The 57,671-nt window shown below is 69.9% G+C and carries 48 protein-coding genes and 1 pseudogene (1 of these 49 running past the window's edge); 33 read left to right on the forward strand and 16 right to left on the reverse strand.

Annotation, left to right across the window (positions count from 1 at the left end; translation table 11 throughout):
• The first annotated feature begins 30 nt into the window (after nucleotides 1–30).
• The 5 genes from AOJ26_RS05890 (at nucleotide 31) to AOJ26_RS05910 (ending at nucleotide 5,486) form a co-directional block, all read left to right on the forward strand.
• Nucleotides 31–825 carry an ABC transporter permease gene (locus AOJ26_RS05890; protein ID WP_234358473.1) on the forward strand — a complete coding sequence of 265 codons (795 nt, stop codon included), beginning with the start codon at nucleotides 31–33 and terminating at the stop codon, nucleotides 823–825.
• Complete coding sequence (locus tag AOJ26_RS45030; RefSeq protein WP_053847097.1) at nucleotides 822–2,357, forward strand: ATP-binding cassette domain-containing protein; 1,536 nt, start codon at nucleotides 822–824, stop codon at nucleotides 2,355–2,357. Before AOJ26_RS05890 ends, AOJ26_RS45030 begins: the two co-directional genes overlap by 4 nt.
• Nucleotides 2,358–2,437: 80 nt before the next feature.
• The gene (locus AOJ26_RS05900) at nucleotides 2,438–3,445 is read left to right on the forward strand and encodes a helix-turn-helix transcriptional regulator (protein WP_053847098.1); all 1,008 of its coding nucleotides are present in this window, start codon (nucleotides 2,438–2,440) and stop codon (nucleotides 3,443–3,445) included.
• Between the two features lie 182 nt (nucleotides 3,446–3,627).
• On the forward strand, nucleotides 3,628–4,740 hold the full coding sequence (locus tag AOJ26_RS05905; RefSeq protein ID WP_053847099.1) for a DNA alkylation repair protein: 1,113 nt from the start codon (nucleotides 3,628–3,630) through the stop codon (nucleotides 4,738–4,740).
• A 116-nt stretch (nucleotides 4,741–4,856) separates the two neighbouring features.
• Complete coding sequence (locus tag AOJ26_RS05910) at nucleotides 4,857–5,486, forward strand: LysE family translocator (RefSeq protein WP_053847100.1); 630 nt, start codon at nucleotides 4,857–4,859, stop codon at nucleotides 5,484–5,486.
• Between the two features lie 48 nt (nucleotides 5,487–5,534).
• On the opposite strand, the gene AOJ26_RS05915 is transcribed toward AOJ26_RS05910, so the two are convergent.
• Nucleotides 5,535–6,428: an aminoglycoside phosphotransferase family protein gene (locus tag AOJ26_RS05915; RefSeq protein ID WP_053847101.1), complete on the reverse strand. Its 894-nt coding sequence runs from the start codon at nucleotides 6,426–6,428 to the stop codon at nucleotides 5,535–5,537.
• 105 nt (nucleotides 6,429–6,533) lie between these two features.
• Nucleotides 6,534–6,929 (reverse strand): GNAT family N-acetyltransferase, encoded by a 396-nt coding sequence (locus AOJ26_RS05920; RefSeq protein WP_053847102.1) that lies wholly within the window; start codon nucleotides 6,927–6,929, stop codon nucleotides 6,534–6,536.
• Nucleotides 6,930–7,286: 357 nt separating this feature from the next.
• Between AOJ26_RS05920 and ctaD the strand changes: the two genes are divergently transcribed.
• Together ctaD and AOJ26_RS05930 are read left to right on the forward strand one after the other, a co-directional pair.
• Complete coding sequence (ctaD, locus tag AOJ26_RS05925) at nucleotides 7,287–9,005, forward strand: cytochrome c oxidase subunit I (protein WP_078959762.1); 1,719 nt, start codon at nucleotides 7,287–7,289, stop codon at nucleotides 9,003–9,005.
• Complete coding sequence (locus AOJ26_RS05930) at nucleotides 9,002–9,376, forward strand: hypothetical protein (protein WP_179200281.1); 375 nt, start codon at nucleotides 9,002–9,004, stop codon at nucleotides 9,374–9,376. Before ctaD ends, AOJ26_RS05930 begins: the two co-directional genes overlap by 4 nt.
• A gap of 193 nt (nucleotides 9,377–9,569) precedes the next feature.
• Here AOJ26_RS05930 and AOJ26_RS05935 read toward each other — a convergent pair whose 3' ends face one another.
• Complete coding sequence (locus AOJ26_RS05935; protein ID WP_143663554.1) at nucleotides 9,570–10,841, reverse strand: MFS transporter; 1,272 nt, start codon at nucleotides 10,839–10,841, stop codon at nucleotides 9,570–9,572.
• 289 nt (nucleotides 10,842–11,130) lie between these two features.
• On the opposite strand from AOJ26_RS05935, the gene AOJ26_RS05940 reads away from it, so the two are divergent.
• The 7 genes from AOJ26_RS05940 (at nucleotide 11,131) to AOJ26_RS45035 (ending at nucleotide 16,648) form a co-directional block, all read left to right on the forward strand.
• On the forward strand, nucleotides 11,131–12,120 hold the full coding sequence (locus tag AOJ26_RS05940; RefSeq protein WP_373413171.1) for an aldo/keto reductase: 990 nt from the start codon (nucleotides 11,131–11,133) through the stop codon (nucleotides 12,118–12,120).
• Nucleotides 12,117–12,962 carry a helix-turn-helix domain-containing protein gene (locus tag AOJ26_RS05945; protein ID WP_053847106.1) on the forward strand — a complete coding sequence of 282 codons (846 nt, stop codon included), beginning with the start codon at nucleotides 12,117–12,119 and terminating at the stop codon, nucleotides 12,960–12,962. The genes AOJ26_RS05940 and AOJ26_RS05945 overlap by 4 nt, the downstream gene beginning before the upstream one ends.
• A 266-nt stretch (nucleotides 12,963–13,228) precedes the next feature.
• Entirely contained in the window at nucleotides 13,229–13,984 is a 756-nt protein-coding gene (locus AOJ26_RS05950; RefSeq protein ID WP_053847107.1) for an SDR family oxidoreductase, read from the forward strand.
• Between the two features lie 56 nt (nucleotides 13,985–14,040).
• The gene (locus AOJ26_RS05955; protein ID WP_053847108.1) at nucleotides 14,041–14,940 is read left to right on the forward strand and encodes an SDR family oxidoreductase; all 900 of its coding nucleotides are present in this window, start codon (nucleotides 14,041–14,043) and stop codon (nucleotides 14,938–14,940) included.
• Between the two features lie 107 nt (nucleotides 14,941–15,047).
• A complete protein-coding gene (locus AOJ26_RS05960) occupies nucleotides 15,048–15,377 on the forward strand; it encodes a nuclear transport factor 2 family protein (protein WP_053847109.1) in 330 nt (109 codons plus the stop codon).
• A gap of 77 nt (nucleotides 15,378–15,454) precedes the next feature.
• Nucleotides 15,455–16,081 carry a TetR/AcrR family transcriptional regulator gene (locus tag AOJ26_RS05965; RefSeq protein WP_053847110.1) on the forward strand — a complete coding sequence of 209 codons (627 nt, stop codon included), beginning with the start codon at nucleotides 15,455–15,457 and terminating at the stop codon, nucleotides 16,079–16,081.
• Nucleotides 16,082–16,150: 69 nt separating this feature from the next.
• Nucleotides 16,151–16,648 carry an SMI1/KNR4 family protein gene (locus tag AOJ26_RS45035; RefSeq protein WP_324613968.1) on the forward strand — a complete coding sequence of 166 codons (498 nt, stop codon included), beginning with the start codon at nucleotides 16,151–16,153 and terminating at the stop codon, nucleotides 16,646–16,648.
• Nucleotides 16,649–16,659: 11 nt separating this feature from the next.
• Here the strand turns inward: AOJ26_RS45035 and AOJ26_RS05975 are convergent, their stop codons facing one another.
• Together AOJ26_RS05975 and AOJ26_RS05980 are read right to left on the reverse strand one after the other, a co-directional pair.
• Complete coding sequence (locus AOJ26_RS05975; RefSeq protein ID WP_053847112.1) at nucleotides 16,660–17,664, reverse strand: GlxA family transcriptional regulator; 1,005 nt, start codon at nucleotides 17,662–17,664, stop codon at nucleotides 16,660–16,662.
• A gap of 81 nt (nucleotides 17,665–17,745) precedes the next feature.
• The gene (locus AOJ26_RS05980) at nucleotides 17,746–18,384 is read right to left on the reverse strand and encodes an HD domain-containing protein (protein ID WP_053847113.1); all 639 of its coding nucleotides are present in this window, start codon (nucleotides 18,382–18,384) and stop codon (nucleotides 17,746–17,748) included.
• Between the two features lie 204 nt (nucleotides 18,385–18,588).
• Between AOJ26_RS05980 and AOJ26_RS05985 the strand changes: the two genes are divergently transcribed.
• Entirely contained in the window at nucleotides 18,589–19,059 is a 471-nt protein-coding gene (locus AOJ26_RS05985) for a winged helix-turn-helix transcriptional regulator (protein ID WP_053847114.1), read from the forward strand.
• Between the two features lie 98 nt (nucleotides 19,060–19,157).
• On the opposite strand, the gene AOJ26_RS05990 is transcribed toward AOJ26_RS05985, so the two are convergent.
• Nucleotides 19,158–20,333, reverse strand: a complete 1,176-nt coding sequence (locus AOJ26_RS05990; RefSeq protein ID WP_053847228.1) for a PP2C family protein-serine/threonine phosphatase — start codon at nucleotides 20,331–20,333, stop codon at nucleotides 19,158–19,160.
• Between the two features lie 163 nt (nucleotides 20,334–20,496).
• Nucleotides 20,497–21,126, reverse strand: a complete 630-nt coding sequence (locus AOJ26_RS05995; protein ID WP_053847115.1) for a CGNR zinc finger domain-containing protein — start codon at nucleotides 21,124–21,126, stop codon at nucleotides 20,497–20,499.
• Nucleotides 21,127–21,204: 78 nt separating this feature from the next.
• On the opposite strand from AOJ26_RS05995, the gene AOJ26_RS06000 reads away from it, so the two are divergent.
• Nucleotides 21,205–21,996, forward strand: a complete 792-nt coding sequence (locus tag AOJ26_RS06000; RefSeq protein ID WP_053847116.1) for an MBL fold metallo-hydrolase — start codon at nucleotides 21,205–21,207, stop codon at nucleotides 21,994–21,996.
• Nucleotides 21,997–22,381: 385 nt separating this feature from the next.
• Here the strand turns inward: AOJ26_RS06000 and AOJ26_RS06005 are convergent, their stop codons facing one another.
• Entirely contained in the window at nucleotides 22,382–24,268 is a 1,887-nt protein-coding gene (locus tag AOJ26_RS06005; protein WP_053847117.1) for an RICIN domain-containing protein, read from the reverse strand.
• A gap of 188 nt (nucleotides 24,269–24,456) precedes the next feature.
• Nucleotides 24,457–24,678, reverse strand: coding sequence for a hypothetical protein (locus AOJ26_RS43345; RefSeq protein ID WP_143663553.1), 222 nt, complete (start codon nucleotides 24,676–24,678; stop codon nucleotides 24,457–24,459).
• A 171-nt stretch (nucleotides 24,679–24,849) separates the two neighbouring features.
• On the opposite strand from AOJ26_RS43345, the gene AOJ26_RS06010 reads away from it, so the two are divergent.
• Nucleotides 24,850–25,506 (forward strand): TetR/AcrR family transcriptional regulator, encoded by a 657-nt coding sequence (locus tag AOJ26_RS06010; protein WP_256979485.1) that lies wholly within the window; start codon nucleotides 24,850–24,852, stop codon nucleotides 25,504–25,506.
• A gap of 162 nt (nucleotides 25,507–25,668) precedes the next feature.
• Here AOJ26_RS06010 and AOJ26_RS06015 read toward each other — a convergent pair whose 3' ends face one another.
• The 5 genes from AOJ26_RS06015 to AOJ26_RS06035 are packed head-to-tail and all read right to left on the reverse strand — an operon-like array spanning nucleotide 25,669 to nucleotide 34,634.
• Nucleotides 25,669–28,647, reverse strand: coding sequence for a glycoside hydrolase family 2 TIM barrel-domain containing protein (locus tag AOJ26_RS06015; RefSeq protein ID WP_053847119.1), 2,979 nt, complete (start codon nucleotides 28,645–28,647; stop codon nucleotides 25,669–25,671).
• Between the two features lie 51 nt (nucleotides 28,648–28,698).
• On the reverse strand, nucleotides 28,699–31,428 hold the full coding sequence (locus tag AOJ26_RS06020) for a glycoside hydrolase family 38 C-terminal domain-containing protein (RefSeq protein ID WP_053847120.1): 2,730 nt from the start codon (nucleotides 31,426–31,428) through the stop codon (nucleotides 28,699–28,701).
• Between the two features lie 47 nt (nucleotides 31,429–31,475).
• The gene (locus AOJ26_RS06025) at nucleotides 31,476–32,315 is read right to left on the reverse strand and encodes a carbohydrate ABC transporter permease (RefSeq protein ID WP_234358464.1); all 840 of its coding nucleotides are present in this window, start codon (nucleotides 32,313–32,315) and stop codon (nucleotides 31,476–31,478) included.
• A gap of 14 nt (nucleotides 32,316–32,329) precedes the next feature.
• Nucleotides 32,330–33,286 carry a carbohydrate ABC transporter permease gene (locus AOJ26_RS06030; protein WP_053847122.1) on the reverse strand — a complete coding sequence of 319 codons (957 nt, stop codon included), beginning with the start codon at nucleotides 33,284–33,286 and terminating at the stop codon, nucleotides 32,330–32,332.
• Between the two features lie 7 nt (nucleotides 33,287–33,293).
• A complete protein-coding gene (locus AOJ26_RS06035; RefSeq protein WP_053847123.1) occupies nucleotides 33,294–34,634 on the reverse strand; it encodes an ABC transporter substrate-binding protein in 1,341 nt (446 codons plus the stop codon).
• Between the two features lie 168 nt (nucleotides 34,635–34,802).
• Here AOJ26_RS06035 and AOJ26_RS06040 point away from each other — a divergent pair, with 168 nt between their 5' ends.
• The 8 genes from AOJ26_RS06040 to AOJ26_RS43775 all read left to right on the forward strand — a co-directional run bounded on the left by AOJ26_RS06040 (nucleotide 34,803) and on the right by AOJ26_RS43775 (nucleotide 45,952).
• Nucleotides 34,803–35,804, forward strand: coding sequence for a LacI family DNA-binding transcriptional regulator (locus AOJ26_RS06040; protein ID WP_053847124.1), 1,002 nt, complete (start codon nucleotides 34,803–34,805; stop codon nucleotides 35,802–35,804).
• Nucleotides 35,805–36,165: 361 nt separating this feature from the next.
• Complete coding sequence (locus tag AOJ26_RS06045) at nucleotides 36,166–37,710, forward strand: MFS transporter (RefSeq protein WP_373413170.1); 1,545 nt, start codon at nucleotides 36,166–36,168, stop codon at nucleotides 37,708–37,710.
• A 503-nt stretch (nucleotides 37,711–38,213) separates the two neighbouring features.
• A complete protein-coding gene (locus AOJ26_RS06050; RefSeq protein ID WP_053847126.1) occupies nucleotides 38,214–41,066 on the forward strand; it encodes a PQQ-dependent sugar dehydrogenase in 2,853 nt (950 codons plus the stop codon).
• Between the two features lie 17 nt (nucleotides 41,067–41,083).
• Nucleotides 41,084–42,865, forward strand: a complete 1,782-nt coding sequence (locus AOJ26_RS06055; protein ID WP_053847127.1) for a ThuA domain-containing protein — start codon at nucleotides 41,084–41,086, stop codon at nucleotides 42,863–42,865.
• Between the two features lie 320 nt (nucleotides 42,866–43,185).
• Nucleotides 43,186–44,448 (forward strand): cation:proton antiporter, encoded by a 1,263-nt coding sequence (locus tag AOJ26_RS06060; RefSeq protein ID WP_053847128.1) that lies wholly within the window; start codon nucleotides 43,186–43,188, stop codon nucleotides 44,446–44,448.
• A gap of 93 nt (nucleotides 44,449–44,541) precedes the next feature.
• Nucleotides 44,542–45,348 carry an SDR family NAD(P)-dependent oxidoreductase gene (locus AOJ26_RS06065; RefSeq protein WP_053847129.1) on the forward strand — a complete coding sequence of 269 codons (807 nt, stop codon included), beginning with the start codon at nucleotides 44,542–44,544 and terminating at the stop codon, nucleotides 45,346–45,348.
• 210 nt (nucleotides 45,349–45,558) lie between these two features.
• On the forward strand, nucleotides 45,559–45,750 hold the full coding sequence (locus AOJ26_RS41550) for a hypothetical protein (RefSeq protein ID WP_078959763.1): 192 nt from the start codon (nucleotides 45,559–45,561) through the stop codon (nucleotides 45,748–45,750).
• 34 nt (nucleotides 45,751–45,784) lie between these two features.
• The gene (locus AOJ26_RS43775; RefSeq protein ID WP_179200280.1) at nucleotides 45,785–45,952 is read left to right on the forward strand and encodes a hypothetical protein; all 168 of its coding nucleotides are present in this window, start codon (nucleotides 45,785–45,787) and stop codon (nucleotides 45,950–45,952) included.
• Between the two features lie 106 nt (nucleotides 45,953–46,058).
• Here AOJ26_RS43775 and AOJ26_RS06070 read toward each other — a convergent pair whose 3' ends face one another.
• Together AOJ26_RS06070 and AOJ26_RS06075 are read right to left on the reverse strand one after the other, a co-directional pair.
• A complete protein-coding gene (locus AOJ26_RS06070; protein ID WP_053847130.1) occupies nucleotides 46,059–47,744 on the reverse strand; it encodes a subtype B tannase in 1,686 nt (561 codons plus the stop codon).
• A 351-nt stretch (nucleotides 47,745–48,095) separates the two neighbouring features.
• The gene (locus AOJ26_RS06075; RefSeq protein WP_053847131.1) at nucleotides 48,096–49,376 is read right to left on the reverse strand and encodes an MFS transporter; all 1,281 of its coding nucleotides are present in this window, start codon (nucleotides 49,374–49,376) and stop codon (nucleotides 48,096–48,098) included.
• A 76-nt stretch (nucleotides 49,377–49,452) separates the two neighbouring features.
• On the opposite strand from AOJ26_RS06075, the gene AOJ26_RS06080 reads away from it, so the two are divergent.
• From AOJ26_RS06080 to AOJ26_RS06110, 8 genes and pseudogenes are all read left to right on the forward strand, one after another.
• The gene (locus AOJ26_RS06080; RefSeq protein WP_053847132.1) at nucleotides 49,453–50,019 is read left to right on the forward strand and encodes a TetR-like C-terminal domain-containing protein; all 567 of its coding nucleotides are present in this window, start codon (nucleotides 49,453–49,455) and stop codon (nucleotides 50,017–50,019) included.
• Between the two features lie 219 nt (nucleotides 50,020–50,238).
• Nucleotides 50,239–51,096, forward strand: coding sequence for a glycoside hydrolase family 16 protein (locus AOJ26_RS06085; RefSeq protein WP_053847133.1), 858 nt, complete (start codon nucleotides 50,239–50,241; stop codon nucleotides 51,094–51,096).
• Between the two features lie 258 nt (nucleotides 51,097–51,354).
• Nucleotides 51,355–52,109: pseudogene (locus tag AOJ26_RS41560) on the forward strand (transposase); the annotation flags it as partial.
• A gap of 239 nt (nucleotides 52,110–52,348) precedes the next feature.
• On the forward strand, nucleotides 52,349–52,531 hold the full coding sequence (locus AOJ26_RS43350; protein ID WP_143663552.1) for a hypothetical protein: 183 nt from the start codon (nucleotides 52,349–52,351) through the stop codon (nucleotides 52,529–52,531).
• 54 nt (nucleotides 52,532–52,585) lie between these two features.
• Complete coding sequence (locus tag AOJ26_RS06095; RefSeq protein ID WP_053847229.1) at nucleotides 52,586–53,704, forward strand: hypothetical protein; 1,119 nt, start codon at nucleotides 52,586–52,588, stop codon at nucleotides 53,702–53,704.
• Between the two features lie 100 nt (nucleotides 53,705–53,804).
• Nucleotides 53,805–54,206 carry a hypothetical protein gene (locus tag AOJ26_RS06100; protein ID WP_053847134.1) on the forward strand — a complete coding sequence of 134 codons (402 nt, stop codon included), beginning with the start codon at nucleotides 53,805–53,807 and terminating at the stop codon, nucleotides 54,204–54,206.
• 681 nt (nucleotides 54,207–54,887) lie between these two features.
• Nucleotides 54,888–56,078 carry a serine hydrolase domain-containing protein gene (locus tag AOJ26_RS06105; protein WP_053847135.1) on the forward strand — a complete coding sequence of 397 codons (1,191 nt, stop codon included), beginning with the start codon at nucleotides 54,888–54,890 and terminating at the stop codon, nucleotides 56,076–56,078.
• Between the two features lie 199 nt (nucleotides 56,079–56,277).
• Nucleotides 56,278–57,671: the 5' portion of an RICIN domain-containing protein gene (locus tag AOJ26_RS06110; RefSeq protein WP_053847136.1), read on the forward strand. It continues 1,243 nt past the right edge of the window; only the first 1,394 of its 2,637 coding nucleotides appear in the window; the start codon lies at nucleotides 56,278–56,280; its stop codon lies off the right edge, out of view.

Below are 57,671 nucleotides of genomic sequence, written 5' to 3' on the forward strand. Positions count from 1 at the left end.
GCCCGGCCCCCGCGCCCCGCCCGCCTCGGGATCGCCCTCCGGGTGCTCCCGGCCCTGCTCTTCACCGCCGTCGCCCTGGCCGGACCCTGGCTCGCCCCGCACGCCATCGACACCCCGGTCACCGCGCCGTACGCAGAACCCGGCGGCGACGCTCCCCTCGGCGGCGACCAGCTCGGCCGCGACATCCTCAGCCGCGTCCTGGCCGGAGGACGCGAACTCGTCGCCACCTCCCTCCTCGTCGCCGTCCTGGTCACCGCGGTGGCCGCCGTGCTCGGCGCGGTCAGTGCGCTGCGCCCGGCCGTCGGACGGATCGTCGAACGCGGCGCCGACGTGCTGATGCTGCTGCCCGCCGTGCTCGGCATCCTGCTCGTGACCCTGTCCTGGCCCGACGGCGGACGCCTCGCTGTCGTCACCGCGTCCGTCGTCCTCGGCGTGCCCTACGCCGTACGCCTGGTCGCCGGGGCCGCCGCACCCGTTGCGGCCTCCGGCTACGTCGAAGCGGCGGCCGTCGGCGGCGAGCGACTCGGGTACCTCGTGCTCCGGGAAGTGCTCCCCAACCTGCGGGCCACCCTGCTGGCCCTGTTCGGGCTGCGCTTCGTCGCCGCCGTCTACCTCGTCGCCACCGCCGGCTTCCTCCAGGTCGGCCCCCAACCACCCGCCGCCGACTGGGCGTTGATGATCCGCGAGAACTCCGCCGGTATCCTCCTCAACCCCTGGGCCGTCCTCGCCCCCAGCGTCGCCATCGGCCTGCTCGCCATGAGCGTCAACCTGGCGGCCGCCGCCCTCGTCCCCACGACCGGCCGGAAGGCGGTGCCCGCACTGTGAACCACATGCCCGACTGGTACTCCGACAACCACCCGCCCGACGGGGAGAAGGCCGTCCGGGTCCGCGACCTGACCGTCACCGCCCCGAACGGCCGCCTCCTGCTCGACCGGGCCGACCTCGAACTGACCCCCGGCCGCATCACCGCCGTCGTCGGCCCCTCCGGCTGCGGCAAGACCACGCTCCTGCGAGCCGTGACAGGCACCCTGCCCCCGGGCACCGAGCGCACCACGGGCAGCGTCACCGTCCTCGGCCAGGACCCCCTCGCCCTCCCGGCACCGGCCCTGCGCACCCTGCGCCGCCACCGCCTCGCCTACGTCGGCCAGGACCCCGGCTCCGCCCTCAACCCGCGCATGAAGGTACGCCGCCTGCTCACCGAAGTCGCCGTGGACAAAAGCCCCGAGGCGATCCGCGCCCAGCTCACCGAGGTCCGCCTGCCTGTCGACGACGGCCTGCCCGACCGCCGTATCGGCGGCCTGTCGGGCGGTCAGCAACGCCGGGTCGCGCTCGCCCGCGCCCTGGCCCGCCGCCCCGCCGTCCTCCTCCTCGACGAACCCACCGCGGGACTCGACCCCGCGCTGCGCGACGAGATCGCCGACCTCCTGCACCACCTCGCGGAAAGCCACGGCATAGCCATCGGCCTGTCCTGCCACGACCCCGACCTGGTCACCCGGCTCGCCGACGACGTCGTAGACCTGACCGGCCCGCGCCTCCAGCCCACCGCGAACGCCGCACCCGCCTCACGCGAACCCGTACCCACACCTGACGACGGTTCGACGCTCATCGCGTCCGGCCTGCACGCCGCCCACCTCCACCGCGGCCGCCGCGTCCCCGTACTGCACGGCATCGACCTCACCCTCTCCGCAGGAAGCAGCCTCGGCGTCGTCGGCGCCTCCGGTTCCGGCAAGACGACCCTGCTGCGCACCCTCGTCGGCCTGCACCGCGCCACCGCCGGCACCGTCAGCCTGGACGGCACCCGCCTCGCTCCCTCCGCGCACCGCCGTACCCGCGATCAGCGCCGCCGCCTCCAACTCGTGCCCCAGGACCCCCTGGGCACCCTCAACCCCAGCCGCACCATCGAGGCCACCTTGCGCCGACCGCTCCTGCTGCACCGCCGGGCCGCGCGGGCCGAGGTCCCCGCCCGCGTCCTGGAACTCCTCGACCACGTCGGCCTGCCCGCCGCCTACGCCGACCGCTACCCCCACGAACTCTCCGGCGGACAACGCCAGCGCGTCGCCGTAGCCCGCGCCCTGGCGGCCGACCCCGACGTGCTGATCTGTGACGAGGTCACCTCAGCCCTCGACGCGGACACCACCGTCGCCGTCATGGACCTGCTGGCGGATCTGCGGGACCGACGCGGCCTGTCTCTCGTCCTGGTCAGCCACGACCTGCGTCTCGTCGCCGACCGTACGGACACCCTGCTCGTGATGTCCGAGGGGCATGTCGTCGAGTCGGGGCCCACCGCAGAGCTGTTCACCTCACCGTCCCACCCGGTGACCGCGGCGCTGGCCACCGGGACGCTGCTCGGCGGCTGACTCGAGCTGCGCGATCGCTCCACTCGACGGCTGGGCGCGGCCGCGGCGGTGGTGGCCCGGTCTTCCTCTACAGTCCCGGTGTGTCGAGTACCCCGGTGCGGCTGTTGCGGTTGTTGTCCTTGCTGTCCCAGCGGCCGTCATGGACGAACCGTGAGCTTGCCGAGCGGATGGAGGTCGACGAGCGCACCGTGCGGCGGGACGTGGCGCGGCTGCGGGACCTCGGGTACGGGATCGAGTCCGATCCGGGCCCCTGGGGCGGTTACCGCATGGCGCCGGGCAGCACGGTCCCGCCGTTGAACCTGGACGACGAGGAAGCCCTGGCGGTGGCGGTCGCCTTGCGGGAAGCAGCGCTGCGCGGGGTGCTGGGCAGCGACCAGGCGGCGCTGTCCGCGCTGTTCAAGCTCCAGCGGATGCTGCCGCGCCGGGTGGCCGAGCGGCTCAGTGCGTTCGCCGACTCTGTCGTCCACACTCCGCAGGGGCCGGGTGATCCGGTATCGACGGAAGTGCTTCTCGCGCTGGCCGATGCGTGCCACCACCGCAACCGCCTGCAGATGGTCTACCGCGACCGGGAGGGCCGCAGCACCAGCCGCGCAGCCGACCCCCACCGACTCGTGCGGACCCGGAACCGCTGGTACCTGGTCGCCCTCGACGTCGAGCGCGGGCAGTGGCGGACCTTCCGGGCGGACCGTGTGGTGGAAGCGCGGCCCACCGGCCAACCGGTCCGGATCGAGAATCCACCGGATGCCGCGCGCATGGTCGCCGACATGCTGACCAGTGACTACCCGGTCTACGCGACGGTGGTGCTGCCGGTGCCCCTGGACGAGGCGCAGCGGCTCGTCCCGCCCGGGGCGGGGGTCCACGAGAGCGTCGGGCCGGATGCCACGCGCGTCACCCTCGGCGGTACGCACCTGGACGAACTCGCCGCCCGTCTTCTTGCGCTGACCCTCCCGCTCACCGTGGTGGCACCCGACGAACTGCGCACCCTGTTGCGCACACGCCTCCGCTCCCAGCTCGACGCCCTGACATCGGGGGACCGGGAGAGGATGTCTGTCAGCCACATCCCATCCCCTGACCAGGACAGGTTCTGACCGGGTCGGCTCATAGGGTGAGTAGTGAGCCTCTAGGACGAGCTCCATGACCGCTCGGCGCGTCCCACCCCGCCCGATTCATCCACCGGCAACCGACGTTGCTCCAGCGACACACGGCCACGACAGCACCGATGGAAGTCCGGTCACCGCGCCGCACCACCTCACCTGATGGAAGAGACCGCATGCCATCCGCCGACGAACTCATCGGCCGCCACGCCGTTGAAAGCCTGATCCGCGCCATCCAGACCGCCGCTCCGGACGCCGACCTCAGCTCACTGCGCGCAGCGCCAGGGCAGATCGCCCCGATGTCCCTCCGGGAACGCGCCGATCTGTTGCGTGATGCCCTGCTGGCGGACCTGCCCGGCGACTTCGCCGCGCTGGCCCGGATCGTGCGCTCCGCCCGGGACAGCGCCCCGGATTTCACCGGATGGCTGATCTGGCCGGTCACCAGTGCCCTCGCCACCCGCGCGGTCCAGGAGAACAGCCACACCGCCTTCGACGATGCGATGGCGCTGCTCGCCGACCTCACCGGGCGCCTCAGCTCGGAGTTCGCCATCAGGACCCTGCTGCGGCACGACCTCGACCGCGCCCTCGGCATCATCAGCGACTGGACCGCCTCGCCCGACGTGCATGTGCGCAGGCTCGCCTCCGAAGGCACCCGTCCCTACCTCCCCTGGGCGGTACGAGTGCCGGACATCCTGGCCCGCCCCGGAGTGACCGTGCCGGTCCTCGACGCCCTCCACCGGGACGAGAGCGACTACGTGCGCCGCTCGGTCGCCAACCATCTCAACGACCTCAGCCGGGACCACCCCGACCTCGTCGTCGACACCGCCCGCGGCTGGCTGGCCGAGCCCGACACGGCCACCGAACGCCTCGTACGCCACGGGTTGCGCACCCTCGTCAAACGCGGCCACCCCGGCGCTCTGGACCTGCTCGGCTTCACGCCCGCGGCAGTCGAGGTCGACGGACCCCACCTGGACCGCGGCACCGTTCCGTTCGGCGGCAGCGTCCGGTTCACCGCCTCGATCCGCAACACCGGCGACACCCAGGTACGCCTGGCGATCGACTACGTGGTGCACCACCGCAAGGCCAACGGCGGCCAGACCGGCAAGACCTTCAAACTCACCACCCGCACCCTCGCACCGGGCGAGCGGATCCAGGTGACCCGGGAGCACTCCTTCCGCCCGATCACGACCCGCCGCTACCACTCCGGAACGCACGCGATCTCCCTGCAGGTCAACGGAGTCGCATCGGCCCGCGCCGACTTCGAACTGGTCGATCCGGACACCCCCTGACGCACAGTCCGCTCTCTGCACCGCCGGGCAACGAAGATGATGGCGGTACTTTGTGTGGGCCGCTTCGGGGTACCCCGGTCGTCCGGACGTGTGCGAGACGAAGGAGTTCGCCTGCGATGACGAACCTGCTCGGCTTCCTCGGTGTGCTGATGCTGGCCTACCTCGTACCCGGGCCGGACTTCCTGGTGATCGTCCGGGCGGGAGCCCGGAACACGGCCCTCGGCCGCGCGGCGGCCTGGGGCGCGCAGAGCGGGCTCTGCGTCCACATGTGCGCCGCGGCGCTCGGCCTGTCGGTGATCGCGGCCCGGTCGGCGTACGCGTTCACCGTCATCAAACTGGCGGGCGCCGCCTACCTGGTGTTCCTCGGGGTCCGCGCGCTGCTCGCCGCCCGCTCCGGCGCGGCCCCGGCCCGGCCGCACCGCACTCCCGGCCGCGAGCACCCGGGAACCTTCCGCTCCAGCTTTATGGAGGGTTTCCTCACCAATGTGCTCAACCCGAAGGCCGCGCTCTTCTTCCTCAGTGTCCTGCCGCAGTTCGTGACGGGGACCGATGGATCCGCCACGGGCCAGATCTTCTTGCTCGGTGCGGTCGACATCGCGGTGGGACTGGCCTACTGGTTCGCCCTGGTCACGTTCGCCGCGCGGCTGCGGCCGCTCCTGACCGACATCGCGAAGCGCCGGATCTGGGACCGGGTCAGCGGGAGCCTGCTCATCGGGGTCGGTGTGGGGATCGCCGCCACAGACTGAGCGCGCGCAAGCACAGACCACCTCCTCGACATGCTCCAGAGCGCCGCTTCAGTCCCGCAGAACACGATCGAGTGCCGCCCGGCCTACGGGCCCCCAGTGCGGCTTGCCGCCGGGAAGGCCTCGGTCGCCGTTCTGCCCCATGAGCATCAGGAAGAGGCTCTTCATGGCGGCCAGTCCACGGGCGCGCCGGATCGCCGCCTCGTCTGCCTTCCCGTACGTGTCGAAGAACCGTACAGCGGTTCCCGCGGGCAGCAGCACCCATGCGGCGGCGAGGTCCCACGCCGGATCACCGGCGAACATGGCACCGAAGTCGACGATGCCCGAGAGCGTTCCGTCCGAGACGACGACGTTCGCGGGATGAAGGTCGCCGTGCACCCAGAGCGGCGGACCCTCCCACTCCGGCGCCGTGACAGCGTCTTCCCAGACGGCCCGGACATCGTCGGCGAGACGGTCGGGAACGACGGCATGGAAGAAGTGGTCGAAGCCATCCGTGCACTTCTTGGGGTGAGCGCCGAAGTCCGAGCTGACCGGCGCATCGGCGGGCGCCCTCCCATGGAGCGCCCGGAGAAAGCCCGCAAGTGTGTCGGCCGCGTGGGATCCGCGGCTGATCGAGCAGTGGTCCAGCGGCTCACCGGGAACCCACGTCATCACGGTCCAGTGCTTGGGAAAGCGGGCGGACGGTTCGCCGAACCGCACCGGGGTCGGCACCGGAAGGGGCAGGCGCGGCGCCAGCACCGGCAGCCACCGCCGTTCCTTGAGCTGGAGTTCCGGGGTGGGGTCCATGCGCTGCATACGCACGGCCAACTCGTCCCCAAGGCGCCACATTTGGTTGCCCCAGCCGCCCGCCACCTCGTGGATGGCCAGCCCCGCAAGGTCGGGATGCTGCTCCTGCAACAGGTCACGGACCAGGTCTGCGGTGATCACGATCTCGGAGGCGGTCATACGAAGTCACCGTACCGGGGCACGCGGAGCGGCTCTCGTGCAGGTCGACGGGCGGGTCGCCGGTCCCCGCCGGTCGCCGCTCGTCGGCGGGATGGGGACGATCAATCAGAGGGCGATCAGTCCGGCTGTTGTCTCCTCGAAGCCGCAGGCGTCGAAGTAGAACGAACGCAGGTGCTCCTCGAAGTCGACGTGGAGCCAATGGCACTTCGCGGCACGGGCTCCCTGAGCCGCGGCTGCGACCAGCGCTCCGCCGACACCGCTCCGCTGTCGCTGCTGGGCCACCACCGTGTCCAGGATGAACGCGTGAACTCCGCCGTCCCAGGCCACGTTGACGAAACCGATCAGCGAGCCGTCTTCCCACGCGCAGACCCAGCCGAGGCTGTGGCGCTCAACTCGTTTCCGCCAGTCAGTCTGAGGGACTGGATGGCCGAAGCCCTCAGCATGCAGCGCGTTGAGGGCCGTGTTGTCGAAGTCGCCCCGCCATTCGTACTTGATCGTCACGCCTTGATCGTAGGGATCAGGTCACGTCCGACAACTCAATTCCGCCCGACCCTCACAGAGCCGGTGCGGCAGGCCGGGAGCGCCGCATCCGGAACGGACCCGATGAGCGCGGATGCATGATCCGTCTTCTGCCGGAAGGACGGCCCAGGCACGTTCCGTGTCATACGGGGACCCGCTGGGCGCTTGTGGGCAGGGCCTAGTCCGAAGGAGTGGCCGCGCGGTTCATGTGGCGTAAGGAAGGCTCCATGCAGGAATGGCTTCGGCGATGCAGGACTACGTTGCCCGGGGCGGGGCACCCAGCCGCGGCGGTGCCCGTCTGCCGGCCGGATCCGCCTTGGCCTCGATCGAGGGATTGTGATGGCGACTCATACGACTGAACCGATCTCTCCCACTCCTGCGGCCGAGGGGCGCCGTGGCAGGGGACAGGTGATCGTGTCCTGGCTGACGACGACCGACCACAAGAAGATCGGTCACCTGTACCTGATCACCTCGTTCTGCTTCTTCCTGGTCGGCGGGGTGCTGGCGATGGCGATCAGGGCGGAACTGGCCCGGCCCGGGCTCCAGTTCCTCTCCAGCGAGCAGTACAACCAGGCGTTCACCATGCACGGCACGATCATGCTGCTGCTGTTCGCCACCCCGACCTTCGCCGGGTTCGCCAACGCGATCATGCCGCTGCAGATCGGTTCTCCCGACGTAGCCTTCCCGCGGCTGAACATGTTGTCCTACTGGTTTTTCCTGCTCGGCGGGCTGATCGTCATGGGCAGCTTCCTCACCCCACAGGGCGCCGCCGACTACGGATGGACCGCCTACACCCCGCTCAGCGGGCCCATCCGCAGCGGTTACGTCGGCGCCGACCTGTGGATCATGGGCCTGGCACTGGCCGGGTTCGGCACGATCCTGGGCGCGGTCAACTTCATCACCACCATCATCTGCATGCGCGGCCCCGGGATGACCATGTTCCGCATGCCGATCTTCACCTGGAACGTGCTGCTCACCTCGGTGCTGGTCCTTTTCGCCTTCCCCGTACTGGCCGCGGCGCTGTTCGCGCTGGAGGCGGACCGGAAGTTCGGGGCGCACGTCTTCGACGCCCAGTACGGTGGGGCACTTCTATGGCAGCACCTGTTCTGGTTCTTCGGCCACCCCGAGGTCTACATCCTCGCCCTGCCCTTCTTCGGCGTGATCACCGAGATCATCCCGGTGTTCTCCCGCAAGCCGATCTTCGGTTACATGGGCCTGGTCGGCGCGACCATCGCCATCGCCGGTCTGTCCGTGACGGTGTGGGCGCATCACATGTTCGCCACCGGGGCTGTGCTGCTGCCGTTCTTCTCCTTCATGACCTATCTGATCGCCGTGCCGACGGGGGTGAAGTTCTTCAACTGGATCGGCACCATGTGGAAGGGCTCGCTGTCCTTCGAACCACCCATGCTGTGGGCGGCCGGCTTCCTGGTCACCTTCCTCTTCGGCGGCCTGACCGGCGTCATCCTCGGCTCACCGCCCCTGGACTGGCACGTCACCGACACCTACTTCGTCGTCGCGCACTTCCACTACGTCCTCTTCGGCACGATCGTGTTCGCGATGTTCGGCGGATTCAGCTTCTGGTGGCCGAAGATGACCGGCACGATGCTCGACCACCGCCTGGAGAAGATCCACTTCTGGACACTGTTCCTCGGCTTCCACACCACCTTCCTCGTCCAGCACTGGCTGGGTGCCGAGGGCATGCCCCGCCGCTACGCCGACTACCTGGCCGCCGACGGCTTCACCGCCCTGAACACGGTCTCCTCCATCGGCGCCTTCCTCCTCGGCCTGTCCACGCTGCCGTTCCTCTACAACGTCTGGAAGACCGCCAAGTACGGCGAACGCGTCAAGGTCGACGACCCCTGGGGCTACGGTCGCTCACTGGAGTGGGCCACCTCCTGCCCGCCGCCTCGCCACAACTTCGTCACGCTGCCCCGGGTGCGCTCCGAGTCCCCGGCCTTCGACCTGCACCACCCGGACATCGCCCAGTTCGACCAGGCGGAGTCCACCGGCAAGCGTGACGTGCTGGAGGCCGAAGGGCACAAGGGCGACCGGCCATGATCAGGGGACGGGTTCGACGCTCACATGCGGACCAGGCCTCCGTTCTCGCCGCCGAGGCCGAGGGCTACCTCCTGTTGCGCAGTCACTACGACAACGCCCGCCGTGAGGCAGGGGAGTTGTGCGCGAAAATGCCCTGGCTGACCACCGCCCAGGCCGAGGACCTGGCCCACCACTACTGCGAGCGGCGCATGCTGCTCACCCGTCACATGCTGCGCGCCACCGTCCAGCGCGCCGACCAGCTGTGCCAGGAGTACGAGAACCGTTACCAGGAACTACGCCGCGCACTGCTCAAGCGGCATGCCGCCTGCGCGTCAGCAGTGATGGCCTGCGCCGCCGGTGTGGGTGCGGCGGTGGGCGTGCTGGCACGCTGACGGGCGGGCCGTGCCCAGGCACGCTGCCGGCGTACGGCATGCCCCGCACTGTCGGACTAGGCCGACCTGACGCCCGCCCGACCTCATGCGACTTCCAGAAGGTCGGGAGTCCGGAGGTCAGGACATCAATCGGCGATCGCGTCTGGGTCAGTACGCCACAGTCACGATCGGTACCGCCCGTTCCCCGCTGCCCTCATGGGCCGCCGACCTCCATATCCGCGGCGGGTACGGCTTCCGGGACCGACGCCGACGCCGCCCCATTCACGGTCCCCTGGTTGGCGTGCCGGTGCAGGGGAGCGAGCACGGTCAGGCCCCCGATGAGTACGACGACGAAGAAGGCGCCGAATGCGGTGGCCCCGGTCAGCAGTCCCGGCATCAGCCCGTGCGCGGTCACTACGGCGCCCAGGGCGGGGGCCCCGACGCCTTGCGCGGCGTAGCCGATGAGGTATCCGCCAGAGACCATGCCGGCCCGGTGATGCGGAGCCGCGTACCGGTTGAAGACCGTCAGTCCGCCGGCGAAGTCGAAGGCGTAGGCGGCGCCGGCCACAGCCGAGGCGAGGAAGAAGAGCGCCAGCGAGTGCTCCACGCCGGTGAGGACGAACAGCCATACCGCCGCGAGCGACCCTGCCGCCCCGAGGACAACGAGGTGCCAGACCGACATGCGCCGGGCCACGAGGGCGAAGACCGTGATGCACGCCGCGAAGACCGACAGGAGGGCGCCTGTGACCAGGGCGTTGCTCGAACCGGCGAGCTGGTGGGCGATCTTGGCGCCGAGCGGCAGCACGATCGCCCCGAGCAGGAACGACGACGCGAAGGCGATCGCGCCAGCCACGAAGACGACGCGGCTGCCACGGGGGATGACGATCGGCCGGATGCGCCACGGCTCCTTGGTCTCGTCCGCCGTGTGGCGCGGCATGCACAGGACCAGGCACGCCACGGCCGCGATCGAGACGGCAAGGACGAAGAAATCGAGGTGCAGGGGGAAGGGTCCGTACTCGGTCAGGGCGCCGCCCACCAGCATCGCCAGCCCGATGCCGAGAGCCGATATCGCCGTACTGAGGGCGCCGGCGCGCTTCTCCTTGCCGGGTGCGCTGAACTCGACCATGGCCACACTCGCGGGGCTGATGGACAGACCGACGCCGATACCCATGAAGACACGGCCGATCAGCAGCCATACGACGTCACCGGCGACCGCGAAGAGCAAGGCACCGGTCAACTCCGCGGCGAGCCCGACCAGGATGGACGCACGTCTGCCGATGTGGTCGGAGAGGTCACCGAAAATGATCAGGACCGGGATCAGAGTGATCGGATACGCGGCGAAGATCCAGGTGATGGCGGTCGTCGAGACACCCCACTCGGCCTGGTAGAGCGGATAGGTCATGGTCGGGCAGGCGCTGGTCCACAGCGCGAGTGCCACCACCGCGCCGGCGGTCCAGAAGCTTGCGCGTGTTCCTAGGAGCGGCACGGGGCCTCCTGTGTGTGACGGGGTCTTGGATCGCCGTAAGGGGCTGAATATCACTAAGCAACCTAGCCAGCTAGATTGTATTTCGCAACTTAAGGTCCATGCCCGTGACGGATCTGTCCTGACCGAGGCGTGGCGCACTGCCGACGCCTGCTCGATGCCCGTCACCACCCCAGCATCGTCCTCTCAGGACGGGGCTGAGCCGGACGCTGGAAGCGGCCTCGCGGTGGCGCACGCTGGCAGGGCGGTCGCCGAACGGCGGTGACCGTCCGAACGGGAGACACGTATGAGCATCAGGACACACGCGATCGGAAGCCAGGGACTGACAGCGTCGGTCGAGGGCCTGGGGACCATGGGAATGACCGCCATGTACGGGACCCGGGACGACGCCGGGTCGGTGGAGACGATCCACCGGGCGATCGAACTCGGGGTGACCCTCTTCGACACGGCGGACATGTACGGCCCGTTCACCGGAGAGGAACTGCTCGGGCGGGCGGTCGCGCCGTACCGGGACCGGGTGCTGCTGGCGACGAAGTTCGGCGGGCTGACCCTGGACGAGTCCGGCAAGGTGGTCGGTGGCCCGAACGGACGGCCGAGTTATGTGCGGCGCGCGGTGGAGGGTTCACTGCGCAGGCTGGGCACGGACCGCATCGACCTGTACTACCAGCACCGTGTCGACCCGAACGTGCCGGTGGCCGAGACCTTCGGCGCGCTGGGCGAGTTGGTCGCCGAGGGCAAGGTGCGCTACCTCGGTGTCAGCGAGGCGTCCGTCGAGACCATCCGCGCCGCCCACGCCGCCGCGCCGCTGTCGGCCGTGCAGACCGAGTACTCGCTGTTCACCAGAACGGTGGAGGGCAACGGGGTGCTCGACGCGGTGCGCGAGCTCGGCATCGGCTTCGTGGCGTACGCCCCACTGGGCCGCGGGTTCCTCACGGGACGGCTGCGCTCGCTCGACGAGCTGCCGCAGAACGACTGGCGGCGCACCGCACCTCGCTTCAGTGGCGAGAACTTCGCGCACAACCTCGCCTTGGCCGACCGGGTGCGCGCGATCGCCGAGAAGCACGACATCACCCCGGGGCAGCTGGCTCTGGCCTGGGTGCTGGCTCAGGGCGTCACCGCCATCCCCGGCACCAAGCGGCGCAGCTATCTGGAGGAGAACGTGGCCGCCGCGGCGCTCACACTGGACGCGGGGACGCTGAGCGACCTCAGCGAGATGATCGGGTCCGAGGAGGTGGCCGGTGAGCGGTACTTCCCGGAGGGAATGAAGGCCATCCAGGAATGAACGGCAACCACAACGACCTCGGTGACTTCCTGCGGGCCCGGCGTGAGGCACTGCGGCCGGCCGATGTCGGGCTGGTCGCGGGCGGCCGCCGCCGGACCCCCGGGCTGCGACGCTCCGAGGTGGCGCTGCTGGCGAACATCTCGGTCGACTACTACGAGCGACTGGAGCAGTCCCGCAACGCCCACCCCTCGCAGGCGATGCTGGCGAGTCTGGCAGGGGCGCTGCGTCTGTCGGTGGACGAGCGCGACCACCTCTACCGGCTCGCCGGTCACGCCCCTCCGCGTGGCGGGGGAGCCGGCCGGTACGTCGACCCGGCCATGATGTTCCTGCTCGACGCCCTGACGACGGTGCCGGCCCAGGTCATGGACGGCCTCTCCACGATGCTCGCCCAGAACCGGCTCAGCCAGGCGCTGTTCGGCTCGTGGGCGGTGGGGGACGCGCGAGCCGGCAACGTGACGTGGCGCTGGTTCACCGACCCTGCCTCGCGGGCGCTGAACGTCGCCGAGGAGCACGAGCAGATCGGCCGCGACTATGTGGCGGACCTGCGGAGCGCGGTCGCGCGGCTCGGCAGGGACGCCGCTGCGGACAGCCTCATCGCCGACCTCCTCCAGGCCAGCGACGAGTTCGCCCGCTACTGGGGCGAGATGGCCGTCAAACCGCTGAGTTCCACGCGGAAGCGGCTGGTGCATCCGCATGCGGGGCTGCTCGACGTCCAGTGCGACGTCGTCCTCGGCTCTGCGACGGGTCATCGCATGGTGATCTTCCGGCCGCAACCCGGGTCGGGCACCGCCGAGCACTTCGAGTTCCTGCAGGTGCTCGGAGAGCAGACCTTCGAGGCGTGACGGCGCGGACGCCGGCCGCCGCGCGCGCCGCAGCGGCCCGCTGGGGGGCCGATGCCGGGCAGGAGCGCGTTGTCGTCTGCGCCGGTGCCGGTCCGGCGGGCGCGGAGGTCGTTGACGTAGCAGCCCTGACTGAGCATTCGCCGCAACCTGTCGGACCGATGCCTGCCCCTGCCCCGTGAAGTACTTCTCACCCAAAGATGTGGACGCGGCGTTCATATTCTGCTTATATGAACTCAGCGTTCATTTCGAGCGGAGGAGAGAGACCCATGACCACCACCCCCAGCACCCCGAACACCGCCCCCCGTGTCGCGCTCGTCACCGGCGGTTCCGGTGGCATCGGCAAGGCCGTCGTCGAGCGGCTCGCCGAGGACGGATTCGCCGTCGCGGTGCACTACGCAGGCAACAAGGGCAAGGCGGAAGCCGTCGTCGAGAAGATCAAGGCGTCCGGTGGCCAGGCCATCGCCGTCGGCGGGGACGTGGCCGACGAGCGGGAGATGGAAGCCGCGTTCGACGCCGTGGAGACCGCGTTCGGCGGCATCGACGTCGTGGTCAACGGCGCCGGGATCATGGTCCTCGCACCGATCGCCACGATGGACCTGGACGACCTCGACCGGATGCACCGCACGAACATCCGCGGCACCTTCGTCGTCTCCCAGCAGGCCGCTCGCCGGGTCCGGCGGGGCGGTGCGATCATCAACGTCTCCACGTCGGTCACCCGCACCCAACTGCCCACGTACGGCGCCTACGTCGCCAGCAAGGCCGCCGTGCAGGGCATCACGCTGATCCTGGCCCGCGAACTGCGCGGCAAGGACATCACCGTCAACACGGTCGCGCCCGGTCCGATCGCCACCCCCCTCTTCCTCGAGGGCAAGGACGAGGCCACCGTCGCCAACTTCGCCAAGGCCACGCCGCTGGAGCGGCTGGGCGAGCCCGAGGACGTCGCCGAGTCGGTCGCCTTCCTGGCCGGCCCCGCCCGCTGGGTCAACGGCCAGGTCCTCTACACCAACGGCGGTCTCGCCTGACGGCCGCGCAGCCACCCCTCCACCACCTCCCGGCAACCATCCGAAGGAAGAGACCCATGTCATCCGTCGTTCTGATCACCGGTGCCGCCACGGGCATCGGCAACCTCACCGCCCGGGCGCTCGCCGCCGCCGGCCACACCGTCTACGCCAGCATGCGCGACCCCCGGGGCCGCAACGCCGGCCACGCGGAGGAGCTTCTGGAACTCGGCCGCCGCGAGGGTCAGGACATCCGCGTCGTCGAGCTCGACGTGCAGTCCGACGCCTCGGCCGAGGCGGCCGTCGCGACCGTCCTCGACGAGGCGGGCCGGCTCGACACGGTGGTCCACAACGCCGGACACCTCTACGTCGGCTACGTCGAGGCGTTCACGCCCGAGGACATCCAGCGGCTGCTGGACATCAACGCGGTCGGCATCCAGCGCGTCAACCGGGCGGCCCTGCCGCACATGCGCGCCCGCCGCTCCGGCACCCTCCTGTACGTCGGCAGCACCACCTCCGTGGTGGTGCCGCCCTTCCTCGGTCCCTACGTGGCGTCGAAGTTCGCCGCCGACGCGCTGGCCCAGGTGACCGCGTACGAGGTCGGCCAGTTCGGTATCGAGACCACCATCGTGATGCCGGGGCCCTTCACCCAGGGAACGGAGCACTTCCCCAACGCCAGCCGGGCCGGTGACGCGGAGCGCACCCGCGCCTATGCCGCCCTGGACGCGATGGTGGCCCGCAACGAGGAGGCCACGGAGGGACTGTTCCCGCCCGGGGCGGACGCCCACCCGCGTGCCGTGGCCGAGGAGATCGTCCGCGTTCTCGCCCTCCCGGCCGGCACCCGACCCTTCCGCACTGTGGTCGACTTCAGCCAGGCCGGGGTGGAGGAGGTCAACGAGGTCCTGCGCCGGGCCCAGGAGCAGTTCGTCACCCGTCTCGGCTTCGGCGAGCTCCTCCACGTCAAGGAATCGCAGTCCTGAGGCGCGACGAGGACCATGATGTCCATCCGGCCGCGCCGTCCTCGGGTCAGCGCGGTAGCGCGGCCGGCCACCCCCCACAGACCCGGACCAATGCAGAGAGAGAAGCCATGTCCAGCACAGCACTGCCCTCCGCGATCCGCACGTTCATCGACGCGACCAACAGCGCCGACTCCGAGGCCTTCGTCGCCGCGTTCACCGCCGACGCGCGTCTGAACGACTGGGGCCGTGAGTTCCACGGCCACGACGGCATCCGGGACTGGGACCGCACTGACAACATCGGCGTCCAGAGCCGGTTCGAGCTGCTCGGCCTGGAGCCGGGCGACGATCCGGACACCTACGTCGTGAACCTGCGAGTGAGCGGCAACGGCTACAACGGCACCGGCCCGATGGTCTTCCGCCTGCGCGACGGCCTGATCGCGGACCTGCGCATCGGGTGAGCGAGCGGCCGGACCACGCCGAGACCGTACGGTTTCCTAGACTGGGCCGATCCCGGAACGGGCGAGGGAGAGAGAACGTGACGAAGCAGGCCGAGGGCACCGAGGAGCGCCCGGCGCGGGGACGCGGGCGCCGACCGGCCGACGAGGTCCGCGCGGACGTCTTCCGGGTGGTCGGGGAGATTCTCCTGGAGCAGGGCATTTCCGACCTGACCTTCGAACGGGTGGCCCGCCTGTCCGGTGTCAGCAAGACGACGCTGTACAAGTGGTGGCCCTCCAAGGGAGCCCTCGCCCTGGACGGCTACTTCCACGCCGTCGAGGAAACCCTCGCCTTCGAGGACACCGGTGACATCCGCGCCGACCTCACGAGCCAGTTGCGCGCGTTCGCCCGCATCATGACCCGCACGCCGGCGGGCCGGGTGGTCACCGAACTGATCGGCCAGTCCCAGACCGACGAGGACCTGGCCACCGCCTTCCGCTCCCTCTACTCCTCCGAGCGACGGCGGCTGGCCGGGGAGCGCCTGCTGCGGGCCAGGGAGCAGGGCCAGATCCGGGCCGATGTCGACGTCCAGGTTCTCGTCGACCAACTCTGGGGCGCCGTGTACCACCGGTTGCTCATCCCGGACGAGCCCGTGACGGAGGACTTCGTGGTCGCGCTGGTCTCCAACGTGCTCGACGGAATCGCCCCGTCACCGCGGACGACCTGACGGGTGAGTGACAAGGCCGACCGCCACGGGCTCTGGGACGGCGTTGCGGTCCGTGCCCGTGTCGCCGCCATGGCTCAAGGAGACCCTGGCCGTCAGCGTTTCGGGTCCGCACACCATGGATATCGCCTTCGGCCTCCTCTGGAGGAGGAGACGATCCGGCTGTTCGAGCAGCAACACGGTGTCCGGCTCCCCGCGTCCTACCGCGGCTTCCTCAAGGATGTCGCCGACGGAGGAGCGGGACCGGACCACGGCCTCCTGGGCCTGACGGAGGAAGTGGACGACGAAGAGGCCCTGCACGACCTTCGAGAAGAGGGCCGCAGCGCGGGATTCCTGGCCACGCCGTTTGCGCACACCACCGGGTGGCCGGGGCCGGGCAAGGGCCATGATGCCAACTACTCGGTCGCGGGGAGTCTGGTCATCGGGGAGTGCGGTTGCGGCACGTTCCACCGGCTGATCGTCACCGGGAGGAAGGCCGGCCAGGTCTGGCTCGACGATCCTGACTGGGGTGGCCTGACACCGGGGCCGGACTTCCGGGACTGGTACCTGGCATGGCTGGCGACGGCCTGAGTGCCGCGTTCTCAGACCCGGTCCTCGTGCTCCGGCCGCCCCTTCGACCGGGGGCCGGGTCGAGCGGAGCGTGTCGTCGCGAACCGGGCCCGGTAGTGAGCGGGGGAGACGCCGAGCCTGGTCACGAAGGTCCGTCGGAGGGTTTCCGCGCTGCCGAAGCCGGCCGCGCGGGCGCTCTCGGCGACGCTGTGGCCGGCGTCGAGCAGGGCCTTCGCGTGGTCGAGCCGTACCTGTTCGACGTACTTGGCGGGTGTGGTGCCGAGTTCGGTGTGGAAAAGCCGGCTGAGATGCCGTGTGCTGACACCGACGAGGGCCGCCAGCGACTCCGCGGTGTGCTCCAACGCGGGCTGCGCCGAGACGAGGTCGGTGGCCCCGCGCAGCGCGGGAGTGCGCGGCACCCTGCCCTTCAGCGACGCGGAGAACTGGGACTGCCCGCCGGGGCGCTGCATGAACATGACCAGGCCGCGGGCGACCTCACGGGCCAGATCCGCGCCGTGGTCGCGTTCGACGAGGGAGAGCGCGAGGTCGATGCCGGCGGTGACGCCCGCCGAGGTGAAGATGCCGCCGTCCTCGACGAAGAGAGCGTCGGGATCGACGTGGACGTCGGGGTGGGCACGCGCGAGCAGGCGGGCGTGGCGCCAGTGCGTGGTCGCACGGCGGCCCGACAGCAGGCCCGCGGCGGCGAGAACGAACGAGCCGGTGCAGATGGAGACGAGCCTGGGGGTGCGGGCGTGCGCCTTCCGGACGGCCTCGGTCAGATCTGACGGGACGGGCTCGGTGGCGAGCAGATCGCCACCCGGGACGACGAGTGTGTCGACATCGAGGTCCGCCGCGGCCGAGTCCACGGGCAGGTGCGTACCGATCGATGTGCGTACCGGGTCACCGGAGGGCGAGGCGTACCGCAGCGAGTACTGGGCGCCGAGTGTGTTCGCCTCGGCGAGCACCTCCGCGGGGCCGGAGACGTCGAGCATCTTCACGCCGTCGAACACGAGGAAGGCGACGCGATGGACGGTCATGCGGTTGCCGGCTCCTTTCCATGGACGGGGCATGCCTCGACGCCCGCACTCGCGACAGCGCCGAGCCGGTCGGCGGTCATCTCATTCGGGCCAGGCGTTGGTCCGGATGACGGTGACGAAGTCCTTGCGCTCGAAACCGGGGTCGAAGTGCGCGAGGACATCGTCGTTCATGGTGCCGAACGTGGTGTCGGGCCGGTCGGCCATGCCGTCGTAGAAGGCCCGGAGGATGCGGTTCTTGAAATCCGGTCGCGGGTGGGCGGCGACCACCTCCGCGCGCTGCTCCGGGGTGATCTGCTCGAGCTCCAGGCCGAGAACGTCGGTCTCCACGCCGAGCGTCACGACGGCGACCTCCGGCGCGAGGTGGAGGGGGACCTCCGGCGTGGTGTGCAGGGCGATCGCCAGCCAGACGTTGCGGGCCTCCTCCTCGCTGCGGCCGTGGTCGCGCAGGAAGCCGTACGCGGCCTCGGCGCCGTCGAGCTCGAAGCGGCGGTCCTTCGTGCGGTGGTCGGCCGTCAGCCCGAGATCATGGAACAGGCCGCCGACGTAGGCGAGCTCGGGGTCCACCTCGTGTCCGCGGGCCGCGGTCTTGAGCATCCCCCACAGGAACACCCGGCGGGAGTGGTGGAACAGGGTGTCGTCGGCCGACCGGCGCACCAGCTCGGTGGCCTCACGGACCAGGCGGGTGTCCGGGACGGTGATCCCGGCGATCGTCTCGGTCATCGCGTCTCCTCATGGCATTGATCGAAGGACAAGTGGTTCTTCCGGCTCATCTCCACCGTCGCCCATGCGTTCCGTTCCGGAAAGTGTCCGAACGGACGGGCAGCCCACAGATACGGACATGAGTGCTGTGTGTGGAGGCCAGGCCGGGGCGCCCCTGAAAAGCTCTGAGTAGTGAAGTGCAACCCATCCGGTAAGCTGGCTGGCATGCCCAAGAAGCTCGGGAAGGACTCGACGTGCTCCATCGCCCGCACACTCGAAGTCCTGGGTGACGCGTGGACCATACTGATCATCCGTGAGGCGCTGGTGGCCGGGGCGACGCGGTTCCAGGAGTTCCGTGACGCCCTGGGGATCGCTCCCAACATTCTGTCCAACCGGCTGGAGCCCCTGGTGGAGAAGGGGATCTTCGAGCGCCGCGTCTACCGGGAGCCGGGTGAGCGGAGCAGGTACGAGTACGTCCTCACCGAGGAGGGCCGGGCTCTGAACGTCGTCATCGCTGCTCTGGCGGACTGGGGTCGAGCACACCGACCCCTGAACGACGGCACCTCGCCCCGCTTCACGGCCCTCGACGACGGAACCGTGGCGGAACTCGCCTTCATCACCCAGAGCGGGGAACGGCTCGAGCCGGGGAAGCTTGTGGCGCGTCGAACCGAAGACGCCCGACTCGGGGTGTCCTGAGGGCTCAGCTGTGCGGGTGCTCTTGCCCGCATGGCCGGCCAGGTCCAGTCGGGAAGGCCCGCGGCTGTCGGGCCGCAGCGGCCGCGTCCGTTCGGGCCTCACTGTGTGCGTGGCTGCCACTCCACCATCATGATGGTCGCGTCGTCCCGCAGCCTGCTGGTCTCGACGTCCAGGATCGAGTGGATCAGCCGCCGCAGGCTCTCCGGGGCCAGTTCCCCCGCGGCGGTCGCGCGGATGACGTAGTCGACGAACCGCTGGAGCCCGAACAGCTCCCCGTCATGGGTGCGGGCCTCGGTGACTCCGTCGGTGTACAGCAGTACCCGGTCGCCCGGTCGCAGTGTCACCTCGTGGATCGTGCGGCCGCGGTCGCTCAGCAGGGACGGCAGCCCCAGCGGAGGGTCGGCGTCCCTTTCCAGGGCGCCCTCGATCAGCCGTTGGTCCCGGATGAGCAGGGGTGCGGGGTGGCCGCAGTTGCACCACCGCAGCACGCCGGTGCCGAGATCCAGTTGGGCGAGGATGCCGGTGCAGAACTGGTTGGGCAGCCATTGGGCCAGGGCCTCGTCCACGGTCTGGGCCAGTTCGGGCAGTTCGGCTCCGATCCGGCGGGCGTTGCGGCAGGCCGCAAGGGAGAGGGCACTGGTCAGGCCGGAGGCGAGGTCGTGTCCCATGGCGTCGAGGACGGTGGCGTGCAGGGTCGTCTCGGTGAGGGCGTGGTCGAAGGCGTCGCCACCGATCTCGTAGGCGGGTTCGAGGACGGCCGTGGAGACCACCCGCGTGTTGCCGATCGTCCGGGGTGGCAGGAAGGCGCGCAGCATCTCGGAGGGCAGTTGCATGCGTCTGGTGCGGGTGCGCTGGACGTACGAGTCCTTGAAGGTGCGCCGGGAGGTGACCATCATCGCCACGAGGGCGGCCAGGGCCTTGCCGCGGTGCAGGGAGGCGGCGGTGAGGGAGGGGCAGTGGACGGCCAGGACCCCCAGCCGTTCGGCGCCGTCCAGCAAGGGGAACCAGGCCACCATCGCGCCGGACTCGGCGGACTCGACGCGCAGGGACTGGGTGCGGTACGTCCAGCCGGCCAGGGAGGCGTCGATGGGTAGCGTCGCGGTCACGTCGGTGAGCGGGACCAGATGACGTTGCTGGATGTCGGCGAGGTAGGCCACCGAGTGATGCAGCCCGAGGGCCTTGGTGCAGCGGGCCATGGCGGTGGTGAGGTCGACGGTCCGGTTGGCCGGGTCGGCCAGGAACTGGAGCAACTGGTCGTCACCGGCATCGGGCATCGTCACCTCGTCGCGCCTCCCTCAGGTCGCTTGCCGTCTGGCGCCCATGGTTCAGCAGTCTCACACCGGGGTTGCGCGGGCGCACTCGGACGGCTGTCCCCGGGGTGACGTGAGGCGTCGGAACCAGGAGTGGCGCTCTGCCGGCGGCCGGAGCGTTTCCGATTCAGTGCTGGTGGTCGCCGGGTGCAGCGTCGGGGGAGGCGTTGCGGCGGGCGTAGGCGCGGGCGGCGCGTGCGCGGTCGCCGCAGCGGGTGGAGCACCACTGGCGGCGGCCGTGGCGGAGCAGGTAGCGGTTGCAGGGGGCGGAGCCGCAGGCGGTGAGGCGGTCCGCGTCGGGGCCTGTGAGCAGGTCGGCGGCGTCAGCGGCGAGGGTGGCCAGGGCGTGGTCGACGATCGCTGTGGTGGGGTGCGGGGTGGAGCGGTAGGGGCCGGTCTTGTCGTCCCACTGCAACAAGGGGGCGGTGGGGACGCGCGTCATCGCGTCGTTGACGGCCCTGACCGCGGCGGGGAGGGCAGCCAGCCCTTCGGCACGGGCGGCGAACAGTGACCTGATCTGCTCCCGCAGCGAGCGCAGTTGTGTCGCGCACATCTCCCGCATGCCGGCGTCGACCGGGGCGAGACCGCGTGCTGTCAGCCAGTGGTTGGCCTGCGCGGGTGTGCCCAGAAGATCGACCGTGTGCCCACCCGTCAGCGCGATTGCGCTGTTGGCGAGGGCGAGGGAGAGGTGCTCCTCCTCGCCCTGAGCAGGCGGCAGGTCGAACTGGTCGGTCAGGGGCTCCTTCACGTTTCTCATGTTAAACCTTGCGTGTATCCGTGAGAAGCAACTACGTTCTTCTCACGGTTAAAAGGAATCTCATCCGTGAGGTGTGTCATGTCTTCTCTTCCCGCAGGCGCAGATCCGTTTCCGGTCCGGGTCTTCGGCGGCCCGACCGCCCTCTTCGAATACGGCGGCCTGCGCTTCCTCACCGACCCGACCTTCGACGCCCCGGGTGACTACGCCCGTCCCGACGGGCGGTTCCTCACCAAGACCGCCCCCTCCAGCGGGACCCCCGCCGATCTCGGCTCTATAGACGTGGTCCTGCTGTCGCACGACGAGCATCCCGACAACCTGGACAAGTCCGGCCGGGCCCTGCTTGCCGACGTCGAGCTCACCCTCACCACCCCCGGCGGCGAACAACGCCTCAAGGGCGGGGCCAAGGGCCTGGCCGACTGGGAATCCGTCGAGCTGAACCGCCCCGACGGCGGCACGATCACCGTGACCGGTGTCCCCGCCGTACACGGCCCGGGCCCGCGTGAGGAGGTCGAGCGCGTCACCGGTCAGGTCGTCGGCTTCGTCCTGACCGGAGAGGGCCTGCCGACCGTCTACGTCAGCGGCGACAACGCCTCCCTCGACGTGGTCAAGGAGATCGCCGAGCGCTTCGCTCCCCTCGACACCGCTCTCCTCTTCGCCGGCGCCCCCCGCTTCCCCGAACTCTTCGACAACCAGTTGATCGTCCTGAGCAGCGCCCAGGCAGCCGAGGCGGCCCAACTCCTCGGCGCCCGCCGCGTGGTCCCCGTCCACTACGACAGTTGGGCCCACTTCACGGAGGGCCGCGACGAGTTGGTCGCCGCCTTCACCGCCGCCGGTCTGGCCGACCGCCTGGACTGGGGCCGGCGAGACTGAGCGTCGGCCCCGCAAGGCCGTCGACCGGCCGAGATGCGGGTGAGGGCTCAGCGCTGCGGTGTCCCGGCAGCTATCCAGATGCGGTCCACCAGAGGCCAGTCCGGGTTGTTCGGCGAGGCGGCGATCACGGACTCCGCGATCTCGGCCACGCCCACGTGTACCTCCAGAGTCAACAGGTGCCCCGGTTGACGTTGCCGCCCGCGATCTCCACGACGCCGTTGCACCGGGTGCCGCACTTGTGATCACGGTCGGCGGCGTCTGCTGCCGACCCGCAGATGACTTCGGGCCACGATGATTTCCGGACAGGGACCGTAGCGGTGGGCGAGCGGGGCCGGCCGGTGGCCGAACCCCGCTGTCGGGCAGGTGGGCGTTTCAGGTGCGCAGGTCAGCCGGTCAGGCTGAACGACTGGGCCGTCGCGCCCGAGCAGGACTGCTGGGACAGCTTCGCCCCGTTGGCGGTCGAGCCGCCGTCGACGGCCAGACACTTTCCGCTGTGCCGGGCCACGAAGCGGTATCCACCTGATGCGAGGGACTCGGGGCGCCACTGCTGGTTGGTGCCGCCCACGTAGTCCCACAGGTGGACCTTGGTGCCGTCGGCCGTCGCGCCGGTGCCGCCGTCGACGTCCCAGGACTTGTTGTTGTGCTGGTTGACGACCTGGTAGTAACCGTCACCGGTCGACCGGAACTGCCACTTCTGGTTGGCCCCGTCGCCGCAGGCCCACTGCTGAAGGGCGGTGCCGTTGGCGGTGCCCCAGTCGGCGGCGTCCAGACAGGCGCCGCTGCCCACGTTCGCCACTCGGTACCAGGTGCCGGAGTCGATCGGTCCGGTGGAGCCACCGTCACCCGGGTTCCACACGAAGGTGGCCACGGCACCGGCCGGCAAGGTGTAGGCGAGGGATCGGCCGTTGTCGGTGAGGGAGAAGCGTTGGGCGCCGCCGGAGGTGTTCACGACGTACGCGACCCGGGAACCGTCAGGGTTCTGGAAGGCGACGTCCTGCACACCGCCCCCGCCCTGGCTGGTGGAGCCGATCCGGGTCGCGCCGACCTTGACGAACTTGCTGATGTGGCCGAGCGAGTAGTACTCCGCGCCCCGGTTGACGTTGCCGCCCGCGATCTCCACGACGCCGTTGCACCGGGTGCCGCAGAGCCCCTGGTGCGGCCCGCCGTTCTGGTCGAGCGCGAGGTTCCACGTCACCACTGTCTCGCCGCCGTTGCGCATGTTCTGCACGACGAGGTTCTCGGCCTGCCAGCGCAGGCTGTCGCCGAAGGTGTTGGCCGGGTTGCTGCTGTCGGTGCCGGAGCACTCGGTGAAGAACACCCGCCTGCCCGCGTTGACCACCTGCTGCTGAGCGGAAGGGCTCCCGCCGTAGCAGTGGAAGGCGGCACCGATCACGCGGTTGATCCCGGACGTCCGGGAGAAGACGTCGAGCGGGTAGTTCGGGTGATCCCAGTTGTGGTCGAAGGCCAGGATGTTGGTCGGCAGGCCGGCCGCCGTCAGCTTGGGATCGAGCACCTTGATGAAGTCGGCCTGCTGTGCCGAGGTCATCGACATCGAGGGATAGCTCGTGGGGTTCTCCGGCTCGTTCTGCACCGTCAGGTCGGTGAGGGTGATGCCCTCTTGACCGTACGCCTTGATCGTCTTGACCAGGTAGTCGGCGAAGTCGCCGTAGTTCTCGGGCCTGAGGCTGCCGCCGTTGAGCGAGTTGTTCGTCTTCATCCACGCCGGTGGCGACCAGGGCGTGCCCATCAGGCGGATGGACGGGTTCACCCCGAGGGCCTGCTTGACGACCGGGATGATCTCCTGTCTGTCCCGGTCGATGGAGAACTGTCCGCGCGTGTCCTCGTAGGAGTGCGGGGCGTTCGTCGCGTCGAAGTCGCTGCTGCCGAGCGGCTGGCGCAGGTAGGTCAGGCCGATACCGTCTCCTGAGGTGGAGAACAGCGAGCGCATGAGCTCACTGCGCCGGTCCTGCGGGAGTCCTTGTATGAGGTGCGCCGAGGCGCCGGTGACCGAGGCACCGGCCCCGGTGTACCGCTGTCCCCTCTGGTTCGCGTCGATGCGCAGGTCGATGCCCTGCGGAGAACTGTTGAAGGCCAGGCTGCCGTCGGCGCTGAGCTTGCGGGAGCCGTCGGGCGTGGTGATCCACACCTGGGCGACGGGGTCGGCGGCGTGCGCGGTTTCGCCGCCCAGGAAGCCGAGGCCGGTGACGGCGAGAGCCAGGGCCAGGGCGCCGGCCCCGGTCCGTGTCGGACTGGTGCTGCTGCGGTGTGACACGGTGCGGGTCTCCTTCGGGTCGGTGACAGGTGGGGGGTGCCGACCGGCTCGCCGTGGCGTGCGGGGAGGATGCGAGCCGATCGGGGCTCGAAGGGTGGTGCACTCGGGAGGCCGAACCGGAACGGTGCTGCCGGCCGGGAGGGTGATCAGGGCAGGGGCGCCGCCGCGGCCCGTGCGGGAAACGGACGTCACTCGCGGTCGTGCGGGACAGGCCGTTCGTACCGGCGGGCCCGGTGCCGGGGGAGGGGCGAGCCGTCTGGCCCGGTGAGGTCCGCCGGGGCGTCCACGGTGGCGCCAGTGACGTCCGGCGCGACGACGGGAAGCGGGTCGTACGCGGCGCGTCCGGGGTGCCGTCGATGCAGGCCACCGGCGGCTCGCCGGGTGGTTCCCCGCCCGGCGCGATCGCTCATGGCGACAGGGGATGGCATGCGGGTCCTAACGAGTCGGCCGAGGCTTCCAGCGGAATGACGGCGTCATGAAAACATACTTACTAAGTACTTAGTAAGTGGTCTGCGTCACAACGCTGCGGGAAGGTCAAAAGATCATCCGCGGGCTGGCAAGGTCGGCGTAGGCTGGGGTGAGTGAGTGACCAGTCAGTAAGCGGAGCAGGACGTGGCGCTCGGAGCGGGCCTCGCGTCCCTCGCAGTGCCGAAGCCCAACGCCGGCAGCAGGACATCCTCCGCATTGCGATGGACACGTTCGCCGCACGGGGCTACAACAACGCCTCCCTGGCCGAGATCGCCGACCGCGTCGGGCTGACCCAGGCAGGCGTCCTGCACTACTTCCGCTCCAAGTCGCTGTTGCTCACCAGCGTCCTCGAACTGCGCGACGAGACGGACATCGAGCAACTGGGCGCCCAGAGGCCGACGGGGCTGAGGTTTCTCCGGCACCTCGTCGACACCGCGTACCGCAACGCCGAGCGCGAGGGCATCGTCAAGCTCTACGCCGTACTCTCGGCCGAGTCCGTCACCGATGACCACCCGGCCCAGGGCTACTTCCGAGACCGGTACGCCGGGTTGCGAGCCTTCGTTTCCGAGGCCATGACCGAGGCGTGCGGGCTCGGCGAGGCGGACGAGGCCCGCGTACGGCATGCTGCCAACGCCGTCATCGCCGTCATGGACGGGCTCCAGACGCAGTGGCTTCTCGCCCCGGACGCCGTCGACATGGCAGCGTCCACGGAACTGGTCATCGAGTCCCTCCTCGCCGCGCTCGCTCCCGACCGCTTTCCCGTCACCTGAGCCACAGGCAGAACCACCCCCCTGTTGACCTCCGCCGCCCAGTGCCCCTTCCACTGGCAGGCGTGGAGGGATGGGAGGGACAGAACCGTCGTGCGGCGGCGCCTCCCGCTTCCTGCTCGCGGAAAGGCACCGCCGTCACCGGACCGTGTCACCTCACCGGCTTCACCTCGCCCCGCCGATCCGCAGCCGGAGCGTGTACGCCTCCGGGCGCAGGGCGAAGTCCGGCCAGACGTCCGGGCCGCAGGCGCGCGAGCCCAGACCGTGCTGCGCCGCGTCGATGTGCAGGTGTGTCGTGGCGGAGACGGGGAGCTCGTGGGGGTGGTCGGCCGCGGCGATCTCCTGGGGGGTGTGCCGGCTGAGGACGAAGCCGGGTCGGCGCCCGCGGGTGTCGGGCAGCGCGACGAGGTGCAGCACCTCGCGGCCGCCGCTCGTCAGGGACAACTCGCGCAGCCCGGAACGGTGTCCCGTCTCCTGGGGGCGGGCGTAGTCGACCGCCAGGTCGCGGACGGAGGAGGAGTAGCGGCCCGTGAGCGCCGCCCGGACGCTGTCGGGGTACGACTCCAGGGGGCCGAGGCCGAACCACTCGGCGCCGTCCACGGGCTGCACGCCATCGGGCAGGCCGAGTCGGATCCCGACCCGCGGCCACACCGTGCTCCAGCCGCTCGACGGCTCGATCTCCACGCGCAGTTCGAGCTCTCCACCGTCGAGCGTCCAGACGGACTCCACCATCACGAAGAGGGCGGAATCCGCCGCCGACACCTTGTCGAGGGTGCGCAGGGCGTCCTCGGCGTGCTCGACGCTCACGCGCCGCGTCGTCAGCCGGTGCAGTCCCTCACGTCGCCACAGCTCGGCGTTCGAGACGCCCGGCACGGATGCGTCGCTGGTCTCGACCTCGTCGGAGGCGCCTTCGTCGTTGTCGGTCGGGGCCCGGAACAGCTCCAACCGCGGATCCGACACGGCACGCCCGGCCAGACGCACCAAGGACCCGTCGACGAACTCCGCCACGCCCAGGGTCAGCGTCCCGGTGCCCGCCCGCCAGTCCGCTCGGGTGCGTACGGCGGGGACGGGACGGCGGACCGAGCGGTCCGACTGGGCCGTCGCCACCACATGCCCTGCCGGAGCCCAAGCGCTCTCCGTGGCCAGTACGGCTTCGACGGTGAGCCACGTCTCGGCGTCCTGGGCGACGGTGACCGGCGGCAGCGGCACCCACTCCGACACTCCCGCCGCGACGACGGGCGCCTCCAGTTCGCCCGACTCCACCACTCTTCCGTCGTGCTCGACACGCCACCGCAACCGCAGGTCCGAGGTGTCGGCCGAGTGCCGCAGGTTCGTGACGGCGACCTTGTCCCCCTCGAAGGAGAACGTGACGGGCTGTACGACCGCCTTGAACTCGTGCAGGCTCGGCGTCGGCGTGTCGTCGCTGAGCACCATGCCGTCCATCACGAAGTTGCCGTCGTGCACGACCTCGCCGAAGTCACCGCCGTAGGCGTAGAACTGCGTGCCGTCCGCTGTCCTGGCCAGGATGCCGTGGTCGCGCCACTCCCACACGAAACCGCCGTGCAGTCGGGGGTGTGCATGCACCAGTGCCTCGTACTGGTCGAAGGCTCCGGGACCGTTGCCCATGGCGTGCGCGTACTCGCACAGCAGGAACGGCTTCGTGCGCTGTCGTGCCCCCTGCGCGGGGGTGCAGTTGAGCAGCGGCACGCGCGAACCGTCGGTGCCGATCGCCTCGGTCTCCGGCACGGACGAGTACATGCGGGAGTAGACGTCCGTGTACTCGCCGGCATGGTCGCCCTCGTAGTGCACGGGCCGGCCGGCGTCGCGCGCGTGGACCCAGGAGGACATGGCGGCCAGGTTGCTGCCGGTGCCCGCCTCGTTGCCGAGGGACCACATCACGATGCTCGGGTGGTTCTTGTCCCGCTCCACCGTGCGCCGGATGCGGTCGAGGTATGCCTCGCGCCAGGCCGGGTCGTCGCTGGGGTTGCCCTTCCAGTCGACCTTGTGGAACCCGTGCGTCTCCAGGTCGCATTCGAGGACGACCCAGAAGCCGAGCTCGTCGGCGAGGTCGAGCAGCCGCGGGTGCGGCGGGTAGTGGCTGGTGCGGATGGCGTTGACGTTGAACCGCTTCATGAGGGCGAGATCCTCGCGCGCGTGCACCTCGTCGAACACACGGCCGCGCTCGGGGTGCGTCTCGTGGCGGTTCACGCCGTGGAAGACCACGCGCCGGCCGTTGACGAGGAACTGGTCGCCCCGGATCTCCACGGTGCGGAAACCCACCCGCAGCGCGATGGTCTCGGCCGCGTTGGACACGGTGGCCTGGTACAGGCGCGGACGCTCGGCCGACCAGGGTTCCACCTCGGTGACGTCCAGGGGCGTGATGTCGGCGGCCGTGGCCCACACCTGCTCGATGCCGAGTTCGGGGACGCGCAGCGTGAGGGGGAACGCCGTCGAGTCGGCGACGATCTCGGGGTCGATGTGCCCGCGACCGGAGTCGTACCCGGTCCGCAGCCAGACGTCCTCGATGCCGGCCGCGGGGCGGGCGAGGAGCGTGACGTCGCGGAAGATGCCCGGCAGCCACCACTGGTCCTGGTCCTCGACGTAGCTCGCCGCGGACCACTGGTGCACCCGTACGGCGACGACGTTGCCGCCCGGGCGCACCGACGACGTCACGTCGAACTCGTGGGCGAGGCGGCTGCCGGCGGCGCTGCCGATCTCGACCCCGTTGACCCATACGCGGAACAGTGACTCGACACCGTCGAAGCGCAGCACGACCCGCTCAGCGTCCGTCCAGCCCGCGGGCAGCTCGAAGGCACGCCGGTAGTCACCGGTCGGGTTCTCGTCGGGGACGTACGGAGGGTCTATCGGGAACGGGAACTGGACGTTGGTGTAGATCGGCCGGCCGTGGGCGCCGTCGTCCTGGAGCACCCAGTGCGAGGGGACGGCCATGTCGTGCCAGTCCTGGTCGTCGAAGTCCTCGGCGGCGAAGTCCTCGGCCACCGAGGCCGTAGGGGACAGCCGGAACCGCCAGGAGCCGTTCAGGGACAGGGAAGGGGCGTCGGAGTGGAGCCAGGAGCGGGCCGGGCGGAGTGCGCCGCGCCCCGGCGTGACGTCCGAAACAAGGGCGGAGAGCTCGGAAGGCAAGAGTTGCTGCTTTCTGCTGGCAAGTGGTGCGGTGGGTCGGGGACTTGACGGTCACCTGAGCACGAGGGTCCGGATCTCCCAGGGGCCGAGGGAGAGTTCGAGTTCGTCGTGCACCGGTACCCGCGCGAGGGCTCTGCCGAGCAGGTCGACCGTGGTGGCCTCGGTGAAGGCCCCGGTCAGCCGGGCCGTGGAGGCGGTGTCGCGCAGGGCGGTCAGCCGGATCTCGGTCCCGGTGCCGAGGGTGTCGTCGACGACGCGGCGGACGCACGAGACGTGGACGTCCTCACCGTCGACCCGGATACCGGCTACGGCAGGCGGCAGTTGTCCGTGACCGGGCCCGGTTCCGCGGGTGACGAGCACCTCGTTGCGGAACTCCTCGGCGAGGGCGACCGCACGGGCTTCCTGCCAGCCGGCCGCCGAGGGGACGACGGCGAAGCGGTGCTCGATCCGCATGCCGAGCTCCTGCGCCCCGGGCGTGGGGATCTCGCTCGCCGCGGGTTCGTCGCGCAGCGGGTGGATGTTGACACTGATCGACCCGATGGCGCGCAGCAGGGTGATGGCGAGGGCGGAACCTTCCTGGACCAGTTCGTACTCGCTGGAGTGGTCGAGCAGCACGGTGGCCGCGCCCGCCGACACGAAGGAACTGGCGGGGAAGGTCGGCAGCGGGTACTCGCCCCAGCCGCCCTCAGCGGTGAGACCGCGGTCGGTGACGGCGAACTGGCCTGCGGCCGCAGAGGTGTCCACTGGCTCGGGCAGCGGCACGTGCAGGCGCAGCCGGTGGTCGGCGGACCGGTTGAGGAACGAGGTGGAGACACGGACGAACGGTTCCCCGGCGCGTACCTCCACCAGCATCTCCACCGGCGTCCGCACGGTCTGTTCGCTGCGCACGTCACGGTCGCTGGAAAGGCCGGCCGGCCATGCGTAGAGGCGCGTGACGCGGACTCGGGCGCGCAGCGGGCCGCTCTCGACGAGGTCGACGGCGACCTGCACGGGCTCGGACACGAGGACGTCGGCGGCCGGTGGGGCGTAGTTGTAGCTGTCACCCCGGTCGCCGCAGTCGACGAGCCGGCCGACGCCGTACAGGACCGTTCCGTCGGGGCCGGTCACGTCCAGGGTGCCGTCCGCGGCCACTTCGACCTCGACCAGTCCGTTGGACAGGGTGCGCGAGGTGGCGGTGGCGGGTGCGGCCGGCATGTCCGGGGCGGCGGACGGCTCGCCGGCCTCGACGCGGAAGCTCGTCAGGCCGAGGGCCGGGACCTGCACCGGCACCAGTGCGCTCGCGCGGGCCTCCGTCAGCGTCCGCACCCGCCACTCGCCCGGGTGCGCGGCGGCTGCGGCGGCGACCTCCCGACGCAGCACCATCAGGTCGAAGGGACCGCTGGTGGGGACCTCGGCGAGGTGGAAGACGAGCGAGTGGGGAGTGAGCTCGTAGTGGTCGATGAGCCGGCCGAAGAGCTCGCGGCGGTGGATGCGGCGCAGCACCCGCTCCAGATCTGAGGCGTCCATGCGTTCGTCGCTGAGGACAGTCGGCGCCTCGGAGACCAGCTGAACGGGCTGTGCGGAACCGTCGGCCGACCGTGCGATCAAGACCGCACCTTCAGCGGGCGCCACGACATCCACCTCGACCAGCGCGGAACGCGCCGACGTGAGCGGGTTGGCGACCAGGTGGCCGTCCACGGGGACCAGTGCTGCGGGCGCCGCGAGTGCCGCGTCGCGCACCGCGCGGGCGGCCTGCGCGGCCTCGGCGAGGCGCGCCGCGACCTGGTCGCAGGTCTCGTCGGTGCCCGATCCCACCACCGAGTCGTGCGCCGTCGATTCGATGATCTTGTGCCAGGCGAGGGCGAGGAAGGGGGAGTCGTCCTGCGCGGAGCACATCACGTTCATACGCTCGGCGTGGTCGACCGTGCGTTCGGCGAGAGCCATCCGCTGCTTGAGGCCGAGCCGCACCGACAGCACGCCGGGCAGGATGTTCCCGCGCACATGGCTGCGGAGTTCACCGGTGACGACGGCGGTGACCTCGTCTCGCGCGTGCTCGCGGATGTACTCGTCGAGCGTCGCGACGGTGATGGCGCGCCCCTCCTGGGCGGCCCGCCGCAGCCAGGACGCCAGGCGCGGATCGGGCGCGTGGTGATCGGTGCCTGCCATGGCCAACACCGGGTCGGAGCCCCATCGTTCGGCCGTCATGCCCGCGTACTCGCCCAGGGCGCTGCCGATCCGGTCGGGCACCAGGAGGACGTCGAGGCCGTTGTCGTAGCCGTCGAAGAGGAACTCGGTGCGGACCTCCGAGCCGTCGGGGGCGCGCCAGCGGAAGGCGTGGCCGTCGACGGTGCCGGGGACGCCCCGCCACAGTGCCGCGTGCTCGATGCCGGCGCGGGCCAGGATCTGGGGCATCTGGGCGATGTGGCCGAACATGTCGGGCAGGTAGCCGACGGGCATCGCGCCGCCCAGACGGTCCGCGGCGGCCCAGCCCATCTGGAGGTTGCGCACGATGGTCTCGCCGGAGCAGAGGAACTCGTCGAGGAGGATGAGCCAGGGACCCACGGCGAGCCGTCCCGCGCGGACCAGAGCCGCGAGCCGGTCCCGGTTCTCGGGGCGCATCTCCAGGTAGTCCTCGACGGCGGCCATCTGCCCGTCGACGGTGAACCGGAAGTCGGGGTCGGCCTCGGCCGTCTCCAGTACGGTGTCGAGGGCCTGGACGAGCCGGTGCCGGAAGACCTGGAACGGTTCGTACCACTCCCGGTCCCAGTGGAAGTGGGGCACGAACACGGCGGAGTCGGGCATCGCTGGGGGAACCTTCTTCTGTGCGGGTCGGACGGTGGGGCGTGACGTCACTTGAGCGATCCGGCGGCGAGTCCCGAACGCCAGAACCGTTGCAGCAGGATGAACACGATGATCACGGGCACGATCGACACCAGGGAGCCGGTGATGACGGACTCCTGAAGCAGGGGGGCGCGTGCCGTCTGGCCGTTCCATTCGTACAGGCCGAGCGTGAGGGGGAACAGCGACTCCTTCTGCAGCATCACCATCGGCAGGAAGAAGTTGTTCCAGATGGCCACGAACTGGAATAGGAAGATGGTCACCAGGGCCGGCGTCATCAGCTTGAACGCCACCGAGAAGAAGGTGCGGAACTCACCCGCGCCGTCCAGCCGGGCCGACTCGATCAGCTCCTGGGGGACCGCGGCGTTGGTGAAGATGCGGGCGAGGTAGACGCCGAACGGGCTGACGATGCTGGGCAGGAAGACCGCGAGATAGGTGTTGACCAGTCCGGTCGCCGAGAACAGCAGGAACAGCGGAAGGGCCAGTGCGGTCGTCGGGACGAGGACACCGCCCAGGATCACCGAGAACAGGAACTCCCGCCCCCGGAAGGGGAACTTGGCGAGGGCGTACCCGCACAGCGCGGAGATCAGCGTCCCCACCGCGGCGCCCAGCACCGCGTAGACGACGGTGTTGAGGGCCCACCGGCCGAAGATGCCGTCGCTGCGGGTGAACAGGGTGCGCAGGTTGTCGAACAGGTTGAAGTGGGAGAAGGCCAGGCCGTTGGTGGCGGCGAGATCGCCTTGCGGCTTGGTCGCGGCGACGACCAGGAAGTAGACCGGCAGCAGGAAGTAGACGGCCAGCAGCAGCATCAGCGCCGTCACCGCCGTGCGGCTGACGCGGCTTTCGCGCATTGCGGATCGTGTGCTCACAGCCCCGCCCTCCTGGAGGTCAGTCGCATGAAGCCGAAGCTCAGGACGAACGTGATGACGGCGATGACCACCGAAATGGCCGCGGCCTGCTGGTAGTTGTTCCCCGACGCCACCGCGTAGGCCAGCATGTTCGGCGTGAACGTGCTGGAGATGTTCGAGGAGATCTGACGCAGCACGGCCGGCTCGGCGTAGAGCTGGAGTGTGCCGATGATCGAGAAGACCGTGGTCAGGACGATCGACGGGAGGATGATCGGCACCTTGATGCGCCAGGCGATCGTCCAGTTGGTCGCGCCGTCGATGCGGGCCGCCTCGTACAGCTCCTGCGGGATGGACTGAAGCGCCGAGTACATGATCAGCATGTTGTAACCGGTCCACAGCCACGTGGACACGTTGGCCGTCGACCACAGCACCGCGCCCGGACCGAGGAAGTCCGGCTTGAGGCCGATGCCCTGGAAGAGCTCGACGACGGGGCTGAGCTGGGGCGAGTACAGGTACGACCACATGATCGCGGCGATCACACCGGGCACCGCGTAGGGCATGAAGGCCGTGATGCGGAAGAACGCCTTGAGCCGCAGCAGGGGTGTGTCCAGCAGCAGCGCGATGATCAGCGCGGTGAACAGCATGACCGGTACCTGGACGATGCCGAACAGCCCGATGCGGCCGATGCTGGCCCAGAACTCGCTGTTCTGGAAGACCTGCCCGTACTGCTCGAGACCGCCGAAAGTCGTGTACGAGGTGCCGTACTGGCCACCGGTCCGCCGTACGACGCGGAAGCTCTGCCAGAGCGCGTAGCCGACCGGCACCAGGTAGAACAGCACGAACGGCAGGAAGAAGGGGGCGACGAAGGCGAGCACGGTACCGGCCCGGGGGCCGCCGCCGCTGAGACGGCGACGGCCCTTGGGTGACTGCACCGCACGGGGCGCGCGGGTGGCCCGGGTGGCGATGTCTGTCATGCTGAGCTCACTTGCCCGCCGTGGCCGGGATGGCCTGGTCCTTCATGGACTTCAGCGCGGTGGCCTGCGCCTTGGCGAGGGCGTCAGTGAGCGTCCCGTCCCCGGCCGCCGCCTTGGCCATCGCGTCCTGAAGCGCCAGGTTCACCGTCTTCTGCGTCGGGCCCCAGGCGAAGCTGGTGTCGATCTTCTTCGACGACTCGGCGAAGACATCGAAGATCTTCTCGTTGCCGTAGTACGGAACTCCCTTGGACAGGGCGGGCAGTTGGAGTCCCGCGTTCGCGGCCGGGTAGAGACCGCCGAGCTCGTTCTCCAGCGCGAGGGCCTCGGGGTCGCTGTTGAGCCAGGTGTTGAACTTCACCGACTCGTACAGGTGCTTGCTGCCCTTCATGAACGCGACGGTCGAGCCGCCCCAGTCACCCGAGGAGCCGTTCGCGCCCCAGGTCGGCATGGGCACGATCGACCACTTGCCGGCCTGCTTGGGGAGGTTGTCGCGGAACATGCTGTAACCCCAGGCGGCGCCGACGTAACTGGCGATCTGGTCCTTCTGGTACGCGGCGTACATCTGCGTCGAGCCGTTGGCGAGGTCGGTGCGCACGAGCTTGTCGGAGATCAGCTTCTGCCAGTAGTCGGCGACCTGCCTGCTCTGCTCCGACTCGACGGTGACGTGCCACTTGTCGCCCGAGTAGCTGTACATCTCGGCGTTGTTCTGCCAGAGCAGACCGTTGAACCACTCGGCGTTGTTCGGGTCGAAGAAGGTGATGTCCAGCTCGGGGTCCGCCTTGTGCAGCTTCTGCGCGGCCGTCGCGTACTCGTCCCAGGTCCTGGGGATCGCGATGCCGTGCTTCTTGAAGAGGTCACTGCGGACGAAGAGCGCCATCGGGCCGGTGTCCTGCGGCAGCGCGAACACGCCGGTTCCGCCGAAGCTCGTCTGCGACCAGGTCCAGGGGACGAACCTGGACTTGGCGGCGGTGGCGTCCTTGCAGGCGGAGGCGTCGACGAAGGCGCTCTGGGTGCGCAGGTTCGGCAGCTCGTCGTAGCCGACCTGCGCCAGGTCGGGTGCCTTGCCCGCCTTGAGGGCGTTGCCGAGGATGCCGTACTGGTCGTTGGAGATGTTCTTCGTCTCGACCTGGATGTCCGGGTTCTTCTTGTTCCACAGCGCGACGACCTTGTCCATGCCGGGAACGGTGTTCCAGTACTGGAGGACGACCTTCCCCTTGGCAGGGGTGCACGAGGGTGCGGCGGCCTTGTCCGAGCCGGTGGGCGACGAGGAGCAGCCGGCGAGGAGTACGGCGATACCGGTGGCCGTGGCGAGGGCGGCGAGGCGCGTGCGCGTGACTGTGTTGCTCATGTTTTCCGTTCCCAGAGAACGACTGGCGGCGGGTGCCTGGGCGGGTTGGAACAAAGGGCCGTGAGCGGTAACGTGAGCGCTCACGGGAGCGAAACGATTCGGAGTCTGCGCTTATGTGCGGACAAGTGTCAAGGCTCCGGAGTGACACCGAACGGACAGAGGTGAGTGATGGCGTCGTCTGCGAACGGTCCGCACCGGGTGACCATCGACGATGTGGCCCGGGCCGTCGGAGTGTCGCGGCAGACCGTGTCACGGGCGCTGAACGACAAGGGCGAGATCGACGCCTCCACGAAGCAGCGCGTGCTGGACGCCGCCCAGGAGCTGGGCTACCGGCCCAGCCGTTTCGCCCGGGGCCTCGTCCGGCAGGACTCCATAAACGTCGGCCTGGTGATCCCCGACCTGCTCAACCCCTTCTTCACCGAGGTCGCCGCCGCGGCTCTGGAGGCCGCGCGCAAGCGAGGCTGGCACGTCGTCGTCTACGACACCGGCGACCGGGCGGAGGAGGAGCGCGGCACTCTCGAGGTCATCGCTTCGCAGGTGGACGCCGTCGTGGGTTACCTCAGCCTGCCCGAGGACGAGATCGACAAGCTGATCCGCGGGCTCCCTGTCGTCCTCATCGACCGCGACCACCGCGCCGAGCGCTTCAACGCCATCAGCATCGACGGCGAGGCGGGCGTTCACGACGCGATCAGGCACCTGGTCGACGCCGGGCACCACCGCATCGGCATGCTCGACCATGCCGCCCGCTCCGAGCCCAGCGTCCGCCACCGCTGGTTCGCCGCCGCCATGGCCGCCTGCGGCCTGGAACCCGCCGCGGTCAGCCGTGCCGCGCAGAGCATCGACGGAGGGCAGCACGCTCTGCGTGAACTCCTCACCGAACACCCCGACGTGACCGCTGTGTTCACGTTCAACGACATCATCGCCATCGGGGCGCTGCGCGCCGCACGAGCGCTCGGTCGCCGGGTGCCCGAAGACCTCGCGGTCATCGGCTTCGACGGCCTCCAGCTCGGCACCCTCGTCGAACCCGCCCTGACCACCGTCGCCCTCGACACCCGCGAACTCGGAGTCCTGGCCGTCGAACAGGCCGGACGGCTGCTGGCCCGCAGCGGACCGCTCAGCCACGACGAGGCGGCGGTCCAGGCCACACTGCGGCTGCGCGGGTCCGCCTAGGGCATCGCCTTCAGATCAACTTCGTCGGCTGCTGGGCGTCGTCGGCTGACGCTGAGGGGAGGCGGGGGCGGCGGATCCGCGCGGGATCAGTGAAGAGCGATCCGGCGGGGACGGCGCTTCGGCCTGTTGTCCGTACCTCGCCTTTCCGTACCTCGCCTGTCCGTACCTCGCCGGACTTCACCTCCGGCGCTGCGCCGGGCACGCGCTCGTCGCAGTTCGCTCTGCCGCTGCGGGCCCGCCCGGGTGGGCGCAGACTGGGAGGGTGAGTGACACACGCCTCGGGGGTGCTGGCACCACGCCGGCGCCTCGCACGGTTCATCAGCAGACGCTGGCTCTCGCGGCCATGATGTTCGCGGTTGCGATGACGTTCATCGATCAGACCATCGTGTCGATCGCTGCGCCGGACATCGTCCGGGAACTGGGCCTCTCAGCCTCCGGTATGCAGTGGGTGATCAACGCGTATCTGCTGGCGTTGGCCGCCTTCTTCGCCGTCGGCGGTCGCCTCGCCGACCTGTACGGTCCCCGTCGGATCGTGGTCATCGGCACGCTCGTGTTCGTCGTGTCCTCGGTGATGTGCGGCTGTGTCCCCGACGGGGACGCCGCGCAGGGTTGGCTCATCGGCTTCAGGGCGGCCCAGGGGGCCGGGGCCGCACTGCTCTTCCCCGCCGCGCTCGCGGTGGTGGTGGCGGTGTTCCCGGCCGAGCGGCGCGGCCGGGCCCTCGCGCTGTTCTTCGGGCTGTCCGGCGCTCTGACCGCGGTCGGCCCGCTGCTGGGCGGCTGGCTGACGGCGGCATGGACGTGGCGCGCGGTGTTCTGGGTCAACGTGCCCGTGGCCGTGGTGGCGCTGGTGCTGACCGCGATGGCCCACATTGCCGACCGCAGACGGACCGGCACCCTGGACCTCGTGGGCGCCGCTCTCATGGCGGCCGGCATGGGACTGAGCGTCCTGGGCTTCCAGCAGGCCTACTCCTGGGGCTGGGACAGCCCGGCCACCTGGCTCTGCGTCGCGGGCGGTCTGGCGGTCCTGGCCGTCTTCGTCCGCTACGAACGGAGCGTCCGCCACCCCCTGATCGACCTGCGCGTCTTCCGGGACAGGGGCTTCGCCGTGGACGCGGTGGTGCTGTTCTTCGCCATGCTCGCGTTCGTTCCGCTGTTCTTCTTCGCGTCCGTGTACGCCCAGGTCTCGCTCAGCGCGTCGCCCAACCAGGCAGCGCTGTTCCTGCTGTACGTGTTCGCGGGTTTCGCCATTGCCTCGCAGTGGGGCGGCCGGATCCTCGACCAGCGGGGCGCGCGCCCGGCGCTGAAGGCGGGCGCCGTCCTGGGCTGCGTGGGGTTCGCCCTGTGGGCGGGCAAGCTGACCGACCTGTCCATGCACGACCAGTGGCCGTACGCTGCGCTGGCCGGGGCGGGCATCGGCTTCATTCTCGCTCCCGCCTCCACGGACGCCGTCAACCGTGCGATCGGACCGTCCTACGGTGAGGTCACGGGCGTCACCCAGACAGTGCGCAACTACGCGGCGAGCGTCGGCATGGCCGTCTTCGGCACGATGCTCACCCATGTCACGCGCTCGAACGTGACGAGCACCCTCAAGGAGCGCGGTCTGCCGGCCGAACAGGCCCGGGACACCGCCCACCGCGTCGCCGGCTCCATCACGGGCAGCGGCGACGCCAGCCCGCCCTCGGGCACCGGCGTCTCGGCCGACCGGATGCGCGACATCCTCAGTGCGGTCCGTATGGACTTCGCCGAGGCCAACCAGTGGGTCTTCTACGGCATGGCCGTGGCCCTGGGGATCGCGTTCCTGTTCGCGCTGTTGCACCCGGGCGGCACCCCGGCCGCGGACGCCCCGGCCTCCGGGGGCGAGTCCGCCGAGGCGCAGCCCAGGTACACCGCCGCGAAGACCGATTGAGCGTCACGACGGCCGCCCGGCTCCGGCGTGCTGGTGTGAGAGCGGTTGGCCCCCGAACGGGCGTCGCCGTCCGAGCCGACGGGGCGGAGGCGGTGAGGCCGGCAGCCCCGTCGTCGGCCGGGCCGTCAGCGCATCGACGGCCTGCATCCCCAGCCGGTCATAGACGCCCCAAACGGCATACCCGGGCCCACCACAGTCTGATCCACCCGTCGGATCGATGAACCGTTGACGCGGATCCCACCCGGTCTGCCTGCTGGGCGGGCGCGTCACCACCCCTCCGCTGCCCCAGGGCGTCTCAGACTTTGTCCTGATCATGGAAAAAGTTGAGCGACCTCGCGCCAAAGGGGTTACGCGCCGGAACCAGGGCCGCTAACTTCCTTGCACTGGACCGGTCATGTGCATGCAGGGGCACAGGCCGGTCCGACGGCGCGACGGCGCGCGCCTGCACTCCCCGAACAGGGCCGATCGGGTCCTGCCACATCCCCACACCTCGGGAGACGTTTGTGCGCAAGAAATTCGTCAGACTCGCAAGGCCCAGACCCCTCCGCTCGCTGGCGCTGGCGTTGGTGTGCGCCGTCGGCGGCCTCCTGCCGGGAACAGCGGCTGCCGCCGCGCCGGATCCGTCCGGCCGTGCCGCGGCAGCCGTCGAGTACCAGCAGGTCACGCTGGCCAAGGGCGTGGCCGAAATGGGTGAGCCCATGACGCTCGCCGTGCTGCCGAACCGCTCGGTGCTGCACACCTCGCGTGACGGCACGCTGCGCGTCACGGACGCGGCCGGAACCACGTCGGTGGCGGGCAAGCTCGACGTCTACAGCCATGACGAGGAGGGCCTCCAAGGCATCGCGGTGGACCCGGCTTTCACCTCCAACCGCTTCGTCTACCTGTACTACGCGCCGAAGTTGAGCACGCCGGGCGGCGACGCCCCCTCCGACGGGTCGGCCTCCGACTTCACCCCCTTCGACGGCGTCAACCGGCTGTCCCGGTTCGTCCTGAAGACCGACAACACCCTGGACCTGACCAGCGAGAAGAAGATCCTCGACGTTCCGGCCTCGCGCGGCATCTGCTGTCACGTCGGCGGCGACATCGACTTCGACGCGGCGGGCAACCTCTACCTCTCGACCGGCGACGACTCCAACCCGTTCGCCTCGGACGGCTTCACCCCGATCGACGAGCGCGCCACCCGCAACCCCGCCTACGACGCCCAGCGCTCGGCGGGCAACACCAACGACCTGCGCGGCAAGGTGCTGCGCATCAAGGTCAACGCGGACGGGACGTACTCCGTCCCGAGCGGCAACCTCTTCGCGCCCGGCACCGCCAAGACCCGCCCCGAGATCTACGCGATGGGCTTCCGCAACCCCTTCCGCATGAGCGTGGACAAGGCCACGGGCATCGTCTACCTCGGCGACTACGGCCCCGACTCCGGAACCGCGGCGCCCGGGCGAGGACCCGAGGGCCAGGTCGAGTTCAACCGCATCACCCAGGCCGGCAACTACGGCTGGCCGTACTGCACCGGCAACAACGACGCCTACACCGACTACGACTTCGCCACCAACACCTCGGGCGCCAAGTTCTCCTGCTCCGCGCCCAAGAACACCTCGCCGCGCAACACCGGCCTGACGGACCTGCCCCCGGCGCGACCGGCCTGGATCCCCTACAACGGCACGTCCGTACCGGAGTTCGGCGGCGGCTCCGAATCCCCGATGGGCGGCCCCGTCTACCGCTACGACGCCGCCTCCACCTCCGAGGTCAAGTTCCCCCAGGAGTACGACGGCGACTTCTTCGCCGGCGAGTTCGGCCGCCGCTGGATCAAGCGCATAGAGGCCGGCGGCGACGGCACCGTGCAGTCCATCAACGCCTTCCCCTGGAGCGGCACCCAGGTGATGGACATGGCCTTCGGCCCGGACGGCGCCCTGTACGTCCTCGACTACGGCACCGGCTATTTCAACGGCGACGAGAACTCCGCCCTGTACCGCATCGAGCACGTCACCGACGGCCTCGCCCCCATCGCCCAGGCCAAGGCGGACATCACTTCCGGGAAGGCACCCCTCGCGGTCTCCTTCTCCTCGGCCGGCAGCTCCGACCCGGACGGCGGCGCACTCACCTACGCCTGGACCTTCGGTGACGGCGCGACCTCCACCGCCGCCAACCCCTCGCACACCTACACGGCCAACGGCCAGTACACGGCCACGCTGAAGGTGACCGACCCGACCGGAAAGACCGCGACCGCGTCCGTGCAGATCACGGTGGGGAACACCGCGCCCACCGTACGGCTCGACCTGCCCGCGGACGGCGCCATCTACGACTTCGGCGCAGCGATACCGTTCAGGGTGACGGTGACCGATCCGGAGGACGGCACGATTGACTGCTCCAAGGTGAAGGTCTCCTTCATCGTCGGGCACGACAGCCACGGCCACCCGCAGACCTCGGCGACCGGATGCACCGGGACTCTCCAGACCCTGGCCGACGGCGAACACGACCCGAACGCCAACATCTTCGGTGTCGTGGACGCCGAGTACACCGACCAGGGAGCAGGCGGCCAGCCCGCGCTGACCGCACACGACCAGCACATCACCCAGCCCTCGCACCGACAGGCGGAGCACTACGGGAGCTCCTCGGGCGTCGACGTCATCACCCACACTCCGGCTCACGGAGGCAAGACCGTCGGCAACATCGAGAGCGGCGACTGGATCTCCTTCAAGCCGTACGCCCTCGCCAACGCCGGCGTCTTCACCGCCCGGGTCTCCTCCGCGGGTGCGGGCGGAACCATCGAGGTCCGCGCCGGCTCGCCGACCGGCACCCTCCTCGGCACGGCAACCGTCCCGGTCACCGGCGGCTGGGAGACCTTCCAGGACGTGACAGCCCCGCTCGCCAACCAGCCCGGCGGCTCCACGCAGCTGTACCTCGTCTTCAAGGGCGGCAGCGGCGCCCTGTTCGACGTCGACGAGTTCTCCTTCACCACCTCCGGCGGCGGATCCGGCTCGGGCGCGGTGAAGGGGGTCAACGGCAAGTGCCTGGACGTGAACAACGCGGCCACGGCGGACGGCACGCAGATCCAGCTGTGGACCTGCAACGGCACGGCCGCCCAGACATGGACGGTGAACTCCGACAGCACCGTGCGGGCGTTGGGCAAGTGCCTGGACGTCTCCGGTGGCGCCAGCGCCGACGGGACGAAGATCCAGTTGTGGACGTGCAACGGCAGCGGGGCGCAGAAGTGGGCACCGCAGACGGACGGCACGGTCCGCAACCCGCAGTCGGGCAAGTGCCTCGACGCGTCCGGCGGCACCTGGAACGACGGCACACCGGTCCACCTGTGGACCTGCCACACCGGCCCCAACCAGAAGTGGACCCTTCCCTAGAAAGGAGGCAACCCGACATGCGTACGCGACTCCAAGCGGCCCTCGGCCTGTTCACCGGCCTCCTGCTCTGCCTGACCCCGCAAGCCGCCGCCGCGCCCGAACCGGCGTCCCAGCCCGCCGACACGGTCCGCGACACAGCCCCCGCGGCCCCCACCGCGAAGCTCGCGGCGGCCGATCCGGCGTACAAGATCCTCGTGTTCTCCCGGACCGCCGGTTTCAGGCACTCGTCCATCGACGAGGGCATCTCGGCACTCCAAGCCCTCGGCGCGGCGAACAACTTCACCGTGGACGCCTCGGAGGACCCCCAGGTCTTCACCACCGGCAACCTCGGCCAGTACAAGGCGGTCGTCTTCCTCTCCACGACCGGAGACGTCCTCGGCGACGCCCAGCAGACCGCCTTCCAGCAGTACATCAACGGCGGCGGAGGCTATGTCGGCATCCACGCGGCGGCCGACACCGAGTACGACTGGCCCTTCTACGAGGGCCTGGCCGGCGCCCTGTTCCACTCGCACCCCGCCATCCAGCCCGCCACGGTCAAGGTCGAGGACCGGGCCCACGACGCCACGGCCCACCTCGGGGCCACCTGGCAGCGCACCGACGAGTGGTACAACTACCGCACCAACCCCCGCACCACCGCACATGTTCTCGCCTCCCTCGACGAGTCGAGCTACTCGGGCGGGAACATGTCCGGTGACCATCCGATCGCGTGGTGCAAGAACTACCAGGGAGGCAGGGCCTTCTACACCGGGGGCGGCCACACCGAGGAGTCGTACAGCGACACCGTCTTCCGGCGGCACCTCCTCGGCGGCATCCGCTGGGCCGCGGGGATGACCGAGGCGGACTGCCGCCCGGAGAACGGCTACACCTCCCTGTTCAACGGCGCCTCCACCACCGGCTGGCAGCAGGCGGGCCCGGGCGGCTTCACCCTCGCCGACGGCAGCCTCACCTCCTACGGCGGACTGGGCATGCTCTGGTACTCCGCGAAGGAGTTCACCGGCGACTACTCCCTCAAGCTCGACTGGAAGGCGGCCGGCGACGACAACTCCGGTGTCCTCATCGGCTTCCCCGCCTCCGACGATCCCTGGTCGGCCGTGAACAACGGCTACGAGATCCAGATCGACGCCACCGACGCGGCCGACCGCACCACGGGCGCCGTCTACGGCTTCAAGTCCGCCGACCTCGCGGCACGCGACGCCGCGCTGAACCCGCCGGGGGAGTGGAACACGTACGAACTCAAGGTCACCGGCGAACGATTGGAGATCTTCCTCAACGGAGTCAAGATCAACGACTTCACCAACACCGACCCCGTCCGCAGCCTCCAGCAGGGCTACATCGGCATCCAGAACCACGGCGACGGCGACGACGTCGCGTTCCGCAACATCCGGATCAAGCCGTCGGGCGACACGCCGCCCGGCCCCCGCTCGGGCGCGGTGAAGGGCGTCAACGGCAAGTGCCTGGACGTCGACAACGCCAACACCGCCGACGGGACGAAGGTCCAGCTGTGGACCTGCAACGGCACGAGCGCCCAGAAGTGGACCATCGCCGCGGACGGATCGGTCCAGGCGTTGGGCAAGTGCCTGGACGTGTCCGGCGGTGGCTCCGCCGACGGGACGAAGATCCAGTTGTGGACGTGCAACGGCAGCGGGGCGCAGAAGTGGGCACCGCAGACGGACGGTACGGTCCGCAATCCGCAGTCGGGCAAGTGCCTCGACGCGTCCGGCGGCACCTGGAACGACGGCACACCGGTCCACCTGTGGACCTGCCACACCGGCCCCAACCAGAAATGGACCCTGCCCTGACAGCGCGGGCAGCCGTTCCGGCATCCTGCGTGTGACATGACGGTGAGGGCCGCGGACCGTGCTCCGCGGCCCTGACTGGCACCCGATGACGGCCGCGCCTCACACTCCTTTTCGCAGTGCCCCTCAAGGCGCTGCCGCGCCGCCCGCGCTCGAACGTCCACAGCTGCCCCGAGGAAGCAGGTGGGCCACGGCGGTTGCTGGGCACTCGGGGTGACGCCAAGCCGAGCTGGGACGCAAGTGACGGGAGTGGCCGGTGGGCCGGCGTTCCGTGCGGCGGGGCCGTGACCTCGACGGGCGGAGCGGAAGGGGAGAGCAGCGCGGTGACGATCGGCGACGCCGTGTTCGCATGGCTCGGAGCGGGCGCGCTGCTCGCGGCGGTGCTGCCGCGGGTGGTTGCCGGCCGGCCGCTGTCCCTTCCCCTCGTCTTCCTGGGCGGTGGCATCGGCGTGTACCTGTTGCCGCTGCCCCTGCCGGTCGTCGACCCGGTCGACGACCGGCTGATGGCGGAGCACATCACGGAAATCTGCGTGATCATCGCCCTGATGGGTGCCGGACTGGCCCTCAACCGGCCCATGGGGTGGCGCCGATGGGCCACGACATGGCGGCTGCTGGGCGTCACGATGTCGCTGACCGTCGCCTTCACCGGCCTGACGGCCTGGTGGCTGCTGGACTGGCCGCCCGCGGCGGCACTGCTGCTGGCCGCGGTCCTGGCGCCGACCGATCCGGTGCTCGCCGCGGAGGTCCGGGTGGGCGAGCCGACCGAGGACGAGCACGACGAGGACGAGGTGCGGTTCGCCCTGACCAGCGAGGCCGGCCTGAACGACGGGCTGGCCTTCCCCCTCGTCTACGGGGCGGTCGCTCTGGTGGCCGCAGCCGGCGGCGACTGGTCCACGGACTGGATCGGCGGGTGGGCACTGAAAGACCTCGCGCTCAAGAGCGGGATCGGGCTGCTGAGCGGCTGGCTGATCGGACGCTTGCTCGGCTGGCTGTTCTTCCAGACCCGCTCACCAGCGCTGCGGTTGTCCGAGCACCGAGAGGGATTCGTGGCCCTGGGCGCCACTTTCCTGGCCTACGGCGTGACCGAGCTGCTTCATGGCTACGGTTTCCTCGCCGTGTTCGTCACCGCCTGTTCGATCCGGGCGGAGGAACGTGCTCACGGCTTCCACAACGTCCTGCACGACTTCGTCGAACAGGTCGAGCGTCTGTTCACCGCTGTGCTGCTGTTCCTCCTGGGGGCCTTCGTCGCTCTGGGCGGTCTGGAGTCGCTGACCTGGCGAGGAATCGTCACCGGGCTCATCCTGCTGCTCGTGATCCGGCCACTGTCCGGGTGGATCGGTCTGCTCGGCAGCCGGATGCGGCACAGTGAGCGCTGGGTGACCGCTGCCTACGGCATCCGCGGCATCGGCTCCCTGTACTACCTCGCCTACGCCCTCGGGCAGCACAGCTTCCCCGTACCGGCGCGAGAGCTGTGGGCGGTCGTGACGTTCACCGTCCTCGCCTCCGTCGTCCTCCACGGAGTCACGGCCGGGCCGGTCGTGAAACGCCTGGACCGGCTACGCGGAACCACGCCTCCGCGCCCGTAGGACCGACGCACGACATGTCCCGCGCGGGCGGGGCCGGGCAGCCGCCCGGTCTTCGTGAGGCTTGGCACGGGGTGGGGTGGTTACTCGTCCGTCGTGACTGACACACGACCACTCGCTCTGATCACCGGCGCGTCCAGTGGGATCGGCCGGGAACTCGCCCAGCAGTTCGCGTCCCACGGGTACGACCTCGTGGTGAACGCCGAGGACGAGTCGCTGGAGTCCGCCGCCCGGAGCCTCCGGGAGTCGGGCGCCGAGGTCCGCGCGGTGCGGGCCGACCTGAGGACCAACGAGGGACGGTTCCGGCTGCTGGACGCGCTCGACGGACTCACGGTCGACGTCGCCGTCCTGAACGCCGGGGTGGGCCGGGGCGGTGCCTTCGTGGACACCGACCTCGCCGACGACCAGGAGGTCATCGACCTCAACGTCACCGCGACCGTACGGCTGGCCAAGCCGCTGCTGCGGGCCATGGTGACGCGCGGAGCAGGGCGGCTCGCCTTCACCTCGTCCGTGGCCTCGGAGATGCCCGGTCCCTTCCAGCCCGTCTACAACGCGTCCAAGTCGTTCGTGCAGTCCTTCGCCCAGGCACTGGCCGAAGAGGTGGAGGACACCGGCGTGACGATCACCTCCTTCATGCCGGGCCCGACGGACACGGACTTCTTCGAGCGGGCGGGCATGGCGGACGACACCCGCATCGGGACCATGAAGAAGGACGATCCCGCACAGGTGGCCGAGCAGGCCTTCGAGGCGATCGTGAAGGGCCGGAGCAAGGCCCTGACCGGATCACTGAAGACCAAGGCCCAGGGCCTGGCAGGGAAGGTGCTGCCCGACGGTCTCAAGGCGGCGGCCCACCGGCGGCTGGCCGAGCCGGAGACGGGCAAGGCCCCAGACGAGACGGAATGAGACTGAGGCAGCCGTCGCCGACGGGGGCCTCGCAACGAGCCCCGCGGGTCCGCGGAGGGCGGCCGGGTCACCCATGTGACCGAGGTGGTGAGGCGCTCGGAGGCGAAGCCACGCGGTGGGCGTTGCGCCGGACGTTTCAAAGGGAGCCTGTGCGCTACCCGTCTGATCGACAAGCGTTCCGACGCGCAGACGAAGCGAGGAGGAGAGCCGATGTCAAATCCACAACAGCCCGAGCTGCGGCGCAGTGACAAGGGGGCTGGAACTCCCCAGGACAGCCAGTCCCGCAAGGCGGCGCAGTCCACCCATGAGGGCGGTCATGCCCATGGCACGGACCGCGGGGACAAGGGCGGAGGCAGGGGAGGCGGCACCCCTCCTGAGCAGAAGCCGGACCACCCGGCCTGACCTCGCCCCGTGAACGAATGAGCAAGGAGGTCCCGTGACCTTTCCGGAGGAGAACCGTCCGAAGACGACGTCCACCGACCACGTCATCGAGACGCCGGACGAGAAGACGTCGCCGCACGGCGACGGTGCCACCGGGCGCACCCTGCGCGAGGCGCTGGAGGAGGCTGGAATCAGCCCGGACGACGTGCGCGCCGAAAGCTGACGTCGTCGGCGAAGGGCCGGCCCCGGCGGATGCCCGTGTCACGCGGATCATCGCCGGGGCCCAGGTCTGTGGGTGAGGGCCTGATGCCGCAGTGCTGCGTGGGGTCCTATCCCTTGTGGTGGGCGGTGAGGGGGTCGCCGGCCTTGTCGACGGCTTCGGCGATCCAGGCCATGGCCTCGGGCACGTCGTAGTTCCCGGCGTGCGGCTGGTTCCAGGCCAGCCGGTAGTCGAGGTTCCTGACCTGGGGGTCCGCGGCGAGGGCGCGGTCGAGGTTGACCGAGACGGTGAACGCGGTGTCACGGTCGCGGGTGCCGTGGCGGACGTACCAGTTCGGTGCGGCGTCGGCGCTGGTCCCGATGAAGTCCATCGGGTTGATCAGGTGGACCTGGTCGTCCACGGTGGTGGTCTTCTTCGCGGTGTACTGCTTCCAGGTGAGCCCGGTGTCGTCGAGGCCGCTTCCGTCACCGGCGACGTCGTTGTGGTTCCAGCTGTACTCGGTGTAGTTCATGTACCGCTGGCTGGGCGGGCCGAAGAGGTCGGTCTCGGTGCCGCTGGTGGTGTTCCCGTTGACGCCCACGGCGTCGAAGGCGGGAGTCGTCTTGAGAGGGGCCTGGGTGGCGACGAAGGCGAGGTAGTTCGCCATGTCGACCGAGCGCACCTTGCCGGTGGCGGTGTCGACGTCGATCCAGTTGTTGACGTACGACTTGGTGGAGCCACCCGAAGTGATCTCGAAGGTGCCGCCCAGCGGTGGGATCGTGTGCGCGGGGTCGGCCTTCAGATAGGTCTCGGCGGAACGGGCGACCTCGTTCTCGATGGTGTCGAGGAGGGCGGCCGCGGTGAGCCGGGAGCCGTCGGCATTGCGCAGTCCGAGGCCCTTCTCGTACGCCGCGAACCGCTCCGCGATCGCTGTCGCGTCGGCGGGCGAGGGGTTGGAGCCGGTGGCGTCACGCGTACCGAGGACGTTGTACAGCCACTCGTAGGCGATGTCGGCGTTGCCGAGGTCGGTGATGGGGCAGTAGGCGTTGACGGCGAAGACGTCGTCACGCAGGGTGCTGCGGCCCTGGGCGTCGACACCGGCGGCGCCGATCGCGGCGAGGTAGGGGTTGTACTCGGCGCTGTTCCCCGAGGCGCCCAGAATGGACACCAGCGCGCCGCCGCCGCTGGTCCCGTTGATCACGATTCGCTCGGCACTGCCGGGCATCGCGGCGTCGTTGAGGCGCAGGTAGCGGACGGCCGCCTTGGCGTCGACCACGGCGGCGGGCGCCTTGCCGGGGGCCGAACCGTCGGCGCCGACCAGTCCGCGGCTTCGGTTGGCGACGTCGACGAAGACGTAGCCCGCCTTCAGCGCGGCACCGACGTTGCTGGTGGCGCTGTTGTACGACGTGCCCGCCGTGACGCTCGCCCGTATGTAGCTGGCCTTCCAGCCGCTGTTGTTGACCGCGAAGTAGATCGGGGTGCGCTGGTCGCCGAAGGCGCTCTCGGGCACGAAGACGTTCATGCTCTGGTATCCGCAGGCGGTGTTCGGGATCGTGGTGCTGCCGCCGCCGGGCCCGCTGGGCTGCTGGGCCGCTGCCGCCACCGGGTTGGCGACGTAGCAGAGTTCCTTGTACCAGCGCACGTGCACCGGCCGGCCGTCCACGGTGACGGTGATCGTCGTGTACGCGGCCGAGTGGAAGTCGAGCGCGGCATCCTGCGGGTCCACCGAATGCCCGTGGCGGACGTTGGGTGCCGCTGCGGCGACGGAGGTCGGTACCGCGATCGCCGTGAGCACCAGTGACCCCGCGAGCGCCATCGTTCCCAGCAGGCGACCGCGGGGCGCGGGGAGTTGTGGGCCCGCCGCCGGGTGAGTCATCACGTCACGTCGGTCAGTCGCAGAGAGCCTTTGCATGCGTCTCCCCTCATCGAGCACCAAGTGCTTCGCTCAGGCCCCGGGTCCGAGGCGTGACGCACGCTACAAGATTGTTAACAATAAGCCCAGCGATATTGCAGACATTCCATGCGGGGTGCGGGGACCCCAAGTCGTGGCTGCGCTCAGGGGTGTACGTCTGTGTGTCGGTGACCCTGTCGAACCGCGACTGTGCCTCCGGCGCACCGCGGTCGCCGCGGCCTCGGGTGGGCCACGGCGACCGCGGTGTCGGCGTCGTCATGCCTGGGGAACGCCCGCGGCGACGGGTGCGCGGGTGGCGCGCAGGCGCTGGGCGAGCAGGGCGAGGGCGCACAGGGCGGCGACTGTCGCCGCGTAGGTGACGAAGGTGTCCTTGAGGCCGGCGTGCGTGGCGGCGATGCCGGCGATCACGGCCGGGATGCTGAAGGCCAGGTAGGAGATGACGAAGGCGACGGAGAGCAGTTCGCTGCGTTCGGCGGGGCGGGCTATGCGGGCCAGGGTGCCGAAGCTGGCGAGGGCGGAGCCGCCGAAGCCGACGCCCGCGATCGCGGTGCCGAGCGCGGCCGTGGTCAGGGAGTGTTCCTCCACGCCGGTCAGGGCGACGGCCGTGCCGACGAGGAGCAGGGTCGCGCTGACGGCGAGGGTCCGTCCGACGGGCCAGCCGCGCAGGGCGAGGGCGGTGAGGAAGGCCGGGCCGGTGAGGAGGGTGACCACGAGTCCGCCGACGACGTGGCTGGAGAGGCCGAAGAGGCCGACGGCGACGGACGGACCGAGGGAGAGGTAGAGGCCGCCGAGCGCCCAGCTCGCGATGAGGATCGGGACCAGGCTCAGCAGGTCGGCCCGCAGGTGGGGGGCGATGCGCAGACGGGGCTGGAGCGAACGGGCGGCGCCGGGGCGGCGCAGCGAGGTCTCGGGCAGGGCCGACAGGAGGGCGCCGGCCACCACGAGGGCGGTGAGCAGCAGCACGTAGACGAGGCGGGTGGGGTGCGGCCCGTACTCGATGAGGAGCCCGCATCCGAGGGAGCCGAGTCCCAGTCCGAACGTGGGTGCGGTGCCGGTGACGAGGCCCGCCCGGTGGGGGGCGTGTGTGGGGTTGAGGTCGGACAGGGCGGCGCCGAGCGTGGTCATGGCGGCCCCGGTGGCGATGCCCTGGATGAGGCGTGCGGTCAGCAGCAGGCCGACGTTGCCCGCGGTGAGGAACAGGACCATCGAGGCGGCTTCGAGGGCGATTGCGCCCAGCAGGACCGGGCGGCGGCCGAGGTGATCGGAAAGGGCGCCGAGGACGAGCAGGGCCGCGATCATGCCGAGTACGTAGACGGCGAAGACCGTGGTGAGGGTGGTGGGGGAGAAGTGCCACTGCTGCTGGTAGACGACGTAGAGCGGGGAGGGGGCGCTGGAGGCGGCCATGAACAGGACGAAGACCACCGCGAGGGAGGCGAAGGCGACGGGACGGCTCAGCCGTCGCCTCTCCCGCGGTGGTGCCACGCGGTCGGTGGGCGGCGGGAAGGTCTGGAGCTGGGACGGGGCGGGACCGGACACGACGCGACTCCAAAAGCAGTGATCGATGCGTTTAGGACGCTACCACTAACGCAACGATCAGTGCGATAATTTCCCCATGGCTGAATCGTCGACCCAGGTACGTCCCGGCGGCCGCTCCGCGAAGGTGCGGGCGGCCGTCCACCGCGCCGTCGCGGAACTCCTCGCCGAGGAGGAAGCAGAGACCCTGACCCTGCCCGCCGTCGCCGCGCGCGCCGGCGTCCACCCCACCACCCTCTACCGGCGCTGGGGGTCCACCGCTCAGCTCCTCAACGACGTCGCCACCAGCCGCTTCTCCGACGACCTGGTCGTCCCCGACTCCGGCTCACTCGCCGGCGATCTCCAGCGCTGGCTCGCCGACGTGGCCACCGACGTCGCCGACCCGGACACCCTCGCCCTCATGCGGGCGACCATCGGCTCCGGCCCGGCAGGCGGCTGCGCGTGCGTAGAGGACCGCCACCGCCAGCTCCGCGCGATCATCCGGCGCGAACAGGACCGCGGAGGGAAGGCACTCGACGTGGAGAGCGCCGCGGACTTCCTCCTCGGCCCCCTGTACTACCGCGCCGTCTTCACCCCCGAGCCCGCCTCCGCCGACTGGGCCCGCACCCTGGTGTCCACCTATCTGGCGACGCTCCGGACGCCCTGAACCGCACACCGGCCGCGAAGGCACATCCGGTCACGTCCACAGCAGTGGTGTGTCGGCGGCCGCCCGCTGATCTTGTCTGGGGGCCACGCCGGCGGCGGATCGCCGCATCCAAGTGGGGTGCGGTTGCGGGGAACATTGCTTTCAGCGCATCGACGGCGTGCCGCAACCAGCCGGGACGGCGCCGGCGCCGATGTCCGTCCCTCCTCCAGGAGCAGCCACATGAACCGACGTACCCGCCTGGCTCTTGCATTGGCCCTGATCGGAATGCTGGGCGGATGCGGTTCCGCTGTGGACGGAGATTCCTCCGGGACCGGAGAAAAGCCGTTCTGGCAGGCCGAGTTCGACGGAGCGTCGGCCACTCGTCCGTCGGCAAGGTTCTGGAACACCGAGATCGGGAACCGGGACGCCGAGGGGTGGGGCAACAACGAACTCCAGTACTACACGGACGACTCGTCCAACTCGGCCCTCGACGGTGACGGGCACCTCTTGATCTCCGCACGGCCTGCCCCGGCCGGATCCGAACTGCCCTGTCACACACGGCGCTTCTGCCCGTGGACATCGGCCCGCCTCACCACGGAGGGAAAGGTTTCGCTCACCCGGGGAAGAGCGGAGGTCCGAGCGAAACTGCCCACTGGCACGGGATTGCTGCCCGCGGTGTGGATGCTGGGCAACAACGGAGTCGAGTGGCCAGGGCAGGGCGAGATCGACATCTGCGAGGTGGTCGGCGGAGAACCTCAAACGGTGTACGGCACCGCGCACGGACCGACCTACTACAACGACAACGGGATCGGTGGCTCCACCACTCTCCCTGCCGACGCGTCGCAGGCGTTCCACGTCTACGCCGTCGACAAGCAGCCGCACCGCATCACGTGGTCCGTCGACGGAAAGCCGTACTTCACGTTGACCCCGTCGCAGGTGCCGCGACCTCGCGACTGGGTCTTCGAACAGGACATGCATCTGCTGCTCAACGTCGCTGTAGGAGGCGATTGGCCTGGCCCTCCCGGCGCGTCGACGCCGTCGCCCGCGACGATGACGGTCGACTACGTGCGCTTCTACGGCGAGGGCCACAGCGGATGAGAGTCCGCAGCCGGCCACGCGACTGCCCTCGCGCCGGGCACGCTGTGGAGTCGGGGGAGTTTGCACCGCGGCCTTCGCTCTCGGAGCGCAGGCTGAAGCAGATCGGGGAATGTTCGGTGGGGCCGGCCCGTTCGGCGCAACTCCCCACTGTTCAGCCGCCGTTGCCACGCGGCGCCCTTGCTGGCGTCTACAGCCACGAGCGGGGCGAGGAGTCCTTGAGCTTGTCGCTTAAGGTCCAGCGTCGAACGCGGCTCGAACTTGATCAGCGTTTCGGAGCTGTACACGTGTCTGACCGCGCGGGGCGACGCCTTGTTCGAGTTGTGCGGCGCCCTGCTGTGCACGGATGGACCGGTGCGGACACTGGTCGATCTCGCGCTCGCGCCCGAACACCGCCGTGGGCACGGAGCTCTGTGCGGCGGGCTCAACCGGGGCCGGATCGATGCCGCCCGGCTGCGCCGGGCTCTGGCTGGGATGCCGCTGCCGAGGGCCGCGGACGGTCGGTCGGTGTTGGCGGTGGATGTCTCTCCGTGACTTCGGCCGGACGCCGGCAGGTGTGCTGACCGGGCCTTTTGCCATACGTTCGGCCGGGTGAGGGCAAGCACCAGATGGTGCCTGGCCGGCCTTACTCGGTAGTGGCCGCGCTGGAGACGGGGCGCACGTCCTGGACTGCGGTGCTGGACGCGGTCTGCCTGGAGCCCGGCGCCGACGTCGCCGCTGTGACCACGGGGCATCCGCGAGGTCATCGGCGCCTCGTCGCCGCCGGCCAGCGGCGGCTGGGTGCCCCGGAGGTCCTTGTCGTACTGGACGCCGGATACGACGCCCCGCGCATCGCCCACCTACTCGTCGGGCTGCCCGTCGAGATCCTCGGCCGGCTCCGGTCCGATCGCGTGATGCGGCGTCCGACGCCATCCCGTGAAGCGATTCACCTGGCCAGCCCCAAGGGTGGCCAACCGCCCAAGCACGGCGGCGAGTTCGTCTTCGGAAAGCCCGCGACCTGGGGCGTCGAGCAGGCCGTTCACGGGACTCCGGCGGCACTCCATGCTCCGAAGCATGTCAGGCCACCCAGCCCACCGGCTCGACCGAAGGGACAGTGGCCGGACCCCCTGCCCACCCGGTGGCGGATCGAATCTCCCGCCGAGGACTTTCGGCGTACGCCGAAACCGATTGTCGCCGCACCGCGGCCCAGGTGAGTCTTCTCGGCAGGCCCGGCCCACCCGGCCGAACCACCACCGACAGAGACGGGGAACTCACCATGCGCACCTCGCGTTCACTGCGGTTGCTCGGCGCGGCGGCTGGCGGCCCGTCGCCCATCGCACCGGACGCGGCCCACCCGGCCGCCGTGGGCCACGGCACCTGTGACCATCCCGACGGGCGGATGTCCCGCGCTGCGCCGGTGTGCGGCGGCAACGTCCTCGACCGTACAAAGCGGTACTGAGCCATGTTCCGATGGAGCAGATGGCGTTCCGTAGCAGTGCTGTGCGCCGTGGTCATGGCCGTGATGACCGCCCTGCTCAGCCCTTCGGCCACCGCGGCAACGAACGCGGCGACGGACGCGGCGTCGTCCGCGCCACATGACGCGGCCGGTGTCACCGTGTCGGCCGGTGTGACGGCGGGAGTCGCCGTCTTCGACCGGCAGACCGGCACCTTCACCGAGCAGCTGAACCCGAACATGCAGTTCCGGTCGGCCTCCGTGGTCAAACTGCTGATCGCGCTGGACTACCTCTGGAACCGCGGCCCGGACTACCAGATCCCGTCCGGTGACCAGGCCAAGTGGAACTCCATGCTGCGCAGCAGCGACGACGACGCGGCCAGCGAGTTCTGGGTGCGCAACGGCGGGGGTTCGATCGTCACCCGGATGGCCCGTGAGCTGTCCCTCTCCAGCAACACGACCCCACCGCCGGCCAACCAGGACGGCATGTGGGGCTACACAGCCTTGACGGCCGCGGACACGGTGAAGATCTACCGTTACCTGCTGGACACGGCGCCCACCCGCGTCCGCGAACTGATCATGGGCAATCTGAAGCAGTCCACACGCTGCTCCGCCACCGACCACTTCGACCAACACTTCGGTATCGCGGGCGCCTTCAACAAGCCGTGGGCCGTGAAACAGGGCTGGTCGGGTTTCGGTGACATCGAGCAAGGTACGTGCCGCCCCGCCACGTCGGCCCTCAACGGCAGGGCAGCGTCCGTCGATCTGACGAAACCGGCGCTGCACACGACCGGGACGGTGGGGTCCGGTGACCGCTCCATCGTGGCCGTGTACACCCTGCACGACGTCGGCACCTCGTACGGCAAGGCGTACACCGACCTGGGCAGGCTGACCCGTTCGCTGAACGTTCCCGGTGGCGTACGACCGGCGGGCATGTGGTTCGGCACCTGGAGCTCCGGTGTCAACGTCCGCCCCGAGCCCAACACCACCCGCGACCCGCTCCTCCAGCTCCCCGCCGGGGTCGAGGTGCTGGTCGGCTGCCAGACGCGAGGGGAGACCGTCTCGGTCCCTCCCTACACCAACGAGTGGTGGGCCTACCTGCCTCAGTACGGGGGCTATGTCAGCAACATCTACATGAGCAGTCCGGACAACCAACTGCCCGGCGTCGCGCAGTGCTGAGCAGTGCATCACGGTGCTGCGAAGGGCGTGCGGGAAGAGCCGGGCAGGCACCCGGCACCTTTCGGCCGAACTCGAAAACCAATGAGAAAAGGACAGGTGGATGACCAGGACCAGGAAGTATCTCTCCCTTGGGATTGCAGCCCTCGCCCTGACGGCGGGCGGTGTGATCGCCGCCCCTTCGGCCAGTGCCGCTGCCAGCGCCGAGTGCGGAGTCCGGGCGAGCGACGGCCGGCTGTGGTGCGGGAACCAAGCCCCCGCAATTCTGCGCTCGGGCGCCTACCACGAAGCGAACATAACGGGCCAGCTCTACTCCAACTTCAGCTGGTTCGACTGCTGGACCTATGGTGGACTGCACGGCGGCGGCAACACCACCTGGTACCACACCAAGGGTGACTGGACCGCTCCTGGCTACGACGGGTGGGGCTACGTCCCGGCGGACTGGGTCAACACGCCGTCCTCGTTCGACGCCGATCCGAGCGCGCGCGGTCTGCGGCACTGCTGAGAGCAGCACTGCCGAGCTCGCCGGACCACTCCTTGATGTCGTCGGTCTCGTCCACGAGACCGACGACATCGTCGTCGTGGCGCCCCATGTCGGCGACCCGTTCCTGGACGCGTTACTGGCAGCCGCCGGGCCTCTCGTGCGTGCCTGACCGAACCGTACGTTCAGCGTTCGTGCCCTGCTCACCAGCGCGCACAGACGATTGGGTGCAGCGCCGGGCGACTGCTGATTCAACGGGGGTACGCACCGTCGCGCTGAGCCCCGGGGTGCCACGGTATGTAGGCGCATACAGGGCACGCATACACCTCGATGTCGAGGACGTGGACGCCGATGCTGCCGTAGGAGATTCCCGCCGACACCGCGCGGACGTCAGTGGCGTGGCGCAGTAGCAGAAGGCCCGGCCCGTGTACTGCTCCCCGCTGAGTTCCATCGCGGGTCCTGTCACCCGCCGACACGACGCATGACACAAGACGCATCACGCATGACGCTCGAGAGCAGGTATGACCACCCGTCAGCGTGAGCGCCGGGCCGCCGACGGGCCGGCCGTACAGCAGGCACTACGTCCACCGGGGGGAGGGCGCCCCCGCAGGATGACCTGCCTGCCTGATCGTGGCGGGCGACCGGAATTCCTAGCGTGGTGGCCAGGCCGCAACGGCGGCTCGACCGATACGCAAGGAGCGACTGATGAGGCCCAAGTTCACCTCACGTGTGGTGCTCACAACGCTGGTGGCCGCGTTGGCCGGCATCGTCACGGCCCCGCCCGCCACGGCCGCGACAGAGACCGAGCCGCTACGCGGTGGGACGTACGCCACGTCGCACAGCCGGGATCTGCAGGCCCAGGTGGACGCGATCATGAAGACCGGGACCGTCGGGGTCGTGGCCCGGTCGACGGGCCCGCGAGGTTCCCGGTACGCGACCGGAGGAGTCGCCGACCGGGCGTCGGGCGACCTGGCACGCCCCGGCGACCGGTTCCGCATCGCCAGCACCACCAAGACGTTCGTGGCGACGGTGATGCTGCAACTCGTCGGCGAGGGGCGCCTGTCGCTGGAGGACACCGTGGAGCGGTGGCTGCCCGGAGCCGTGTTCGGGCACGGCAACGACGGCAGCGCGATCACCGTACGGCAACTGCTGCAACACACCAGCGGCCTGTTCGACTACACCGCGGACTTCCCCGAGTTCGCATCCCTGGCCGGCTATCAGGCCGGCCGCTACACCACCTGGACTCCGGAAGAACTGGTCGCCATCGCGATGCGGCACGCACCGAACTTCCGGCCTGGCACCGGCTGGAGCTACTCCAATACCAACTACATCCTCGCTGGGATGATTGTTGAGAAGGTCACCGGGCACAGTTGGGAGCACGAGGTCACCACACGCCTCATCCGCCCGCTGGGCCTGCGCGACACTCTCGTCCCGAGCACCTACCCGCGGATACCCGGCCGCCACCTGCGGGCCTACTCGGCCTTCGGCGAGGCCGTACCGGAGGCCGACGTCACCGAGTTCAACCCTTCCGCCGGGGGCGCGGCGGGCGCCATGATCAGCACGACGGCTGACCTCTCCCGCTTCTACCAGGCGCTCCTCGCAGGCCGGCTGCTGCGTCCGGCACAGCTCACGGCCATGAAGACGACCGTGCGGGCCCCGGAGTTGGACCCCGGCTGGCCCGGCGTGCGCTACGGTCTCGGCCTGATGGAGGTCCCCCTGTCCTGCGGCGGCTCCTACTTCGGCCACGGGGGCGATGTGCCCGGCTACACGACCCGCAACGGCATCAGCGCGGACGGCCGCCGGGCGGTGGTCCTGAACGCCACCGGGGACGGCTCGTCGGACTCCTCCACCCAGCGGGCCGAGAACCATCTGATCGACACAGAACTCTGCGCGTAGCCACGTGAACCGAGGCCGGGCACCCGCTGTGCGAAGGTGACGCACCGCGGCGGAAAACGACCTCAAGGCGGCGTGCCGAAACTCTTTTGGATCTCGCGGCAACCCCGTGCGGTTCCTGTGGCCACAAGGAGGTGGATTCGATCACCGCGGTGATCGAGCCGGCTCTGTCTGATGAACGGCTGCAAGGAGAACACCCCCCATGAGAAACCCCACGAACGGCGGGCGGCACCGTCGGCGATGGACCGCGACCGGTCTGGTGCTCGGTGTGCCGGCCATCCTGGTGCCGTATCTGCTGTTCGCGCAGGAGGACTCGCAGGCGGCGACGGTCGACGGCGACGCCTACTACCGGCTGGTGTCGGTGCGCAGTGGCAAGGTGCTGGACGTCGACGGGTACTCCACGGCTGACGGCACCCGGATCCAGCAGTGGACGGACCAGAACACCGCCAACCAGCAGTGGCGGCTCAAGCCTGCCGGGGGCGGCTACTACGAGCTGGTGAACCGAAACAGCGGCAAGGTGCTGGGCATCGCGGGCGGTTCGACGGCGAAGTCGGCAGCCGCCGAGCAGCAGACTGATCGTTCGGCCACCTCGCAGGAGTGGCGGATCGATCAGGTGGGCGCCTCGGGTGCCGTGACCCTCACCTCCCGCAGGAGCGCCCAGGTTCTGAGCGTCGCGGGTGACTCTGCGGTCGAGGGCGCGGCGGTCGTCCAGTCTCCCGGCACGGGTGGTGCCGGGCAGAAGTGGAAGCTGGTGAAGGTCGCCGGGGTTGGGGCCACCGGGGAACGGACGGCGGCTGCGGGCGCATCGTACGTGTGGAAGAACGCCCAGGTGGTGGGCGGGGGTTATGTCACAGGGCTGGTGTTCAACCCTCGGGAGAAGGGGCTGCTGTACGCACGCACCGACATGGGTGGCGCCTATCGCTGGGACACCGGGGCGCAGCAGTGGATCCCGCTGACCGACTGGATCGGCGAGAAGGACTGGAACCTGCTGGGAATCGACTCGCTGGCCACCGACCCTGTCGACCCCAAGCGGCTCTACCTGGGGGCGGGCACCTACACCAACGACTGGGCCGGCAACGGCGCGATCCTGCGCTCCACCGACCGGGGCCGCACCTTCCAACGCACTGATCTGCCCTTCAAGCTGGGCGGCAACGAGGACGGCCGCGGGGCCGGTGAACGGCTCGTGGTCGACCCGGCGGACCACCGCACGCTGCTGCTCGGCACCCGCAAGAACGGCCTGTGGCGCAGCAGTGACTACGGGATGACGTGGCGTCAGGTCTCGTCCTTCCCTGTCAAGGACGGGGCGGGCAGCGGCGGCGGCATCTCCTTCGTGACGTACGGCCCGGCCGGAAGCAAGACGGTCTACGTCGGTGTCGGCGACAAGTCCACCTCCCTGTACCGCTCCACCGACGGCGGCAGCACTTGGCAGGCCGTCCCCGGGCAGCCCACCGGCGAACTGCCGCAGCACGGTGTGATCTCCGGTGACGGCTCGTTGTACCTGACGTACACGAACAACCTCGGACCCAACGGCGTGACCGGGGGTTCGGTGTGGAAGTACACGCCGGCGGGCGGTGCGTGGAGGAACGTCTCGCCGTC

It is taken from the genome of Streptomyces sp. NRRL B-24085, from assembly GCF_001282115.1.
Lineage (GTDB): Bacteria > Actinomycetota > Actinomycetes > Streptomycetales > Streptomycetaceae > Streptomyces.

Bases quoted from the DNA above. Each gene is read 5' to 3' on its own strand.
- AOJ26_RS05905 (WP_053847099.1), top strand. From the start codon at position 3,628: ATGCCATCCGCCGACGAACTCATCGGCCGCCACGCCGTTGAAAGCCTG.
- AOJ26_RS05910 (WP_053847100.1), top strand. From the start codon at position 4,857: ATGACGAACCTGCTCGGCTTCCTCGGTGTGCTGATGCTGGCCTACCTC.
- AOJ26_RS05915 (WP_053847101.1), bottom strand. From the start codon at position 6,428: ATGACCGCCTCCGAGATCGTGATCACCGCAGACCTGGTCCGTGACCTG.
- ctaD (WP_078959762.1), top strand. From the start codon at position 7,287: ATGGCGACTCATACGACTGAACCGATCTCTCCCACTCCTGCGGCCGAG.
- AOJ26_RS05930 (WP_179200281.1), top strand. From the start codon at position 9,002: ATGATCAGGGGACGGGTTCGACGCTCACATGCGGACCAGGCCTCCGTT.
- AOJ26_RS05945 (WP_053847106.1), top strand. From the start codon at position 12,117: ATGAACGGCAACCACAACGACCTCGGTGACTTCCTGCGGGCCCGGCGT.
- AOJ26_RS05950 (WP_053847107.1), top strand. From the start codon at position 13,229: ATGACCACCACCCCCAGCACCCCGAACACCGCCCCCCGTGTCGCGCTC.
- AOJ26_RS05955 (WP_053847108.1), top strand. From the start codon at position 14,041: ATGTCATCCGTCGTTCTGATCACCGGTGCCGCCACGGGCATCGGCAAC.
- AOJ26_RS05960 (WP_053847109.1), top strand. From the start codon at position 15,048: ATGTCCAGCACAGCACTGCCCTCCGCGATCCGCACGTTCATCGACGCG.
- AOJ26_RS45035 (WP_324613968.1), top strand. From the start codon at position 16,151: ATGGCTCAAGGAGACCCTGGCCGTCAGCGTTTCGGGTCCGCACACCAT.
- AOJ26_RS05975 (WP_053847112.1), bottom strand. From the start codon at position 17,664: ATGACCGTCCATCGCGTCGCCTTCCTCGTGTTCGACGGCGTGAAGATG.
- AOJ26_RS05980 (WP_053847113.1), bottom strand. From the start codon at position 18,384: ATGACCGAGACGATCGCCGGGATCACCGTCCCGGACACCCGCCTGGTC.
- AOJ26_RS05985 (WP_053847114.1), top strand. From the start codon at position 18,589: ATGCCCAAGAAGCTCGGGAAGGACTCGACGTGCTCCATCGCCCGCACA.
- AOJ26_RS05990 (WP_053847228.1), bottom strand. From the start codon at position 20,333: ATGCCCGATGCCGGTGACGACCAGTTGCTCCAGTTCCTGGCCGACCCG.
- AOJ26_RS05995 (WP_053847115.1), bottom strand. From the start codon at position 21,126: ATGAGAAACGTGAAGGAGCCCCTGACCGACCAGTTCGACCTGCCGCCT.
- AOJ26_RS06000 (WP_053847116.1), top strand. From the start codon at position 21,205: ATGTCTTCTCTTCCCGCAGGCGCAGATCCGTTTCCGGTCCGGGTCTTC.
- AOJ26_RS43345 (WP_143663553.1), bottom strand. From the start codon at position 24,678: ATGAGCGATCGCGCCGGGCGGGGAACCACCCGGCGAGCCGCCGGTGGC.
- AOJ26_RS06020 (WP_053847120.1), bottom strand. From the start codon at position 31,428: ATGCCCGACTCCGCCGTGTTCGTGCCCCACTTCCACTGGGACCGGGAG.
- AOJ26_RS06025 (WP_234358464.1), bottom strand. From the start codon at position 32,315: ATGCGCGAAAGCCGCGTCAGCCGCACGGCGGTGACGGCGCTGATGCTG.
- AOJ26_RS06030 (WP_053847122.1), bottom strand. From the start codon at position 33,286: ATGACAGACATCGCCACCCGGGCCACCCGCGCGCCCCGTGCGGTGCAG.
- AOJ26_RS06035 (WP_053847123.1), bottom strand. From the start codon at position 34,634: ATGAGCAACACAGTCACGCGCACGCGCCTCGCCGCCCTCGCCACGGCC.
- AOJ26_RS06040 (WP_053847124.1), top strand. From the start codon at position 34,803: ATGGCGTCGTCTGCGAACGGTCCGCACCGGGTGACCATCGACGATGTG.
- AOJ26_RS06045 (WP_373413170.1), top strand. From the start codon at position 36,166: ATGACGTTCATCGATCAGACCATCGTGTCGATCGCTGCGCCGGACATC.
- AOJ26_RS06055 (WP_053847127.1), top strand. From the start codon at position 41,084: ATGCGTACGCGACTCCAAGCGGCCCTCGGCCTGTTCACCGGCCTCCTG.
- AOJ26_RS41550 (WP_078959763.1), top strand. From the start codon at position 45,559: ATGTCAAATCCACAACAGCCCGAGCTGCGGCGCAGTGACAAGGGGGCT.
- AOJ26_RS06070 (WP_053847130.1), bottom strand. From the start codon at position 47,744: ATGGCGCTCGCGGGGTCACTGGTGCTCACGGCGATCGCGGTACCGACC.
- AOJ26_RS06080 (WP_053847132.1), top strand. From the start codon at position 49,453: ATGGCTGAATCGTCGACCCAGGTACGTCCCGGCGGCCGCTCCGCGAAG.
- AOJ26_RS06085 (WP_053847133.1), top strand. From the start codon at position 50,239: ATGAACCGACGTACCCGCCTGGCTCTTGCATTGGCCCTGATCGGAATG.
- AOJ26_RS43350 (WP_143663552.1), top strand. From the start codon at position 52,349: ATGCGCACCTCGCGTTCACTGCGGTTGCTCGGCGCGGCGGCTGGCGGC.
- AOJ26_RS06095 (WP_053847229.1), top strand. From the start codon at position 52,586: ATGGCCGTGATGACCGCCCTGCTCAGCCCTTCGGCCACCGCGGCAACG.
- AOJ26_RS06100 (WP_053847134.1), top strand. From the start codon at position 53,805: ATGACCAGGACCAGGAAGTATCTCTCCCTTGGGATTGCAGCCCTCGCC.
- AOJ26_RS06105 (WP_053847135.1), top strand. From the start codon at position 54,888: ATGAGGCCCAAGTTCACCTCACGTGTGGTGCTCACAACGCTGGTGGCC.